The organism is Lysinibacillus xylanilyticus (assembly GCF_001183605.1).
In the GTDB taxonomy this organism is placed as follows: domain Bacteria; phylum Bacillota; class Bacilli; order Bacillales_A; family Planococcaceae; genus Lysinibacillus; species Lysinibacillus xylanilyticus.
In genome coordinates this window covers 731167-788837 of record NZ_LFXJ01000010.1, presented here as the reverse complement: position 1 = coordinate 788837, position 57671 = coordinate 731167, and the positions used below count along the sequence as shown (strand labels likewise).

Genomic DNA, 57671 nt, shown 5'->3' with positions numbered 1-57671 from the left:
CTGTGCAGGGAAGCTTTCTGAAAGAGAGCAGTATAAAGCCTGTGCTGCTTTTTCATTTTTTGAAAAGTGTATGTAGATGGACCAACCGTCTTCTGCCAGACTTCGACAAATAGTACGGCCAATCTCACCCGATGCACCTAACACAAGGGCAAACTTTTTCACTGTACGCCCTTCTCTGTAGGTAAAATTTTAAAGACAGTTTGTTGAGATTCACCTTGAACTGAAGCAAATGCTTTTTTCAAATCTTCAATCGTTAGTTCTTCTAGTACAGGCACAACATCGAACAAATTCATATCATTAAACGAATAACGTGTAAATTGGTTTGCGATAAATTCAATAGAGTTCAGTGCACGTAGGAAGAAACCTATTTTTTTACGTTTTACTCGTTCTAAATCGGCACTTTCAAATTGTGCATCTCCATCATACTTCGTTAATTCATCCTTAATAGCTTTTTCTAATGCAGCTGGTTCTGTAGTATCTGAGCCAATCATAGCAAATCCAAAGCCATTTTCTAACGTGAAATCAAATGCATATGTTTCATCAATTAAGCCATCATCATAGACGCTCTCATAAAATTTAGATGTACGTCCAAAAATAAGTTCCAGTGCAATTTGAACAGACAGCTCATGCTTTAACATGTCACGACCAGAAAGATTTGTTTCTTTTGCTTTTAAGCCGACATAGACCTTAGGCTTTTGTACATCCATATGCAACTCACGTTCTTTAACAGCAACCTCTGTCGGTTCTTGATCGAAGAAACGTTGAATTGGTGTTGGCTCAGAGAATTCTTTTTTGTCTTGATTGTCACGAATAAACGTCATCATTTCATTAGGGTCTACTGCACCAATGACAAACAATAACATATTGGACGGATGATAAAATGTGTTGTAACACGTATATAAATGATCCGCAGTAATGCCATCAATCGACTCTATTGTCCCAGCGATATCAATTTTTACTGGGTGATTATGATACATATTTTCGATTGTACCAAAATATAGGCGCCAATCTGGCTGATCGTCGTACATCGTAATTTCCTGACCAATAATGCCCTTTTCTTTATTAACTGTTGCTTCTGTAAAGTAAGGCTCTTGAACGAAATTTAATAATGTTTCTGTGCTGTTATAAATATTGTTCGTCGAAGAAAATAAATACGCTGTACGTGTAAATGATGTAAAGGCATTGGCTGAAGCGCCGAATTCACTAAACTTTTGGAAGACATCTCCATCTTCTTTTTCAAACATTTTATGCTCTAAGAAGTGGGCAATGCCATCTGGTACTGTAATACTTTCAGTTCCACCAGTTGGCACAAATGTACGATCAACAGAACCGTATTTTGTAGTGAACGTCACAAATGTTTTGGAAAAGCCTTTTTTCGGTAAAATATAGACATCTAAGCCATTTTCTAATTTTTCATAGTACAATGTTTCATCTAATTGTTTGAATTCAATTGTTTTCATTGTGCGGCTTGCTCCTTTCCACATAAGAAATAGACCGCTTCTAGCTGTACTTGCTTCGCCATTTCAACAATATTTTGCTTTGTCACAGCTTTCCATTTATTTGCCCAAGCATCAACAGAGAACTCCTCAGGTAAATCTTTATATTGGTCAAAAATTTCTATTTGTCCACGGGCAGAATCTAATGCTTCTTTTAGCTGATTTGTCAGCATTGCCTTTGTTTGTTCTATTTCCAAATCTGTAATATCGCCCGCTTGCATAACGGCAAGTTGTTCCTTAATAAGCGATAGCGCTTTTTCTTCATTCTTTGGTTCTATTCCTGACACAACAAAGACTAAACCATAATGTGATGCATATGAGCTTGACGCATAGTAGGCTAAACTTTCCTTTTCACGAACATTCATAAATAATTTGGCATGAGGATAGCCCCCGAACACGCCGTTAAAGATTTGCATCTTGGCGAAATCAGAGTCACCAAATCGTACTGGTGTACTAAAGCCGATATGCATCTTACCTTGCTTCATTTCTTGTTGTTCACGTACATAATCATTTTGTGGATGCTGTTGTGGAAGCACAGTAGGAATTTCTTCAGGTGTACGATCATTAAATGGTAGCGCTTCTTTTAGTTTCGCTACGATTTCGTCTTCATTAATATCACCCGCGACATAAATGTCTATTTTATCGTTAGCAAGCATGGATTGATATGCTTCAAACAATGAAGTAGGGGTAATTTTTTGAATGTCCTCGACAGTTCCGTTAGCAGAAATAGAGGCTGGTTCATTTGGACGTAAAATTTGTTGAATGCGTTGCTGCGCAAAACGAGATTTATCGTCAAAAATAGACTCAATACGCTGAATGACCGTTTTCTTTTCACGTTCCACAATAGATTCTTTAAATACACCATTTTCTAAATTCGGTTCAAATATTGCTGTGTGCAATAAATTAAGTACTTCGTTTAAAACACTTGTATTTGCCAAATAATGATCATTAACGGCTTCTACATTCATCAGTACTGTATGTTCATTACCACGTTTAGATGTGTCAAAATATAACACTGTGCCATACAAGTCATCCAAGAAACTACGGAATGCAGCTGTTGTCTTATATTTAGCATTACTGTGTTGCAATACATTTGTTAACACTGTACGTTCAGACGCATTTGTCGCCGTTAAAGCTCTTCTCCATTTAATTGAAAAATTTACGGTTTTAAATTGGGTCGTTTGTCGGATATGCAAATTTACACCTTTTGCAAAAGGTATTGTTTTAAACATATATAGAACCCTCCTTATCTTTCTTAATATAACAAAGTACTACACATACTATACATGTCTATTGTCTATAATTGCAAAAAGAATCCAAAGTATGTATATGATATGTGTGAAATTGCTTTTGGTTGATTGATGAACCTGTTCATACTAGCAAATAACGTTCAACCTCCAACCATTATTTTCCCAAACACTCAAGATATGTACAAGGAAAAAGACTGAGCATTTTCGCCCAGTCTTTAGTATAAATAATTGTCAGTTTTTTAGCGTTTACCCTTGATATAAGGTTGACCACTAGCTTTCGGTGCATTTGCTTTACCGATAAATCCTGCTAATGCAAAAATCGTTAAAACGTACGGTAAAATTTGTAAATACACAGCAGGAACATTTTCAATGTAAGGAATTTGGTTTCCTGCAATACTTAACGTTTGTGCTAATCCGAAGAATAATGCTGCACCTAAAGCACCAATTGGATGCCATTTACCGAAAATCATTGCAGCAATGGCCATAAAGCCTTGACCAGCAATTGTTGCATGTGAGAAATCATGTGTAATTGTTTGCGCGTATACTGCACCACCAAGACCGCCTAATGCCCCAGAGATGACAACAGCAATATAACGCATTTTATTAACGTTTACCCCCATTGTATCTGCAGCCATTGGATGTTCACCAACAGCTCGTAAGCGTAAACCAAACGGTGTTTTATAAATGATAAACCATGCCCCAATAGCTACTGCAAACGCTAATATCGATGTGCTGTAGACGTTTTGGAATAATAATGGACCGAAGAACGGTATTTTTTCTAAATAAGGAATAGCGAAACGATCTATTGAATGAGTAATCGTATCCGTTTGACCTTTATCATAAATCATTTTTACCATGAATACGGATACAGCCAAACCTAGTAAATTGATGGCAACCCCTGATACTGTTTGATCGGCACGGAAAGAAATTGAAGCAACTGCATGGAATAGAGAGAAGATTCCCCCAATAATCATAGCTGCTAGCATTGCTACCCAAATTGTTGCTGCACCGAATGTTGAAGCATATTCTAAATTGACATAAATACCAACAAATGCACCAACAATCATTAAACCTTCAAGTCCGATGTTTACTACACCTGAACGTTCAGAGAATACACCACCGATTGCCGTAAAGATTAATGGTGTTGCATAAAGAATTGCCGAAGGGATGATGAAATATAACATTTCTAAAAAGCTCATGTTATTGTCCCTCCTTTTTCTTGCTTAACTTTTGTAAACCTACTCGAATAATATAGCCTGATGCTACAAAGAAAATAATTAACGCAATAATAATAGACACGATTTCCTCTGGAATACCCGCAGCATTCGGCATATTTAACGCACCGTATTTAAGTGAGCCGAATAATGAAGCCCCAAATACAACCCCTAGTGGCGTGTTAGCACCAAGTAAGGCAACAGCAATACCATCGAAACCAATACCAGTAAAGCCTGGTTTAATAGAAGCGTTTCCGAAAGTACCTAGTGCCTCCATAGCACCACCAAGACCAGCGAACATACCTGAAATCGTCATAGCTAAAATAATGTTCTTGTTAACGTTCATACCAGCATAGTCTGCAGCATGCTTATTAAAGCCTACCGCTTTCAGCTCATATCCACGTGTTGTTTTTTCTAAAATGAACCACATAAATACTACCATTAACAGTGCAACTATGATCCCATAGTGAAGACTTGAATTGTCTGTAAGCTCTCTTAAAAACGGAGAACGTAAAGAAGCTGATTCATGAATACGTTCTGTTTTAAAGCTACCATCAGACAATTTTTTAATCACTGCATTTGCAATATAAAGCGCAGTGTAGTTTAACATAATTGTCGCAATAACTTCGTGAACTTTAAATTTCGCTTTTAAGAAACCTGCAATAAAGGCCCAAAATGCACCTGCAGCAGCTGCCGCAAGTAATGCTAATGGTAAGTGAATAATTTTAGGTAGGTCAAATGCATATCCTACCCAAGCTGCTGCTAGCCAACCTAAAATTAGCTGACCTTCAACACCAATGTTGAATAAACCTGTACGGAAGGCAAACGCTACTGCAAGACCTGCCAATAGGTACGGTGTTATTTGACGGATTGTGTTCCCAATTGAATATGAATCTCCAAAAATACCTGTCCAAAGGGCGCTATAACCTAGTACTGGGTCATAGCCGCTGACTGCCATTACGATAGCACCAACAATTAAACCGATAATGATAGAGATGATAGGAACGAGTATATTAATGACACGATTTGACATTAGTCGTTCCCCTCCTTCGCATCATTCTTTTTATTTTTACTACTTTGTCCTGCCATTAATAGACCAAGCTCTTGTTCTGTTGTTTCTTTTGGATTTAACTCATCCACAATTTGACCATCATAAATAACTGCGATACGGTCCGAAACATTCATGACTTCATCTAATTCAAATGAAATTAACAGTACTGCTTTTCCTTTATCACGTTGCTCGATAAGGCGAGAGTGAATAAATTCAATAGCACCTACGTCAAGACCACGTGTTGGTAAAGCTGCAATCAATAAATCTGGATTACGATCAATTTCACGGCCGATAATTGCTTTTTGCTGGTTACCACCTGAAAGGGCACGTGCTGGCGTCATTTCACCATTACCCGTACGCACATCATATTCTTCAATGATTTGGCGTGCTTTTTCAGACACTTTCTTGTAGTCCATGACAAAGCCCTTAGCGATTGGAGACTGATAATATGTTTGTAGTGCGATATTATGACCTATTGGGAAATCTAATACTAAACCATGCTTATGGCGATCTTGTGGAATATGTCCAACGCCTTCCTCAGTAATTTTTCGAGGCTTCATATTTGTAATATCTTTGCCATTTAATTTAACAGTACCACTCTTTATTTTACGTAGACCAGTTATGGCTTCGATTAACTCAGATTGTCCGTTACCATCGATACCTGCAATACCAACAATTTCACCTTTGCGTACATTTAAGTTCAGGCCTTTTACTTTATCGATATTACGGTAGTCTGTAACAACCAAATTGTCGATTGAAAGTACTTCATCAGTTGGTTTAGCTTCTGTTTTTTCTGTTTTAAATTCGACTTGACGTCCTACCATCATTTCAGCTAATTGGTCAGGATTTGTTTCAGTAGTTATAACTGTTCCAATTCCTTCACCTTTTCGAATAATTGTCACACGGTCAGAGACTTCCATAATTTCTTTTAGTTTATGGGTAATTAAAATAATAGATTTGCCCTCTGCAATTAAGCGACGCATTATTTGAATAAGCTCTGTAATCTCCTGTGGTGTTAAAGATGCCGTAGGTTCGTCAAATATTAAAATTTCTGCACCACGGTATAGTGTTTTTAAAATTTCAACACGCTGTTGCATCCCCACAGTAATATCTTCGATTTTGGCATATGGATCAACATCTAAACCATATTTTTCAGAAAGTGCTTGTACTTTCTTCGCCGCATCTTTAATGTTTACAATCCCCATTTTTGTAGGTTCAGAACCTAAAATAATGTTCTCCGTCACTGTGAAATTTTCCACTAACATAAAGTGTTGATGGACCATACCAATCCCTAAATCATTGGCCACATTTGGGTTTGTAATTTTAACAGCCTTCCCACGAACTCGAATTTCGCCACCCTCTGGTTGATACAAACCAAAAAGGACGTTCATTAAAGTCGATTTACCTGCACCATTTTCACCTAGTAATGCATGGATTTCGCCTTTTTTCAGTTGGAGGGTGATGTTATTATTCGCCACGAAATTACCGAATTCTTTCCGGATTCCTAGCATTTCAATCACGTATTCCAATATTGTCACTCCCTTAATAGGCACTTTTATCACTTTCGACTTGACGTAATGTCGCTACAGATAAACAATACGCCCAGTTTTTGATTATACTAATCTATAAATTAGCCATATTCACTGTTAGCTCAATAGTTTTACATCGCAACAATGACTTAGCTAGAACTTCCATCTTCTCTCATCGGGCATTCTATACCCAAAAAAATCCACTTATATCTGTCGAACCAATAGAGGTAGATAATCAATTATGCCCCGGCATAATTGATTCCGCCGGAGGCTTTAACTTCTTTCAGCGGGTGTAAAGAAGTTAAATATTTGCTGCATGAAGATAAATTAATACAGGAAAGGTCATCGTTAGAAACCTTTCTTCTATTAACTTGATACCATCATTACTATTCTTGCAATAAATTCATATAATATTACTACCTCTATGGTAATGATAAATATAGCCAAATAGAATATTACAAATAGTCAAAATATAACGATAGATTGAAAAATCATCATAAGGGCCTTCTAAAAGTCCCTTATGATGATCAAAAGATGAATTATTTTTTCACTTTTTCTGGAACTTTAATTTCACCTTTAGCAATTTTTTCTTTATATTCATCAATAACCTTTTGTACGTCTTCTGGGATTGAACCACGAGAATCTGCAAGTTTAACGCCGTCTTCAGCTAAACCATAAGTAAGCGTTTTACCACCTGGGAATTCACCGTTTTTCGCTTTATTTGAAATATCTATAACTGCTTTGTTAACACCTTTTAACATAGAAGTTAAAGTTACATTTGTTTTATCGTCCACTTTACCTTCTTCGTATTGGTCAGCGTCTACACCAATTACCCATACATTTGCTTTAGGGTCTTTTTTCTTACGTTCTTTTGCTTCAGAGAATACACCATTACCAGTTGCACCAGCAGCGTGGAAGATTACATCTACACCAGAAGAGTACATGCTGTTTGCAGTGATTTTACCAAGATCCGCTTTATCGAATGCACCAGTATATTTTGATTGGATTTCGATATCTGGATTTACAGCTTTTGCACCTTCAAAGAATCCAGCTTCGAAGCGGTTGATAACTGGAATATCTACGCCACCTACGAAACCAATTTTACCTGATTTAGACATTTTTGCAGCAGCTACGCCAGCTAAGAATGCGCCTTCTTGCTCTTTGAAAAGAACGTTAACAACGTTGTCTGCTTTTACTTCAGCGTCGATTAATGCAAAATGTTTTTCTGGGTTTTCAGAAGCAACAGCATCAACTGCGTCAGCCATCATGAAACCGATTCCATATACTAAATCGAAGTTACGACGTAATAAGTTGTTTAGGTTTGTTTCATAGTCTGCGTCTGTTTTTGATTGTAAGTAGTCGAAACCGCCATCACCTTTTTCTAGGCTATGTTCTTTACCGTAAGCTTGAACACCTTCCCAAGCAGATTGGTTGAAAGATTTATCATCAACGCCACCTACATCAGTAACCATCGCTACTGAGAATGCTTTTTCTTTGTTGCTTTCGCCAGATGATGTTTCATTTTCTTTTGCAGGTTTTTCTTCGTCTTTCGTACCACATGCACCTAAGATTGCACTTGCAGCTAATACTGATGATAATACTAAGCCAAATTTACGTTTTTTCATTTCGATAACCCCCCAAAGGTATTGTAATTAGCAGGAAAATATAAATATTTAGAAATGTTCTACACCCGTTTACGAACTACATGGAAGCTGAATTTATCAGCTCGGAAATAATTTTTTGAATACAGCACTACTTGATCATGATCATCGTAATGCAACTGCTTTAATACTAAAAGAGCTGTTTCACGTCCGCAATTTAAAATCGGTGAAGCTTGCTCATGATACCCGATTGGATCAATATATGTAACGGCATAGGCAACATGAACTTTACCAGATTGTTCAAGTGCAGAAAAAAGTGAAACTTCTTTTTTTTCTACAAAGTCAGTTGGCAGAAAGCTTGCTGGTAACCTGTCTATGCAGTATACTACCGGCTCGCCATCCGCTGTTCTGACACGTTCAATTGTGAGTATCTTATCTTCGTCATCACATTGGAAGCGTTTTAAATCTTCCTCAGAAGGTATGCTTTCCGTCGCTTTTAAAAAGCGGGAACCGGGTTCCATACCTGCTGCCTCGATCATAGAAGAAATGCTCGATAAATGCTCGATACCGGATGTAAACAACGGTTTAGGGTTTACAAATGTCCCCACCCCATGTCGACGTACAATAACATTTTCCTCTTCCAACAGTCGTAGCGCTTCTCTAAGAGTTGCTCGACTGACTCCTAGTGATTTCGATAATTCAAACTCTGAAGGCAATTTTTCATTTTCTTTAAAAATGCCTTTTTCAATGTCAGACTTTAAACGATCAATTACTTGAAGATAGAGATGACGATGATCTGCTTTAATAGTCACATATATCACCACCAAAATCAGAGATCAGACATCTGATGTACAACATTCCTACTAATCGTTCATTAATATAACATTTTTATAGATTGAAAGCAATTGCACCTTTGCCTAATTACGTTCAAATTTTGAAACGAATTTAGGCCTACTTGATGTACACAATATTATTCAACTTTTTGTCGTGGTATTAGCACTAATTTTCGTATTGATGAATGAGCACTTGTCGAGGTTTACTACCCTCCGGGGGCCCAACAATACCGCGTTGTTCCATTTGATCGACAATACGAGCAGCTCTCGAATAGCCGATACGGAAGCGGCGTTGCAACATCGAAACTGAGGCCGTCTGCATACTCACAACTAACTGCACAGCCTCATCAAATAATTCGTCTGTTTCCTCTAAAATTGTCTCTTCTTCAGACGGTATCATTTCCTCCTGATATTGCGCTTTTTGCTGTTCTATAACAAAGTTAACAATAGACTCAACTTCTTGATCTGATAAAAATGCACCTTGCACACGTTTTGGTTTAGATGCACCGGCAGGTAAAAACAGCATATCTCCTCGACCGAGTAAACGTTCTGCTCCACCCATATCTAATATCGTTCTAGAATCGATTGCTGACGACACCGCAAAGGCAATGCGCGAAGGAATATTCGCTTTAATAACACCTGTCAATACATCTACACTTGGTCGTTGGGTTGCAATTATTAAATGAATCCCTGCTGCACGTGCCATTTGTGCTAAACGTGTAATAGAATCCTCTACATCACTAGAGGCAACCATCATTAAGTCCGCTAACTCATCTACAATCACGACTATATACGGTAATTTTGGATGTTTTTCATCGGTTTGATCATTTACCTTTTGTACATGGTTGTTGTAGCCCTCGATATTACGTGTTCCTGTATGAGAAAATAAATCGTAGCGACGTTCCATTTCTGATACTACTTTCTTTAGTGCCTGTGATGCTTTTCGTGCGTCTGTGACAACTGGTGCCAGTAGATGAGGAATTCCGTTATAAACATTTAATTCCACCATTTTCGGGTCAATCATCATTAGTTTTACTTCATGTGGTTTTGTACGCATAAGTATTGATACGACAATGCCATTTATACACACACTTTTCCCACTACCCGTTGAACCTGCAACAAGTAAATGTGGCATTCTATTTAGCTCGGCGAGTACTGCTTGTCCAGTAATATCACGACCAAATGCGACTTGTAATAATGCTTCTGGCTTTGCACCATCTTTAGACTCTAACACTTCCCGAAGTGTAACAATTGCTACCTCACTATTTGGTACTTCAATGCCAATCGCAGACTTCCCGGGAATAGGTGCTTCCATACGAATATCTTTTGCAGCAAGTGCTAATGCAAGATCATCCTGTAAGTTTACAATTTTACTCACTTTCACACCTATATCTGGTAATATTTCGTATTTCGTTACAGCTGGACCTAAATGAACCTGCGTTACTTTTGCCTTTACGCCAAAGCTTTGCAAAGTTTGCTCAAGCTTTTTCGCATTTGCCTGAATGACAGAATATTCACCGCTTTGGTCGTGCTGCGGCGGTAATTGTAAAAGACTATAAGACGGCAATTGATAATCTGCATTTTCCACAGCATCTGCCCCTTCGATATGGACATCATCAACTATTTCTCCATGTTCAATATTTTCATTTTCAGCAGTTGCAAATTCTTCTCGTTCATGAGACACATTTTGAGTAAAGGCAGAGATGATTGGTTCATGAGAAATTTCCTCTTCCTCTTGTACCTCGGGCGCCTGATCGACAGCCGCAATTTCATCCTTGCTTTCTACTTTTGAACGGCGATTAATAGCTTTTTTGGGCATACTTTTTTTCTTTTCACGATGTTTCTTTTGCCATTTACCAAAAAGGGCGGGCATTTTTTCCGCTAAATATGGAACAAGCGCCTTTCCTGTAACTAAAATTAACCCGATAAAGAAAATAACCCATGCAACGACCTTCGCACCTGTTGCCTCAAATAATACATGTAGAGCACTGAATAATAGTGCACCAATCATACCTCCGCCAAGTGCGTTACTTCGATGGATAATTCCCTCTGAACTAATTAAAATTCGCCAAGATTCACGTAACACAGAGTCTGATAATAAACCTCCAGATTTTGATAATTGTTCAAAAAGAATACCGTGACTAAAAATTGTTAAACTCATAACAATGAGGAGCATACCTAATATTAGTCGATCATATATACTTACTTTTTTCCGCCCAATCATTAGTAACAGCGCAACAAATACAAGCATACATGGCACAGCAAAATGTAAATTCCCTAAAAAAAACATTGCTATTGTTTGTAGAATACGTCCGATCATGCCATATTCAAAAATCATAATAACCGCTAATGCAATTAAGATAAGACCTAAAATTTCATACATAAGCGGATGCATTTCTTTTTTTGCTGTAGTCGTTTTTGCTTTCGTGACTTTTCTTTTTTTACTAGTCGCCATCTATTTCACCTTCTTTTGTAGTCCTTCTTTATATGTAGCGAATAATAACATGTAGAACTTGATTATTTCAAAAAAAGAATCTTCACTATAACATGTGGTTGATTTCCGTTCCGGCTGTGCGCTTTCCTGGGGGCGTCCGATGAGCCGCTTGGGCCAACAGGATGTTGGTCACGAAGGCGTTATCACAGGACGTGATGATTTTAGCCTTCGTTCCTCTATCGCTAATCCCCAAGGAGTCGCCCAGCCTCCACTCCAATCAACTTATTATACATGGCATCTGTTTTACCAAATGACATCCACAACTTTTGGTGATGAGCCTACACACGGCGTATATCACAATAAGTGTCATCTCTAACTTTCTGGATTGAGCCAAAAAAAGGATTTTCCACCGTTTACATTCGGTTAGAAAATCCTTTTTCGTTCAACGATGATCTTTCACTTTTAATATTCCATAATGATTGGGATAATCATTGGGCGGCGCTTCGTTTTTTGGAATAAATACGTATTCAGTGTATCTCGAATTTCTTGTTTAATGTTTGTCCATTCAAATGTATCTTTACCAACGTATTTTTCAATAACATTTTTAGCAATCTCAGAAGCTTCTACCATTAATTCTTCTGATTCGCGTACATATACGAAACCACGCGATAAAATTTCTGGACCAGATGCAATTTTCTTTTGAGCACGGTTTAACGTTACTACAACAATGAAAATACCATCCTGCGATAATAACTTACGATCGCGAAGTACGATGTTACCTACATCGCCAACACCAATACCGTCTATTAATACATTACCAGCTTGTACACGGCCACTCATTCGCATTTTACCATTTTTATATTCTACAATATCCCCTTTATCGGCGATAAAAATTTGTGACTTTTGCATACCTAGTTGTTGAGCAAGCTTAGAGTGAGCAATAAGCATACGGTACTCACCTTGCACAGGGATAAAGTACTTCGGTTGCATTAAGTTTAGCATTAATTTTAAATCCTCTTGGCTACCGTGACCCGACACATGTACATTTTTGCTAGATGTTAGAATTTCAGCACCTGCTTTTGCGATAGAATTCATCGTATTAGCCATCTGTACTTCCATACTTGGAGACGGAGTAAAAGTAATTAATACTGTATCATCTTGCTTTATTTTAATGTCTCGATGATGTTTGCGAACAACTTTTTCTAATGCATCAAGTGGTTCCCCTTTATTACCTGTAGCAATAATAATAATCTCATCATCTTGATACTTTTGCATTTCTGAGATAGGGATAATTGTATCTTCCTCAACCGTTAAGTAACCTAGCTGTACACCTAAATCCACAGCTTTTTCTAAAGGTTTTCCTACGATAGCTACTTTACGGAACGACTTTTGAGCTTGTGTAAATACTTGTTGAATACGAATAAAATTCGATGCATAAACAGCAACTAAAATACGACCTGGTGCTGAATGGAATGTTTTTGATAATTGCTCTTCAATCACAATCTCAGATGTCGTATAACCTGGTCGCTCAGCCTCACTCGACTCAGATAACAGAATAAATACGCCTTCTTCACCTAACTGAGCCATTTTTGCTAAATCAGGCTTAAATTTACCTGTCGCTGATTGATCGAATTTAAACTCACCTGTATGAACAATTGCTCCTTCAGATGTATGGAACACTACCCCTAACGAATCGGGAATACTATGTGTTGTATGGAAGAATGTCACATACGTTGAGTTAAAATTCATACGGCTACGATTCGTAACCTCAAAGAATTTCACCTGATGTGGTGCAGGCAATTCCTTTAAATGTTCCTTCGCAAGTGCAATTGTTAATTTTGATCCGTACACTGGCGCTTTCACTTTTTGTAATACATAGGCAATCGAGCCAATTGCATCTTCATGACCATGTGTTAAGAAAATCCCTTTCACACGTTCTTTATTTTCTTCTAAATACGTAATATCCGGAATTACGATATCAATGCCCAGCATTTCGTCTTCTGGGAACATCAAACCGCTATCCACTACAAATAGCTCTTCGTCAATTTCTACTACGTACATTGCTTTTCCAATTTCGCTTACGCCACCTAGTGGGATGATGCGAATTAATTCATTCTTCTTTTTTGTCAATTTATTTCCTCCTAAAAAATATCCCGAACAGCAACCACTTAAGATTTATTATACGGTTTGCAAAGCTTTTGCACAAATTAAAAATACAACTTTCATGATGGAAACAGAAATTTATTGCTAATTTTATTACTAATAGATGGAAAGAGGGTTGAGTATGTAGCATTGTAAAAGGTCTAATTTTTACCTTTTATTTAGCGACGTAGCTTTTTGGGGATGAGGTATATCGCCGTTTTAAAGCCATTCACTGTAAGGTTGTCCTAGCCCATGAGTGGATACTGTCTTACCTGAGCATTTCCCATCCTACCTGTGCGGATTTCTTCCTTACCTGATCAGTTCCTCATCCTACCCGAGCGGATTTCCGCCTTACCTGATCAGTTCCTCATCCTACCCGAGCGGGGGGGCTCCCTCCAGAGCAACGGTCTAATTCTTCTATATTTTTCACAAAAGAAAAAAGACCGTAAACAAACTAAAATTTCTCACGTTTGTTTACGGTCTGAGGATTTAACTAAAGGTACTTATTTTCCTAAAGCTTTTCGCTTTTTCTTGATACGTATCCCAAATTCGGTCAAAGTTTGCTTTTTCTTCATCTGTCATTTCCATCATTGGCAGACGAACATTAAGTGTATCAAATCCTAATTTGGTCATCGCGTATTTTACAGGCGATGGGTTTGGCTGTGCGAACAGCGCACGTACAAGTGGTAATAATGCTCGGTGAATTTTGGCTGCTAGCTCGTGATTTCCTTCTTCAAACGCTTTTATCATTAATTGCATATCATTTCCAACAACATGAGCAGCAACTGAAATAATTCCTGCTCCGCCGATTGCTAGTAGTGGAAGCGTTAAACCATCATCCCCACTGTACACAAAGAAATCATCTTCTGAATCAACATTCTCGATAATATCGCCCATTTGATCTAAATTGCCACTCGCTTCTTTAATCCATGAAATATTGGGAATTTTACTTAAAGCAACGGAAGTTTCATAGGCAACATTGACGCCTGTACGTCCTGGCACGTTATAAAGCATGACAGGTAAACTTGTTTCTTTTGCAATTGTTTCAAAATGCGCAAAAATACCGCGTTGATTTGGCTTATTATAATATGGTGCTACAAGCATGATACCATCTGCACCATTTTCTTCAGCCTTGTGCGTCATTGCAATAGAGTAAGCAGTTTCGTTATCCCCTGTACCTGCAATTACAGGTACACGACCTGCTACTTTTTCTACTGTAAAGCGCACAACTTCAATTTTTTCTTCTGTGGACATAGTTGGGTTTTCAGAGGTTGTGCCACATGCGACAATACAATCTGTACCATTATCAATCAAATAATTAATAATACGTTCTAGTTCTGGATAATTAATCGTGCCATCTTCATTGAACGGCGTAATCATCGCCGTTCCAATTCGACCTAAATTCATCCTTACACCCCTCTTATAGTAAGTTATCCTCCAGCATTGCTTCTGCAATTTGAATAGAGTTTAATGCAGCGCCTTTTAAAAGATTGTCAGAAACGATCCATAGGTGGAATCCTTTTTTATTGTCTAAATCTTGACGGATACGTCCTACATAAGTAGCATCTTCCCCTTCTGCATAGATAGGCATTGGGTAAGTTTGTGTTGTGATATCATCTTGCAATACTACACCTGGTGCACTGCGTAATACTTCAAAAATCTCCTGTACTGTTGCTTCTTTTTCTACTTCAATATAAACAGATTCAGAGTGTCCTGAAACGACTGGCACGCGAACACAAGTTGCTGCTACGTTTAGCTCTGGTGCATGCATGATTTTCTTCGTTTCATTAATCATTTTCATTTCTTCGTATGTAAAGCCATTGTCTGTAAATTTATCAATTTGTGGAATGACATTACGAGCGATTGGATAATGACGTTTGTCGCTACCAGAAGGTAAAATATTTGCTTCTACATCCTTACCTGCATCCCAGTTTTCACTTTGTGCCTTTAATTCTTGAATAGCCGAAATACCTGCACCTGAAACTGCTTGATATGTCGATACAATAATTTTTGTTAAGCCATATGCATTACGAATTGGTTCAAGTGCAGCCATCATTTGAATCGTAGAGCAGTTTGGATTCGCAATAATCCCTTTATGCTTAGCAAGATCGCCACGATTTACTTCTGGAACAACTAGTGGTACTTCCGGATCCATACGGAAATGGCTCGTGTTATCGATAACTACCGCACCGCGTTTTGCCGCTTCCGGTGCCAGCACCGCTGATACCGAACCACCAGCTGAGAATAAAGCGACATTGACGCCTTCAAAAGCTTCAGGTGTCGCTTCTTCAATTGTATATGACTTACCATTAAATTCGATTGGTTTCCCTGCTGAACGTGCAGATGCTAAAAATTTTATATCTCCGATTGGAAAATTCCGTTTGATTAGTTGCTCCATCATTTTTGTGCCTACTGCCCCTGTTGCTCCAACAACCGCAACTGTTAACTGCTTTGTCATCTGTCATCTCTCCTTGAATACATGTTCCATAATGTGTGCTATTGTATCACAAAAATACTGAAAATTGTGTGTAATTCGCGAATTATTTGAAATATTGTATAAACAGTGGTTGTAATTGCTTTTTCTCAGTAATCGCTTCATGTACAGTTGCTACCATTTGATCAAAATCAGCAATCAAGGAATTTGGCTTGGAATGTGGTGAGTCCTGCCCGAATGGAATAAAGTAAATGTTTTTAGCATTTAGCAGTCTCATAATATTCATACCATTTAAGCCAAGCGCATCATTTGTTGAGATGCCTAGGACTACTGGGGAACCGTTTCGCAATGTTGCCTTAGCAGCCATCAATACCGGACTATCTGTTGCTGCATTAGCAAATTTACTTATACTATTACCTGTCATTGGTGCTATAACCATTGCATCCAATGGATTAGATGGTCCGAATGGTTCTGCCTCTTTAATAGAAGAAATAACATTTTCCCCAGTTAATTCCTCTATTTTTGCAATCCATTCTTCTCCGGTACCAAAACGCGTAGCCGCATGTAACACGGAGTGTGTAATTATTGGAATAACTGTTGCTCCTGCATCTATAAAGTTTTGAATTTTAGGTACTACATCCTCATACGTACAGTGAGAGGCTGTAATACCCAAACCAATTCGTTTACCCGTTAGCAATTTTCTTCCTCCTCTATTGCCTTGCACAATATTGTAGCTGCATCATGTGCAAAGTATTTCCCAGGTAATGATGGCAATAGTACGTACGTTTGTAATTGCTCAGTGTCTATATCTAAACATCCAGGCTCTGAAGCCAAATCATATAGGACAGCTGGGACATGATCTTGGAATGATTCTGTAATCCATTTAGCTGGAATCGTATTGATAAAAATCCCATCATTAATTGACCATAGGCGGTCATCTAAATTCGTAGCTTTATAACCATATGCCTTTGCTTCACTCACTTGTACAACTGAACGCGCAACTATATGGACATTAGCGCCCATCTTGACGAGTAAAGATGCGAGCATTTTGGCTGTGCGTCCAAAACCTGCGATAGTAAAGTTTTGTCCGTAAATACATTTTTGCTCGAGTCCGTAAAACGTCGCGATAAATCCCTCCGCCGTTAATCTTGCGTTTTGCCAAATAAAAGATTCTTGTTGTAAATAGCAATTTGTTTCATTTTTCTCAAGCAATTGCTTCCAATGCATAGTCAAACGCCCTGTATAAAACTTAACTTGGGATATCCCATAAAGCTGTTCCACTTCAATTTTTAGTGGAAGAATGGGAAGAATAATTCTATTTGGTTGGAATTCTAAAACAAGCTTATTTAACTCTTCATTCCAAACTGATGTTCTTTTATAAAATACCGTTCTCGATGGGCTTCTTAGCATTGTAGCTAATTCCTTTAACCTTAGGTCCTCACCGATAACAAGCCATTTTTCATTTTCCAAAAGCTCACCTCACTGTAAAAATTCTGACTGTACCGTCGTTGTTTTGTTAAATAAAATCCGATCTTCTCCAATTAGTATAATTTCATGCCAAGGTATCATTTCACTAACTTTTACTTTCTTTTTTTGGAATGGCAATTTATCTTTAATAATCTCAAAACCATGAATTTTTCCTGTTTGCACATCTAATAGACATTCTGTATGTGCCAATATACCAAAATGTACGCCACCCTCAATTTGAATTAACTCTTTATCCACCATCTCTGATAGTAGCATGCCTCATCTCCCTCCTTGAACCGTTACCCCAATATATGCCGAGTTTTTGCAATTCGTGACCCTTACCCAAAGTTTGAAAATGTTGCATTTATCAATACAACCGTATATAGCGTGCATATACAGTTGTGAGAGGTGAGAAATTTATGCATATCCATTTAAGCAACGCCAGTGATAAACCCATTTATGAGCAAATAACCGTACAGCTTAAGGAAGCGATACTAGCCAATAAGTTACAGGCAGGCGACGCACTACCATCTATTCGTGCACTTGCAAAGGATTTAAAAATCAGCGTTATGACAACGAAACGTGCTTATGCTGATTTAGAGAGGGATGGATTTATCGAAACGGTAGCTGGGAAAGGAAGCTTTGTTACAGAACGAAACCAAGATTTTCTACGTGAGGAATTATTGCGTCAAGTTGAAGAACATATGCAAAAAGCAGTGAAAACGGCCAAAACTTCGGGAATGACCAAAGAGGAATTACAGGAGTTACTTTCATTAATTTTGGAGGAGGACAACTAAATGAATGCTATTGAAGTTCATGATTTACAGAAAAGCTTTGAAGGGTTTTCTCTTAATGATGTAAGTTTTTCAGTACCTCAAGGGACTGTCATGGGTTTTGTAGGAGAAAACGGTGCTGGAAAGTCTACTACAAATCAATTATGCCTCGGCATAATTGCGTCCGGAGGTTTTAACTTATTTTACTCAAAAAAGAATATGGCGAAATTTTGCTATTCGGTAAGAATGTTGTCGAATATGAATTATCGATAAAAAACGACATCGGTGTGGTTTTTGACGATTTACATGTGCCTGAAACACTTAGTGCGACGCAACTCGACAAAATCATGAAAAAAGTTTTTAAAACGTGGGACTCAGGCTATTATTTTGAGCGATTAGCACAATTTAAAGTTCCGGAGAGGAAGAAGGTTAAAGAATTATCTCGAGGAATGAGGATGAAGCTTTCCATAGCAATAGCATTGTCGCATCATCCAAAACTTTTAATTTTAGATGAACCAACGAGTGGACTAGATCCGATAATTCGTGATGAAATTCTCGATTTATTTTTAACGTTTATGCAAGATGAAACGCATAGCATTCTATTTTCTTCTCATATAACAAGCGATTTAGAAAAGATTGCGGACTATATTACATTTATTCATAACGGCGAAATTCTATTTAGTGAAGGTAAAGACGTATTGCTCTATGAGTACGGAATATTTAAAGGCAATAAAGAGGAAGTAAGTGCAATACCAGAACATGCCATTATAAGAAAACGTAATGGAGCCTTTGGTATAGAAGCCTTAGTTCTAAAAAATGAAGTAAATGAGGTATTTTCCCTTGAAAAGCCTTCTATAGAGGATATTATGCTATTTTATGTGAAAGGGAGTGTTTGATTATGGCTGGTCTTATCTTAAAAGATTTAATGTCGATTCAGCGTCAAATAAAAGCACAGGCCTTCCTGTTGATTTTCTTCCTATTTATATCAATTTTTATGCAACAAAGTTTAATACTCTTTACACTTATTATATTTATCGTGACCTTTCAAGCTATAACTGCTCTTACTTATGATGAACAAAGAAACTGGGATAAATATGCAAATCCTTTGCCCATTTCAAAAGGGGACATAATACTTAGTAAATATATACTTAGTGTCCTTCTTATGCTTTTTGGACTTATCCTCGCACTACCGATTGTATTTATCATTCATCGTTTTACGAATAACTGGTCATCAGCAGAGTTTTTTCTAACATTTAATCTCCTTGTGACATTGGCCTTTTGTATGCTAGCACTATTATTACCGATCTACATTAAATTTGGTTCTATAAAGGGAAGAATGTTTCTTATTGCTCTTTGCTTCATACCTAGTATCTTATTTAATCTTTTAAAAGAGTATTTACCAGATATCACATTAACATTATCCAACTTAAAACAGTATATGTTTTTTGCTCCTTTTGCCGGACTTTTAATCTTATGGCTCTCCTCTCTCATTTCAACCGCATTATATCAACGCAAAGAATTCTAGGAGGGAAAGCGACAATACAGGCTTTACTTTTACAAAGCCCCTATCCATTACTATTTATCACAAGTAGCAGAAAATTTTTTGATAATTATTTTGATCCCTACAATCATGAGTATAATCATTAGTTACTTCAGCCTTACATTAAATTTATCAAGAGAGGTTTTTTAAAGAATAAAAAAATGGTTGCCTAAAAAGGGCAACCTATTTTTTATCAATTACTACATGGACTAAAGTATCATTCTCTATATCAATTGTAAATGCCTTACCGAAGCCTACCACATAGCGGCCCTCCAATGGCGTGAGTTCAAATAATGAGAAATCAAGTGTACGTAACAGCTCCATCATTTTAGCATTATGCAATTTATTGAAGGCTGCAAATACGTCCTCATATCCTTCATTCCCTAAATGCTTTGGTTTACATTGCCAACGTGCTCGTTCTGCTGCAAATGGATTTGGTGTTACTGCCTCATCGGCCACGCAAAGTAAATCTACAAGTTGAGCCTGCTCCATGAGTTGGAAATGCTCTGCGATACGACTAATATAGACGTAAAATTTACCATTCACACGCACAAATGGAGTAGTGCTACTAAAAGGTTTTCCTTCACCATCCACTAGACTTAACACACAGCTTTTTTTCCCTTGAATAAATGTTTCATAGCCTTGCTTTACTTGCTCAATATCAATTTCTTTTTGCATCCTATTTCCTCCCATGCCTTGACAGTACTTTTTAATTGAATCCGTGGAGCACTATCCCATGATACATATTGAATTTCTGCTTCCATTCTGTATATTTGCTGAATCATCTTTTCGGTCATTACCTCTTCAGGCGTGCCAACTTGGGCGCGTTGACCATCCTTTACAACTACGATTTTATCACTATAGCTAGATGCTTGATTTAAATCATGGAGCACCATCACAACCGTCATACTCATTTCATGATTAAGCTCTCTTACTAATTCTAGAACTTCATGTTGGTGTGCTATATCTAAGTATGTCGTTGGCTCATCCAACAATAAAATTTGTGGCCGCTGCGCTAAAGCCATTGCTATCCAAGCTCGCTGTGCTTCACCACCCGATAAAGCTGCAATAGGCTTTTCTCTGTAATGTGTGAGATGTGTTTTCTCAAGAGCCCAATCAATAATAGCCTCATCCTCTGCGTTTAAACGCTCAAACCACTTTTTATGTGGATATCGACCGTATGCCACTAGGTTTTTGACAGATATATCAGTTGGAGCTTGATTTTTTTGACTCAACATGCACATTTTTTTTGCTATGTCTTTGGACGAGAGTCGACGGATATTTTGGCCATCAAAGATAATAGTTCCTTCATTATAAGGCTGCATACGTGCAATAGCCTTTAAAATAGTAGATTTTCCAGAGCCATTGGGTCCGATAATAGATAGGATCTCACCTTTCGCAACTTCAAAAGAAAAATTATGGACAACTTCTTTTTGTTCATAGCGGACAGATAGCTGTTCAATCTTTAACATTAAAACACCTTCTTTCGCATTAAATATAAGAAGTAAGGCCCACCAATGACAGACATTAGAATGCCCGCTGGAATATCGAGTGGCGCAAACAATGTTCTTCCACCCGTATCAGCTATAAGTAACACAATAGCGCCCATCGCCATACTCATGGGTAGTAAATATTTATAATCTGAGCCTACAAGCATTCGAGCCATATGCGGTACGATTAAACCAATAAAGCCAATCATTCCGACTGCGGCTACCGAGACAGCCGCTAAAAATACTGCTAAAATAGATAACATAATACGAATACGAGTTACATTTTCCCCTAAATTTACTGCCACTTGATCTCCTAAACGTATAATATTTGCCTTGCGTATCGCAAAAATGGATACGATCCAGCCTATTATTGCGTATAAATAAATCATGTGCAGTGATGCATTTCCCTTGGCTGCTAAACTACCATTCATCCATTGCACTGTTGATGGTAGTCGATCACTATAAAGAATCGATAAAAATCCAATAACTCCACCACACAGTGCATTCACTGCAACTCCTGACAAAATAATAGTAATAGGTGTAATGCCTGTTCGTCGCCAGGCAAGTGCATAAATTATGGTTGCAGCAATTAAACCACCTATAAAGGCTGCGACTGGGATAAGATGAGTGAATTCTGGATTTGCTAATATAATGATTAAAACAAATGCTGCTGCTCCGCTTGTAACACCTGTCAACCCTGGATCAGCTAGTGGATTTCCCATTACTGCCTGCAATAATGCACCGGAGATCGCAATATTAGCACCTAAAATTAGTGCTAGTAAAACACGTGGAAGACGAATATCCCAAATAATTGTAGTATACATGCTATCATTATCACGACCATTAACAATTGTTGTTAAAATATCTGGGATTGTAATATGTACACTCCCTAGCCCTATCGCAACGATAGCTGCTAACATTGTTAGCACAAAAGTTACGATAATAATGATGCGACTTCTTCTTGTACTAATCATAGGTTTACCTCATTGTTATTTATAGAAATAATCTGCGATTGTAGTAAGTGCTGTCTCAACATTAGAAATGGATGTTACACCGAACGTACTATAATCAAGCATGTAAATCTTGTCATTTTTATAAGCTGAGAGTTGTTTCCACGCACTATTTTTCTCAATCTCTTGTTTGAATTTATCTTCGTTTGCTCCATGATCGCCTGATGCTAATACGAAAACAATATCTGGATCAGCAACAACAATGTCCTCTAGATTCATTGCTGAATAAGTTGATTCTGCTTTTAATACTGATTTAGCGATATTATCAGCGCCTAAACGCTCAACTAGACTACCTAGATAAGACTTTTCATTCATAACCATGAAGGAATCAGATGTGCCGATAACAAGCATGACAGATGGAAGTTTCTTTCCTTGTGCTTTTGTTTCAAGTTCCTTTTCCTTTGTAACAATATTTTGTAGTACTTTATTCATTTCTTCTTCTTTTCCAAAATATGTACCAAGTACCTTGAAGCTCAATTTCAAGTCATCATAAGAATCTGTCGGTAGATAGGCTGTTGGTAAATTCATTCCCTGAAGTGCTTGATCCAGTGAACTTTGTAGAGAAGAAGCCCCAATTACTAAGTCCGTTTGTAAACTTGAGATAATTTCCAAATCCGGTGCCATAGGTGAGCCAACTCGTGTAATAGCATCAAAATCTGCCGGAATCGGATTTGTCGATGTTGGAACGCCTACAGGTGTAATATCAAGAAGATGTAGCATCTCTGTTAAAGGAACCGATGTAGTAACGATTTTTTCAGGAACTGTTGCTGGAAAACTAGCTAATGCTTTTTGAAATGCCTCCTCATTTACACCATCCTCAAATTTCTCCACTTGTACTTTAGTTGATTCTGATATTTCCTGTTGCTGTGATGTCCCGTCTTTTTGTGTCTCCTTATTTTCCTCATTTTCTTGTTGTGAGCATCCAACTAATGTAAGTGATAATGCCAGAAGCCCAACACCTAACCAATTTTTCATAATAATACTTGCCTCCATTTAATTGATAATGATTTTCAATATCAATTATACTATCAAACTTTATTGAGAATATCAACCTCTAATTGATAATGAGCATTTTCAACTAAAAAAAAGAACCTCGAAAGCTATCGAGATCCTCCTATTAAGACTTTTCAATTAAAAAGGAACACAAACTTTAGCGATAGTTTTGTGTTCCTTGTATTTTAAGCTTCTGGGCCGATAATTGAAATGGCTGGCTCAGCTTTTAAAATTTTTGCTATTAAGCGATCGATTGATTCCATTGATACGGCATCGATTGACGCTAATACTTCATCAACTGAACGATGTTTACGATGCACTAACTCACTAGTACCGTTGCGATTCATACGAGCACCTGTCCCCTCTAGACCGAGTACAAAACTACCCTTTAGCTGTTCCTTCGCATTCATAAGTTCTTCTTCTGTCACGCCACCTGCTACGATATCAAGTAATGTCGCATCAATTGTATGTTGAAGCTGTGATAATTGCTGACGACTTGTACTTCCATAAATCGTAAATGCTCCAACATCGGCATAACAAGATTGGTAAGAAAATATTGAATATGCTAAACCACGTTCTTCGCGTACTTCTTGGAACAAACGAGAACTCATATTACCACCAATAATATTATTAAGTGCAATAAAGCTATACATATCCGGATCCTTTACACCAATTGCTGGATAAGAAATGGCTAAATGCGCTTGCTCCGTATCACGAGTTTTTGAAATCTCTCCTGGATAAAAAGGAGGATTCGAAAGCACAGGCTCAACCGCAAGTGGAGATGGCTGATATTGGCCAAATAAGTCTTCAATTGTTTGCATGAGCTTTGCAGAAATATTTCCCGCTATTGAAATAACAACTGATTCTGGACCATAATGTTTAGCCATATAGTTACGTATCACATCTGCTGTAAATGTTTGTAAAGTAGCCGCAGTTCCTAGAATTGGACGACCGAGTGCATCGTTTGGATACATGACTCCCCATAGCTTTTCATGAACATCGTCATCAGCTGCGTCTTCACTCATTAATATTTCCTCTAGTACAACTTGTCTTTCCTTCTCTAACTCTTCCTGTGCGAACGTAGAATTAAAGAACATATCCGCTAATATTGTAACTGCAAGCTCTGCATGATGGTCTAAAACCTTTGCATAATAACAAGTATTTTCCTTGGATGTAAAGGCATTTAACTCTCCACCAATTCGGTCAAATTCTTCAGCAATTTGGCGAGCTGTTCGAGTTTTTGTCCCTTTAAAAAGCATATGTTCTATAAAATGTGTAAGGCCATTTTCCTCAGGTAGCTCATAACGAGATCCTGCATTAACAAAAATGCCTAGCGCAACGGATCTTACATGATCGATTTGCTCAGACACAATACGCACACCATTCTGACATGTATGTACTTGTACCATAAAATCTCCCCCAATTATATCTCTGGTTCTACATCTAAGGGTAAGGCACCATGTGAAGCTTCCCACAAATATTATAGAACCAAATTCCTTATACTTTATTTAAAAAAGGCTGCGCATTATACGCAGCCTTTTCTACAATTTATTATTTATCTTGCTCAGCGCGTTCTTTTTCCTCTTGGATAACAACTTTACGAGATAAATTCACACGACCTTGCTTGTCAATCTCAATAACTTTTACAAGTAATTGATCGCCAAGTTTTAAGACATCTTCAACTTGTTTTGTACGTTCCTCTTGAATTTCAGAGATGTGAAGTAAGCCGTCTTTCCCTGGGAATATTTCACAGAACGCACCGAATTTTTCAATACGTTTAACTGTTGATAAGTAATACTCGCCAACTTTTGCTTCACGTACGATGTCTTCGATAATTTGTTTTGCACGAGCGTTCATTTCTTCATCTGCAGAAGAGATGTAAATTGTACCATCTTGCTCAGTATCAATTTTTACGCCAGTTTCTTCAATAATTTTGTTAATTTGTTTACCACCAGGTCCGATGACATCGCGAATTTTATCAGGATTAATTTTCACGATTACAATTTTCGGTGCAAATGCAGATAATTTTTCACGTGGTTCTGCAAGAGTAGCAAGCATTGATTCTAAAATGTGCATACGACCAATTTTAGCTTGTGTTAATGCTTCTTCTAAAATATTGCGTGATAAACCATCAATTTTAATGTCCATTTGAAGTGCTGTTACACCTTTAGCTGTACCTGCCACTTTAAAGTCCATATCTCCAAGGTGGTCTTCCATACCTTGAATATCAGTTAAAATAGAGTAATGTTCGCCTTTTTTAACAAGACCCATTGCAATACCTGCTACAGGTGCTTTTAATGGAACACCAGCATCCATCATTGCTAACGTTGAAGCACAGATAGAAGCTTGCGATGTAGAACCGTTCGACTCAAGTACTTCTGATACACAACGGATTGTGTATGGGAATACTGATTCATCTGGGATAACCGCATCAAGAGCACGCTCTCCTAGTGCACCATGACCAATTTCACGACGACCTGGTCCACGAATTGGACCAGTTTCCCCTACAGAGAATTGCGGGAAGTTATAGTGATGCATAAAGCGTTTTGATTCTTCCACACCTAAACCGTCGATAATTTGTACATCACCAAGTGCACCTAATGTACAAATAGAAAGGGCTTGTGTTTGGCCACGCGTAAATAATCCTGAACCGTGAGTACGTTGTAATATGCCTGTTTCAGAAGAAAGTGGACGGATTTCGTCTAACTTACGACCATCTGGACGAACTTTATCTTCTGTAATCTGACGACGTACTTCGTCTTTAACCATTTTATCTAGAATTGTATAAACTTGCTTCATTGTTACGTCATCCGCTTCTTGCTCTTCATAAGAAGCAATAACACGGGCTTTTACCTCTTGAATAGCCTCATCACGTGCATGTTTTTCTGCAGTTTGAATTGCATCATGCATGTCAGTCTCACAAGCTGTTTTTATATCTGCTTGAATCGCTTCATCAATTTCAAATAATGTTATCGGTAATTTTTCTTTCCCTACTTCTGCAATAATTTGCTCTTGGAAAGCAATAATTTTTTTGATTTCTTCATGACCGAACATAATGGCTTCTAGCATTACTTCTTCCGGTACTTCTAGTGCAGCTGCTTCAACCATGTTGATAGCATCTTTGTTACCTGCTACAGATAAATGGACTGTAGATTGATTAGATTGTGCCACTGTTGGGTTCACAATAAATTTACCGTCAATATATCCAACTTGTACACCTGCAATCGGTCCGTCGAATGGAATATCCGAGATAGCTAACGCTAATGATGAACCAACCATTGCAGCCATTTCAGACGTGCAATCCGGATCGTTAGACATAACCATTGAAATAGCTTGTACTTCATTACGGAAACCGTCTGGGAACATCGGACGAATTGGACGGTCAATTAAACGGCTTGCTAATATTGCTTTTTCAGATGGACGTCCTTCACGTTTAATAAAGCCACCAGGAATTTTACCTGCTGCGTATAAACGTTCTTCGTAGTTTACTGTTAATGGGAAGAAATCAAGTGGTTTCGGTGATTTTGACATTGTTGCTGTTGAAAGGACAGATGTATCACCATAGCGTACTAATACGGCCCCGTTTGCTTGTTTTGCTAACTGTCCAACTTCGATTACAAGTGGACGGCCAGCCCATTCATAGGAATAGACTTTCTTTTCGTTCATTCAATGAACCCCTCTCTATTATAAAAACACTTACTTCGTCTGTATGTACTAATAGTAAGTGTACCAAAAATGCTTGTTCTATGCTAAATATTTCATGAAAAAATAATAATACATTTAAATTCAGTTATTGCCAATTTATTTAGGATTTATTTCTGTATTTGATTGGAACAGTGTTCTTTTGCTTAAAATTAATGTCATATATGCTTTTTTTCTCAATAATAAAGTTTATTAAACATAAAGAAAAAGCGGGATTAATCCCGCTTTTCGATGACAATTAGCGACGTAAGCCTAAACGAGTGATTAGTTCACGGTAACGTTGTACGTCAGTTTCACGAAGATATTTTAATAAGTGACGACGACGACCTACCATTTTAAGAAGACCACGCTCAGAGTGGAAATCTTTTTTGTGTGTACGTAAGTGAGCGTTTAGAGCGTTAATTTCCTCTGTTAATACTGCAACTTGTACTTCTGGAGAACCAGTGTCACTTTCGTGAGTACGGAACTCAGCAATAAGTTCATTTTTACGTTGTTTTGAAATAGCCATTTGTATGGACCTCCTAAATAATTTTTAATCCCCATTAGCACAGTAAACGTTGGAGTCATCGATATACCGAGCTAAGGTTAAGCATATTATGCACTTATGAATGTTACCATAAATCAATAGGTCAAGCAAGCGTTAACGTCATCCTATTCATATGTTAAAGTAGTTTTAATGTGCATTAACTCGATAAAATATAGCACACACCGTAACGTGTGTGGTTGATTTCCGTTCCGTCTGGGCGCTTTGTTGTTGCTGTCGCTTCGCTTTCGCACAGATAAAACCTTTGTTGCTGTCGCTTCGCTTTCGCACAGATAAAACCTTTGTTGCTGTCGCTTCGCTTTCGCACAGATAAAACCTTTGTTGCTGTCGCTTCGCTTTCGCACAGAGCAAAGCTTCCTGGGGGCGTCCGATGAGCCGCTTGGGGCAACAGGATGTTGGTCACGAAGGCGTTATCACAGGACGTGATGCTTTTAGCCTTCCTTCCTCTATCGCTGATCCCCAAGGAGTCGCCCAGCCTCCACTCCAATCAACTTATATTCATGGTATACGCTTTAACTTTTGGTAATAACCTTAAAATATTCAATCGCTTCTTGTTTATCTTTTTCGATTTGTGCTTTTAAAGCTTCAATACCATCGAATTTTCGTTCACTTCTTATACGCTTATACCAAGCGACATGCACTTCTTCACCGTAAATATTTTTTTCGAAGTTTAATATATGGACTTCGATGGATAATTGTTTGTCGTTTGGATCTTTAAATGTTGGTTTATATCCTACATTACATACACCATCATACCAGTTATTTTGTACAAGTACTCGAACCGCATATACACCGCTAGCTGGAATATAAGTTCCCTCTAACGCTTGGACATTTGCAGTTGGGAAACCTATTGTGCGTCCTCGCTTATCACCATGTACAACGATACCCGTAACTTCAAATGGTCGTCCTAGGAGCAATCTTGCTTCTTCCATATCTCCCTCTTGCAAAAGCTTACGGATACGTGTAGAGCTAATTTTTTCGATATCATCCGTTTTCTTTTCAACAACCGTTACGCCATAATCTCCATTACTCAATGCATGCATATCTTCCATTGTACCTTTACCAAATGCACCAAAAGAATAATCAAAGCCAGCTGTAACATGTTGAATGTTCAACCCACGAATAAATGTATCAATAAATGCATCAGGTGAAAGCTTTGCAAAATCAGATGTGAAATGTACAACAAATGCTGTATCAACACCCTGTTCTTCAAAAAGCTGCAATTTTTGCTGTAATAACGTTATATAAAATACTTTTTCGTTACGTCCGCCAAGCACTAAAGAAGGATGGGGATCGAATGTCATAACAGCCGTTGGAATTTGACGCTTGTCTCCTTCCTCCTTCGCTGCCTTAATAACTGCCTGATGCCCTCTATGTACACCATCAAAAAAACCAAGAGCCAATGAATATGGCTGCATGCTTTCTCGTTGCTGTAATTGGTGTGGGTATTTTAAATGAATGACCTCCATACTAAAAATCCTCCTACTCTATCGTCGGAAACATCTTATGTGGCTTCATAAACCCTTCCTTTGTAGGATGGGCTTGATAAACCGCAAATGCTTTTCCACTGATTCCAAAAACAATTTTATCATGTATCTTTAATAATGCATCTGCGGGAAGCACTTGTCCATTGAAAATTTCTTTTTCGTTCGCAGAAGTAATCTCAATATATGGATAATCTGTTAATGCATACTCAACGGGTAAAATGCATGTATCAATTTGTTCAGTTTCCATCAGTTCAGCAACTTGTGCCAACGTAAAGCAATTCTCTTGTGTAAATGTACCTGAGGCTGTGCGTACGAGCTCTTTCATATGTGCTGGATAACCAAGTGCCGCTCCAATTTGCACAGCTAGTGTTCGAATATACGTACCTTTGCTACACGCTATACGTACTGGGAATGTAATTTCTTCCCCTTCATATATTTCTACATCATCTAGTAGTTCTAATGCATAAATAGTAACCTGACGTGTAGGTCTTTCGACAATTTCGCCTTTTCGAGCATATTCATAGAGACGTTTACCATTTACTTTAACAGCTGAAAACATCGGTGGCGTTTGTTGAATAACACCTGTTAGCGATGCTAAAACCTCTAGCAATTGAGCGCGTGTGAACTTTTTATTCGTACTATCTTGCTCAACCGTTTCTCCTTCTGCATCTTCAGTTGTCGTTGTACGGCCAATTGAAATAACAGCTTCATAGGTTTTTCCTGCATCAGTTAAGTATTCTGCGATGCGTGTTGCTTGACCAATACAAATCGGAAGAACTCCCTCAACACCTGGATCAAGTGTGCCTGTATGGCCAACTTTTTTAGTACGTAAAATTTTACGTAATTTAAAGACGCAATCATGGCTTGTCATGCCACGTTCCTTCCAAAGCGGTAAAATACCGTTCATAAATTTCCTCCTAATATCAAGGTTCATCACTATAACTCGGAGTTGTTCTCCACATAAGCAGTTTTATTTGGTGATGAACCCAAAATCAATTCGTTTATAGTATATTTGATAACATTATCCAAATTCGGATATTTTCGGCTCATCACCATTACGTGTGGTTGATTTCCGTTCCGACTGGGCGCTTTCCTGGGGGCGTCCGATGAGCCGCTTCACTCGCGATGCTCGCTCCAGGGTCTCATCTGTGATGCTGATCCCCAAGGAGTCGCCCAGCCTCCACTCCAATCAACATATTTACACTGCATAAGTATTAACAAATGTCATCCACAACTTTTGGTGATGAGCCTATTTTTCGCAGTTTTGCTCAAGCAAAATCTTCTTTGAATGTAAAAAGTCTGCCTGCATGAACATGCATATGGCAGACTTTTTTAAGTTAAGCTTATTCTTCGTTTAAACCACGTAGCAATGAATCAATACGGTTCCCATATTCAATCGATGAATCGAATTCAAAGATTAGTTCTGGTGTACGACGTAAACGGATTCGTGTACCGATTTCTGAGCGAATGAAACCAGAAGCCTTTAATAAAGCTTTTAGTGTTTCCTCTTTTTCACGTTCATTGCCTAGAGTTGTAATATAAATTGTCGCTTGCTGTAAATCACCTGTTACCTCAACACCAGTAACAGTAACGAAACCAACACGCGGATCTTTTATTTTACGTCCAATAATATCACCAAGCTCTTTTTTCATTTGCTCAGCGACACGGTTTGAGCGTAGAGACATAGTTTGTCACCTCAATTTCGATGTACAGAAAGTTGTGTCCTTACTTGCACCTATATTTACATGCAAGGTATGGCTAAATCATACAACACAACTTCTAATGTTACTTATAAATAGTCTCGCCACACATCTAGCTGTTCCCAAGATGGATTTGACTGTAAGTAGTGAAGCGCGTGATTAATTTCACGCTCGGCTGCTTCTTTTGAAGAAGAAACAGCAACAAGCGCTAATTTCGTACGCTGCCATACATTTTGATGATCAATTTCCGCAATGGAAACATTAAATTTTTGCTTAGTGCGTGTAAGCATACGCTGTAGTACAGCACGTTTTTCCTTCAACGAATGGGCAGTTTGAATCATGAATTCAACTTCTGCATAAACAATCATTATGCACGCTTAACTTCTTCCATAATATAGGCTTCAATAATGTCGCCTTCTTTAATATCGTTGAAGTTTGTAATTGTAATACCACATTCGTAACCTTTTGCAACTTCTTTGACTTCATCTTTGAAACGTTTTAGTGTATCTAATTCACCTTCAAAAATGACTACGTTATCGCGGATTACACGTACGCCAGAATCACGAGTTACTTTACCTTCTGTTATATATGAACCAGCAATTGTACCAACTTTTGATACTTTAATTGTTTGGCGAACTTCTGCTTGACCAATAATTTTTTCTACAAATTCTGGATCAAGCATACCTTTCATTGCTTGTTCAATTTCCTCGATTACTTTATAGATAATACGGTGTAGACGAATATCTACGCCCTCTTCTTCTGCTGCACGTTTTGCATTAACATCTGGACGTACGTTGAAGCCAATAACAATTGCATTTGAAGCCGCAGCAAGAGAAATATCTGATTCTGTAATCGCTCCAGCGCCAGTGTGAATAATTTTCACATTTACGCCTTCAACATCAATTTTCATTAATGATGCAGCCATAGCTTCTACTGTACCTTGAACGTCAGCTTTAACAATTAAGTTAAGCTCCTTCATTTCGCCTTGACTCATCTGTTCGAATAAGTTATCAAGCGTTACACGTTGTTTTTCTGAGCGTTGTGCTTGAATAGCTGACATTGCACGAGTTTCGCCGACTTGGCGTGCTGTTTTTTCGTCTTCAAAGACAACGAAACGGTCACCAGCTTGTGGTACTTCATTTAAACCTGTGATTTCTACTGGCGTTGAAGGTCCAGCTTCTTTCACACGACGGCCTTTGTCATTCACCATAGCACGTACACGTCCATAAGCATGGCCGACAACAATTGGGTCCCCAACTTTTAATGTTCCATCTTGTACTAAAAGCGTTGCAACAGAGCCTCGACCTTTATCTAGCTGTGCTTCAATTACTGTACCAAGTGCTAGGCGATTATGGCTCGCTTTTAATTCTCCAACTTCAGAGACAAGTAAAATCATTTCAAGTAATGTGTCAATGCCTTCACCTTTTAATGCAGAGATTGGTACGAAAATAGTTTCGCCACCCCAAGCTTCAGGAACTAGGCCATGCTCAGTTAACTCTTGCATCACACGATCTGGATTAGCTGAAGGTTTATCCATTTTATTGACTGCAACAATAATTGGTACTTCTGCTGCTTTTGCGTGGTTAATTGCTTCTACTGTTTGTGGCATAACGCCATCATCCGCAGCTACCACTAAAATCGTTAAGTCCGTTACTTTCGCACCGCGCGCACGCATAGTTGTAAACGCAGCGTGTCCTGGTGTATCAAGGAACGTAATTTTTTTGTCGCCTTCAGTTACTTGATAAGCACCGATATGCTGAGTAATACCTCCAGCCTCTCCAGCTGTAACTTTAGTATTGCGAATAGAGTCTAACAATGTAGTTTTACCATGGTCAACGTGACCCATAATTGTTACTACAGGAGGACGTTCTGATAAGTCCTCCTCGTTAATTTCTTCTGTTTGTTCGAAGTGTGTTTCTAAATCCGTAATATCTACACGAATTTCCTCTTCAACTTCTACACCATAGTCTGCGCAAATTAATTCAATTGCATCCTTATCTAATTCTTGGTTAATTGTTGCCATTACACCAAGCATAAATAATTTTTTAATAATTTCTGATGGCTCGCGGTATAATTTTTTTGCTAATTCCGCTACAGAAAGTGATTCAACAAAAGTAATTTTTTCTGGTAATTCCTTTTGTTTCACTGGTAGACTTGGTTGATGTGTTTTTGGATGGCGACGTTTCCCGCCATGAATTCCTGGTTTTGGACGTTGGTTGTAACCGCCGCCTCTACGATTATTATTATTATTATTATTATTATTATTATTATTATTTGTCATATTTCGATTTTGATTACCTTTTGTATTCTTAGATTTTTCGTTAGACGAATTTGAGTTTTGATGCGTTTGTTGCTGATTATTTGTTTTAGGCTTAGGAGTTGCAGATTGTTTCCTTTGCCCTTCTTGCTGTTTAACCGATTGCTGTGATTTTTGCGATACATTTTGAGTAGGTTGCTTCACTTCTTTTATAGTTTTAAATGTTTGGTTTAACTTTGCCACTATGTCTTTTTCTAACATTGACATATGGTTTGTTACAGTAACATTTAATTTATTTAGTACTTCAATAACCTCTTTACTCGTTTTATTCACTTGTTTCGCATATTCATGAACTCTGATTTTGGTCATCTGCTCACCCCCGATTATTTTTCGTTGAGTAGACTAGACAATTTGCTTGCAAAACCTTTATCGGTAATAGCTAAAGCCACTCGGGCCTCCTTACCTGTAGCATGTCCTAGATCATAACGATCACCAATTACATGATACTCAACGTTGTAATACGTGCATTTATCTTGAATTTTTTTGCTAGAGTTTTTAGAAGCATCGTTTGCAAGCAGTACTAGCTTAGCATTACCATTACGGACTTCCTTTACTACTAACTCTTCTCCTGAAATCACTTTACGGGCTCTTGCCGCTATTCCAAGCAAATTGTACACGGCTCGATTGCTCATATAATAGACTCCCTACGAATCAACAAAATAAGTTCATCGTAGATTTCTTCAGGGATTTTCACATCAAGTTGGTGCCCTAAAACATTTTTCTTACGGGCGATTTCAATCGCTTTCTCCGTTTTAGAGACATAGGCACCACGTCCGGGTTTTTTTCCGGAGACATCAACACTTACTTCGCCCTCTTTCGAACGAACAACACGAATCATTTCTTTCTTTGATAGCATTTCTCCGGTAGCTACACATTTTCGAAGAGGTACTTTTTTATTAATAGCCATAAGAATCACCTTTCCTCTCTGAAGCTTGTCGTAAGAGGTGGACTAGCCATGCACCACATTGGTTATATATATTTGTATATTAACCATGATATTTCCCAATGTAGGCTCTGCCATTATTCAGTCGACGCAGCCCAACGCCCACTGAATAATGGCAGCTAACTAGTCACACGGGCTTTCTTACTTATTCTTCGTCGTCTTGATATAAGTCAACTGTCACATCATCAAAATCACTTTCTTCATCCTCAGCAGGTATGAAAGTGCTTGTTGCAGATGGATAAATACCTAACTCACGAGCATCTGTTTCACTCTTAATATCAATTTTCCAGCCAGTTAGCTTAGCAGCTAAACGAGCATTTTGACCACGTTTACCAATTGCTAGTGATAATTGATAGTCTGGAACAACCACAGTAGTAGATTTTTCTTCTTCATTGACTTGAACATCTAAAACTTTAGATGGGCTAAGTGCATTTGCTACAAATACAACTGGATCTTCTGACCATTCAACGATATCGATTTTTTCACCGTTTAATTCATTTACAATTGTTTGCACACGAGCACCTTTTGCTCCTACACATGAACCTACTGGATCTATCTCTTCGTTATGTGCATGAACAGAGATTTTAGAACGATCTCCGGCTTCACGTGCAATTGATTTAATTTCTACAATACCTTCATAGATTTCAGGTACTTCCATTTCAAATAAGCGGCGTAATAAACCAGGATGTGTACGTGAAACAATAACTTGCGGTCCGCGTGTTGTACGTTCAACCTTTGTAATATAGACCTTGATGCGATCATGTGGACGATATGTTTCACCTTGAATTTGTTCGTTTTGTGGTAATGCAGCCTCTACTTTTCCTAGACCTACGTAAATATTACGAGCATCTAGACGCTCTACTATACCCGTTACGATATCATCTTCACGGTCCACATATTGCTCGTAAATTATACCGCGTTCTGCTTCGCGTACACGTTGTGTAACAACTTGTTTTGCTGTCTGTGCAGCAATACGCCCAAAGTTTCGAGGTGTTACTTCTTGCTCAACCACATCCTCCAATTGATATGCAGGGTTGATAGCTTTGGCATCTTCTTCAGAGATTTGTAAACGGTCATCTTCTACTTCTTCAACAACATCTTTGCGTGAAAAGACACGAATAGAGCCCTTATCTAAGTTTAAGTCAACACGAACATTTTGTGCTTGATTGAAGTTGCGTTTGTAAGCTGTAACTAATGCCGCTTCTATTGCTTCAATTAACACATCTCTTGAAATTCCTTTTTGTTCTTCTAGCGCATTTAGCGCATCTAACAAATCACTACTCATTTTTGTTTTCACTCCTAAATATGCATTATGCTTAAAAATCGATGGCTAGTCGTGCCAATGCGATTTTTTCTTGTTCAATTGTTACTGTAATTTTACGCGTTTTAATGCGTACTTCCATCACTAATGTATGTTCATCGTATGACGTTAAGTAGCCTTGGAATTCCTTCATGTCCTTAATGGGCTCATAGGTTTTAACATAAATAAATTTGCCAATCGCTTTTTCAAAATCAGTATCTTTTTTTAATGGACGTTCTGCTCCAGGAGAAGAAACTTCTAAATAATAGTTTTGTGTAATTGGATCATTTTCATCCAATAGCAAACTTAGTCGTTCACTAACTTGAGCACATTGTTCAATGTCAATTCCACCTTCAGGTGTATCCACATAAACACGTAAAAACCAATTACGTCCTTCTTTTACGAACTCGACATTTACTAGCTCAAGATTCAACTCTTCAACAATAGGTTTAGCGAGCTCTTCAACTAAAGATGGTACTTTGCTCATTGTTTCCTCCTGTATCTATCAAATTCTGGCGTAATAAAACAGAAATTCCACCAGAAGCTTTGGTGAAATTTAACGGTCTTACCTGCTGTTAGTCAAAAATTTGTTTTGCACGGTATAACAACAGAAAAGAGCGGGAAGGTCCCACTCTTTTGCTGGAAAAATATCAACAAATTATTACCATAAGGATAGCATAGTTTACGGTACAATGCAAATTTCCTTTTTCTAGACATCTGTTATAATTGTGTCTGGAAATTGAAATTCGTGCTTTATTTTATGCTCATCATCATAAAGTGGGGTTGATTTCCGTTCCTACTGAGCGCTTTCCTGGGGGCATCCGATGAGCCGCTTGGGCCAAAAGGATGTTGGACGAAGGCGTTATCACAGTACGTGATGTTCTTAGCCTTCGTTCCTCTAATGCTAATCCCCAAGGAGTCGCTAGCCTACACTTCAATCAACTTATATATATGGTATACAGTTTAACAAATGTCACACTCAACTTTATAAGCCTTAATTTGAGCATAAGGCTTATAAGTTATTCGTTATTGATGATGATGCCTTCATTTCTTATTTTAGAAAAGTGATAACTGATTCGCATCAGGCATTCCTTCTAAACAACCTAATTGATCCATGTACTCTATTAATGTCTTGGATACTCGACCTCGTTGCTGTAAATCTTCCTTCGATAAAAATTCTCCGTCCTCACGTGCTGCCACAATTTGCTTCGCAACGTTTGTACCAAGTCCAGGAATCGCATCGAATGGTGGAATTAACGAGTTGCCATCAATGATAAATTCACTAGCCTGCGAACGATATAAATCGACCTTCTGGAAGCTCGAACCACGCTCACACATTTCAAGTGCTAGTTCCATCACAGTTAATAGGTTTTTTTCTTTTGTTGAAGCATCTAAGCCCTTCATATTGATTTCATCAATTTTTGCACGAATCATTTGCGAGCCCTGTACCATGGCAATTAAATCAAAATCATCTGCACGTACTGTGAAATACGCTGCATAATAAAGAATCGGGAAATGCACCTTAAACCATGCAATACGAACAGCCATTAACACGTAAGCTGCAGCATGGGCTTTCGGGAACATATATTTTATCTTTTTACATGATTCGATATACCAACCTGGTACTTTATTCGCCAGCATTTCTGCCTCAAACTCTTCAGATAAACCTTTCCCTTTACGTACAGACTCCATAATTTTAAATGCCAGTGACGGTTCTAGCCCTTGGTAAATTAAATACACCATAATATCGTCACGACAGCCAATTACTTCTTTCAGCACGCATGTACCATTCTGAATTAATTCTTGTGCATTACCAAGCCATACGTCCGTTCCGTGTGAAAGTCCTGAAATTTGCACAAGCTCTGAGAATGTTGATGGCTTTGTGTCTTCAAGCATTTGGCGTACAAAACGAGTACCGAACTCAGGAATGCCGAGTGTTCCGGTCTTACAGCCAATTTGTTTTTCTGTTACGCCTAAAGATTCTGGAGTACTAAAGATTTTCATAACGACTGGATCATCTGTTGGAATCGTTTTTGGATCTATCCCTGATAAATCCTGCAACATACGAATCACAGTCGGATCATCGTGTCCCAGAATATCAAGCTTTAAAATATTATCGTGAATGGAATGGAAATCAAAGTGCGTCGTACGCCATTCTGCATCTTGAGCATCTGCAGGGAATTGCACTGGCGAGAAGTCAAAAATATCCATATAATCCGGTACTACAATAATCCCCCCAGGGTGTTGTCCTGATGTACGTTTTACGCCTGTACAGCCTTGCACTAACCGATCTACCTCGGCACCGCGGAAATGCAAGTTGTTATCGCTAGCATAGCCCTTTACATAGCCATACGCTGTTTTTTCCGCAACTGTACCGATTGTTCCGGCACGATATACATAATCTTCACCGAATAATACCTTCGTATAGTTATGGGCTTGTGGTTGATATTCCCCGGAAAAGTTCAAATCGATATCAGGTACCTTGTCTCCTTTAAAGCCAAGGAACGTTTCGAATGGGATATCTTGCCCATCCTTTTTATATGGTGTCCCACATTCTGTACAATCTTTATTTGGTAAGTCATAGCCTGAGCTTACTGAACCATCATCAAAAAACTCGGAATGCTTACAGTTTGGACAAATATAATGAGGTGGAAGTGGATTTACTTCAGTAATCTCCATAAAGGTCGCAACTAATGAAGATCCAACAGATCCACGGGAACCTACTAAATAGCCATCAGCCAATGATTTTTTCACAAGCTTTGCAGAAATTAAATAAATTACTCCGAAACCATGGCCTAAAATTGACTTTAATTCTTTTTCAATTCGGGCCTTCACGATTTCTGGTAGCTCTTCTCCGTAAATAATATGTGCCATTTCATAGGTTAAATTTGTGACCTCATCATCTGAGCCTTCAATTTTCGGTGTATATAAATCATCTTTAATTGGCTTAACATCGCCAATCATATTTGCGACTTTTAGAGAGTTGGTGACAACTACTTCCTTCGCAAGATCCGGTCCTAAAAAATCAAATTCTTTAAGCATTTCATCAGTCGTTCTAAAATGAACTTCAGGTAGCTTCGATCTATTTAAAATGTTTGCGCCACCTTGAGAGCCAATTAGAATTTGTCTGAACATCCCATCTGTCGGATCTAAGTAATGGACATTGCCGGTTGCTACAACTGGTTTATCCATCTTCTTCCCTAACTTTACTAACTTGCGAATAATATCTTCAAGTGTCCATTCATCATGTATGACATTGCGCTCAATTAACGGTGCATACACTGCCTTTGGTTGAACTTCAATATAATCATAAAATCTCGCAACTTGCTCCGCTTCCTCTGGGGATTTATTCATCATCGTCTCAAATAATTCACCATTATTACAACCTGATCCGACTAATAAACCTTCTCTATATTGCTCTAGAACCGCTCGTGTTACGCGAGGTACACGATAGAAAGTTTTTGTATGGGAGTGGGTGACTAATTTAAATAAATTTTTTAGTCCAGCATTATCTACCGCTAATATTGTGCAGTGCATTGGTCGTCCCTTTTTATAAGCATCTCCACCACCAACATGCTTATTAAAGTCGTCGTGGTATTTAATATCTAATTCATCTGCATCTTTTAACAGCTGTAAAAGTAAATAACCCGTTGCCTCTGTATCATAAATAGCCCGGTGATGCTGGGTTAATTCAATATTGAATTTTTTACAAAGTGTATTTAAACGATGGTTTTTCATCGTTGGATAAAGCATTCTCGCAAACTCCAGCGTATCAATAACTGGATGAATCGTTCCCTCTAGCCCGAATTTTTTATAGCCTGTGTATAAAAAGCCCATATCAAACGATGCATTATGGGCTACTACTATGCCATCTCCGATAAATTCATGGAACTCCTTAATGACTTGCTCCACTTCTGGCGCATTACGTACCATATCATCTGTAATACCTGTCAGTTCAATGGTCGTTGCTGAAAGTGAATGATGTGGATTTGCAAAGCTTTCGTATTTGTCTATAACATTTCCATCTTGAATTTTAACTGCAGCAAGCTCAATAATCGTATCGTAAGCAGTAGATAGTCCTGTCGTCTCTACGTCAAACACGACATAGGTAGTATCAGCTAATAATCGGTGCTCAGGTGCATATGCAATTGGTACACCATCATCAACTAAATTAGCTTCCAAGCCATAAATAACTTTTATTCCATGCTTTTTCCCCGCTGCATAGGCCTCTGGGAAGGATTGTACAACAGCATGGTCGGTAATAGCCACGGCTGGATGACCCCACTTTGCAGCCTGCTCAACGAGTCTACCAACTGGTGTCACAGCATCCATTTGACTCATTGGTGTATGAAGATGTAGCTCTACCCGTTTTTCACCTTCTGGTGCGTGGTCCTGACGTGTTGCTTTTTTGATTTCATTGATATCATTTGCCATAACGATTAAATCACGAATGAATGTGTCAGTTTGTACGGAGCCACGGACTTTTACCCACATACCCTTTTTCAAATGTTGCATAAGTTCCGCATCATCATTATCACGTGAGAACATTTTTACAACGATGGAATCCGTATAGTCTGTAATTTTAATTTGCAATAAAGAACGACCGCTTTTCAGCTCTTTAATTTCTGCATCAAATACAAAGCCTTCAATAATAACGCGACGTTCTTCCTCAACAATGCGTTTAATTTCCATTGTTTCATCGTCTTTAATTAACATACCAAGCTGGAATGGACGGTCACCAAGGTTCGCAAGAGCTGGATTTTCTTTCTTCTCTTTCTCACGTTTTTGGTAATCTTGTATCGCTTGCTGGGATAAAGCTGCCTCCTCTAAACGCTTCTGTTCTATGAAAGCTTCCTGTGCCGCAATCATTTCTTCCGATTGATCTTGAAGAATAAAGTCTATCACAATATGTGGAAAGCCGAATTGACTATAGCTTTCGGAAAGCTTTTCTGCATACTTTGTTTTCAACACCATAAATTCCATTTCTTGCATGCAGGATAAAGTGATTTTTTGCCCATTCCACGTAGGCATTTGTGATGCTAGGCAATGTTTTAAAGGTGGCGCCATCTCATCTATTTGCTCTACTACTGTTAACCAATATTGTTGGACAAGTTCCTCCGTAACATTCTTCTCTACCGTATCAAAAGTTGTGTGGATTTGAGCGATAGCTGAAAATTTTTCAGTCAAACGAGTACGAAAAAGTTGGTATAGTGGAAAAGGAAGTACATCTCGTAACTTAATGGAAAAATTCCATAACCTGTTCTTTTTGTGCACAGTTAGTCGTGATAATTCACCTTCCTCAAAGAAGGACATATACACATCTTCTGTTAACTCTAGTTGTTGCAAGAGCATTTGAAACCTCGTTCTTGCTTCTTGTTGCTGTTCCAATCTATTGACACCTACTTTCAGAAAGAGGCAGTCTTAAAGCCCCTTGTTTTATTTCCTGACCAACGTTTACGAATCAAAGAAAAAAATTCGCTCCCTTTCCGCAGGTGACCGTCAAGCCTCACAAATCCTAAACATCTATGAATTCATGCTTGGCTCGCTGTCCCTGGGAAGTGGCGCGAATTTATTATCTATTTAATGCCATTTCCATCCTTTTTGGGACAAGCATTTAAAGGAAAATCAATTATGCCTTGGCATAATTGCGTCTGGAATCGGCTTTGTGCTTAGGCCTGCAAATGTTTTTTGTGCGAAAGCGTAGTGCTAACGCAGCGGCAGCAACAGATGTTTTTTGCGAAAGCGTAGCGTCAGCAGCACCGACGCAGGTCAGTTAGCCGTTATCGCATGGATGCGATGATTTTAGGCTAGCATCCCCTAAGCACTCCTCTCCGATTCCGTGACATCCGCCGGCGGCATTAGGCCAACAGATGTTTTTGGCGCGAAAGCGTAGCGTCAGCAGCACCGACGCAGGTCAGTTAGCCGTTATCGCATGGATGCGATGATTTTAGGCTAACATCCCCTAAGCACTCCTCTCCGATTCCGTGACATCCGCCGGAGGCATTAGGCCAACAGATGTTTTTTGCGCGAAAGCGTAGCGTCAGCAGCACGAAGTTGGTCACTCAGTCGTTGCCACAGGACGTGGCTTTTTTAGACTGAGTTCCTCTATTTCAGCTGTGCTTGGACACTCACTAAAAAGTAGCTTAAAACCCGTATTCATCTCACCACCATTGAGATGGGAGACTACAGCTGAAAGGAGTTAATTTTTGCGGAAAAATTCATTTAAGCGATCAATGACCTCTTCTTTTTTCCATTCAAACGTTTCACCTGTTTGGCGGAATTTAACCTCAACAATACCTTCTGTTGCTTTTTTACCTACTGTTACACGGACAGGTAAGCCAACTAAGTCAGCATCTGCGAATTTAACTCCAGCGCGCTCAGCACGATCATCTAATAGCACATCATAACGGTATGATTTCAATAAGCCATATAGCTCATCAGCTAAGCCAACCTGTGTTTCATCCTTTGTATTAACAGGGACAACATGGATATCATAAGGAGCTAATTGTGTTGGCCAAACAAAACCATTTTCATCTTGGAAATGCTCTGCAACAGCAGCTAAAATACGTGATACACCAATACCATAGCATCCCATAATAAATGGTTGTGATTTACCTTGTTCATCTAAGAATGTACCATTCATTTTTGCAGAGTAAGTTGTTCCTAATTTGAAAATATGACCAACCTCGATACCTTCTGCAAATTTGATAATTCCTTGTCCATCTGGAGATGGATCACCCACTTGAATAAAACGAATATCTACGTATTCATTCACTGCAAAATCACGCTCTGGATTAACATTTACTAAATGGAAACCATCTTCATTTGCACCAGCTACACCGTTACGAATAGATTTAATAGCATTGTCAGCTACTACTTTTACGTCTACTGGTAATTTAACAGGACCGATTGAACCAACACCGCAGCCTAATAAATCACGGATTGCCGCTTCACTAGCAAGCTCAACAGACCCAGCATCAAGCGCATTCTTCAGTTTAATATCGTTAATTTCGTGATCTCCACGAGCAAGAACAACAACCAATTCACCGTCAACATCAAACACTAATGATTTAATGACATTTGAAGGTTCAATATTTAAGAAAGCTGATACTTCTTCGATTGTTTTTTGGTCTGGTGTTGTCACCTTTTCAAGCTCTTTTAATGCTTCATCTGATGGTTGATAGTCTACAAGAACTTCTGCCATTTCGATGTTTGCAGCATAATTAGATGTGTCAGAGTATGCAATTGTATCTTCCCCAATTTCAGAAAGCACCATAAATTCATGTGTACCTTTCCCACCGATTGAGCCGGCATCGGCAATAACTGCACGATAGTTTAAACCTAGACGAGAGAAAATATTTGAATAGGCACGATACATATCATCATATGTTTCATCTAAACTTTCACGTGATGCATGGAAAGAGTATGCATCTTTCATAATAAACTCTCTGCCTCGTAGTAAACCAAAGCGAGGACGTTTTTCATCACGGAATTTAGTTTGAATTTGATAAAGTGTTAGCGGTAATTTTTTATATGATTTAATTTCATCGCGTACTAAAGTTGTGATCACTTCTTCATGAGTTGGCCCTAATGCGAAATCACGATCATGACGGTCCTTTAAACGCATTAATTCTGGACCGTATTTTTCCCAGCGGCCTGATTCCTGCCAAAGTTCTGCTGATTGTAATGAAGGCATTAAAAGCTCGATTGAATTAATTGCTTCCATCTCTTCACGAATAATGTTTTCTATTTTTGTTAACACACGTTTTGCAAGCGGTAAATACGAGTATACCCCACTTGTATTTTGACGAATAAACCCTGCACGTAGTAATTGCTTATGTGATTTTACCTCTGCATCAGCAGGTACTTCACGTAGCGTTGGGATAAATGTTTTACTTTGCTTCATTCAGTGTTCCACCTTTTTAATAGATAAGTTTTTATACTCTAATTAGCATAAACAAATTTAGCTTTGAACGCAATGTTTCAAAAAAATTGCGCTCAAAGCTATGTTTTTTCAATCAATTTTCACCTTGGCGTAATTGCCAGGGCTTCTTCTAAATATGTTTTTCTTGAAAAACTTAACTTAACTTCATTTAGTTAAAAGAAGAATCTTTGTATATCGTTCCAAGTAACTACGACCATTAAGATCATCAATAGTACGATACCGACAAAATGCACAAGACCCTCTTTTTGACGATCAATTGGTTTACCTCTTACTGCTTCGAAGCCAAAGAATAATAGACGTCCACCGTCAAGTGCTGGAAGCGGTAGTAAGTTCATTATACCAAGGTTAATACTTAACATCGCAGCCCAATTCATTAAATTCATAAATCCATATTGAGCTACCTGCTCTGTCGCTTTATAAATTCCTACTGGACCTGATAGAGCATCTATCGTGAATTTACCGGTAATTAACATACCAAGCAATTCAAATATTCGAGCAGTCATATTATAAGTTTCTTGAGCGCCATAAACAACAGCTTTCAATGGATTAAACTCACGTGGGCTCTCATACTTAACCCCTATTTGACCATATTTTTCGCCATTTTGTTCTATTTCTTTTACTTTCATATTTAGGTTAACTTGCTGACCATTTCTATCAACTGTTACAGTAATATTTTCACCTGGGTGATCTTGTACAATCGCAGCTAAATCTTGCCACTTTTCAACTACTTGTCCGTCAATGCCAACTACTTTATCACCTGCAAGCATTCCTGCCTGTGCAGCTGGATCATTTTCTACTACTTCTGTGATGATTGGCTCATACGTAGGTACACCATTAAATAATCCAATTAGCAGATAAATAATAAAAGCTAAAATAAAGTTAAATAACGGGCCTGCAAAGATTGTCATAGCTCGTTGACCGACTGTTTTAGCGTTAAATTGACGATCATATGGTGCAATTAACGTTTCTTTACCGTTTTCTACAAGAATACAATCTCTTGCAACATTATAACGAACTAATTTTTCTTCTTCATCATAGCCTTCTACAAACAATTCATTTTCTAAATCGGCACGCTCAACTTCTAAAAATAACAAATCTGGTAATTGCTTATTACTTTGATTAAAGATAATTTTCTTTACAACATTATCTTCATCTACAATAAGCCCTACTCGATAGCCCGGCTGTAATTCGGTACCATCCATGTCCTCACCAGCCATACGCACGTAACCACCAATCGGCAATAAACGTAACGTATAGATTGTTTCACCATGTGTTTTTCCATAAATTTTTGGTCCCATACCAATCGCAAATTCTCGAACCATAATTCCTGCTCGTTTCGCGAATAAGAAGTGACCAAATTCATGGAAGAATACTAGTAGGCCAAATATCAAAATAAATGCAATAGCTGTTTGCATAAAATCCCACCTTTAAAAGCGAATAGTTAACGATATCTTTTCTCTTTTATTTTATCATGTTTAACACTGTTTTTCTTGTTTCACTGTCTACATGCAAAATTGTTTGTAAATCTGGCACTAATATGTTGTTATGTGCTTGCATAACACGCTCAATCGTTTCGTCAATTTCTAGGAATGTTATTTTCCCTTGTAAAAATGCTGCAACCGCCGCTTCATTCGCTGCATTCATCGCTGTTAAAATTGTACCGCCTGTGCGCCCAGCTTCATATGCTAGTCGCAATGCTGGATAACGTTTAAAATCCATTTCTTTAAAATGTAACTGACCAATTTGTGCTAAATTGAGTCGTTGTCCGTTATGCAGCGGCATACGATCTGGGTAACTTAATGCATATTGGATAGGTACACGCATGTCCGGCGTACCAAGCTGTGCAATGACACTAGTATCATGATACTCAACTAGGGAGTGAATAATACTTTCTCTATGCAAAAGTACATCAATTTTATCATATGGCATATCAAATAAGACATGCGCTTCAATGACTTCTAGTCCTTTATTCATCATTGTAGCAGAATCTATCGTAATTTTCGCACCCATTGACCAGTTCGGGTGGTTTAGTGCATCTGCAACCGTTACATGCTTCAATTCTTCGCGTGTTTTGTCACGGAAGCTACCACCAGAAGCCGTAATAATTAAACGTTCAATATTTTTTGGATTCTCACCATTCATCGATTGGAAAATCGCTGAATGCTCACTATCAACCGGCAAAATTGCTGCATTGTATTTCTTGGCTTCTGCCATCACTAAATGTCCAGCGGTTACAAGTGTTTCTTTATTGGCAATGGCAATTGTTTTGCCCATGCGAATTGCAGCTAATGTCGATTCTAGTCCAACACTTCCAAGAACCGCGTTTACTAGTACCGTCGAATCAGGATGTGTAGCTACCTCTACAAGCCCTTTTGCACCAAACGTAAAGTGAACTTGTGGATATTCTTTAGCGAGCATAATTGCATCTTCTTCTAACTGAACAGATACAAGCTCAGGCTTTAAAGTTTCAATCATTTCACGGGTTTTTTCGATATTTTTCCCTGAAGAAAACGCCACTAAATGAAAGGCATCGCGTTGTTCTTTTAAAATATCATAGGTTTGCCAACCGATTGAACCAGTTGCACCAAGTAAACTAATTTTTTTCACGACAAATTGTCCCCTTTTTCTATCTCAGCAAAAATGATATAGCACGATTATTACCACTCTGTTTAGAGGAAAATGCTATTATTATGGCTCATTAACATAACATAGAGTTGATTTCGTTTTTCGAGTCCGATGAGCCTCTATTGTTCCTAGTTACCAAAAAGATGTAAAAAATGTAGTAAAGGCACGACGAATAATAGACTATCAAAGCGATCTAAAATACCGCCATGCCCAGGTAAAATATTGCCTGAATCCTTTACGTCAAAATGTCGCTTGATAGCTGATTCCACTAAATCGCCCATTTGACCAATAATTGACGCAAAGATTGTGATGATAATAAGTGAGACGTAACCATCTGCAAATGGATAAATTGCCTGCATCCCTAGAGCAAAGATTACTGCAATGACAATTCCCCCTATAAAACCTTCCACGGTTTTCTTCGGTGAAATTTCAGGCCATAACTTATTTTTACCTAGTTTTCTTCCTACAAAATATGCACCTGAGTCAGTTGTCCAAACTACAAGTAAACAATATACGACAAACTCTAAACCATAGCTTCGAGTTTCGATTAAGTAATGGAAGCCCAATCCGACATAAAACGCACCTAATAAAATAAATGCAACTTCATCGAATGTAATTTTATTTTTTACAAGTACTACGTATATGAGCAATAGCATCATTAGACCATACACAACCATTAAATTGGAGGAATAGCCTATTGCATCTACCACCTTATTTGACCAGTTCGTTGGTATTACAAGTACTATTAATGTTAGTAACCCTAAAAATCCAGGTACTGAAAAAAGTGAAATACCTTTCATTTTTAGTATTTCATAAAAGCCAACAACAGCCATTGCAAGCACAAGTATTGTAAATGGCACTTTTCCATAAATAACAAATGGAATAAATAGTGCTGCTGCAATTATTGCCGTAATAATTCGTTGTTTCAAGTTGTTTCTTCTCCCTTCAACCCACCGTAACGGCGATTACGTTTCTGGTAGTTTTCCACCGCTTTCAGTAAGTTTTCCTCGCTAAAATCTGGCCATAATGTATCTGTAAACCAAAATTCTGTATAAGCGAGCTGCCATAACATAAAATTGCTTAATCGCACTTCACCGCTTGTACGAATTAATAAATCTGGCTCTGGCAGATGAGCCGTCATTAAATGAGATGTCAAGCATTCTTCTGTTATGTCTTGCATCGTTAATTGACCATCCTGCACCTTCTGAAGCATTGTTTTCATGGCGTTAACCATTTCCGAACGACTTCCATAATTCAGAGCAAAATTTAAAATTAATCCCGTATTATGCTTCGTCTCCTCCATCGCCTCAAACAACGCCTTTTGCGTATGTGCAGGTAACAAAGATGGATCTCCTATCATTTCAACACGTACATTGCGTTCCATCATTTCAGGTAAAAAGGAACCTAAAAATTCTACAGGTAAACGCATTAGGAAATCGACCTCTGGTTTTGGTCGCTTCCAATTTTCTGTAGAGAACGCGTATACCGTTAAAACTTTAATACCTAGATCTGACGCAAATCTAGTTACCTTTCGTACCGTCTTCATACCTTCATGGTGCCCAGCAACACGTGGCATGGCACGTTTCTTTGCCCAACGTCCATTTCCGTCCATAATAATCGCGACATGGGCAGGAATCGGCTCGTTTTTAGCAATGGCAACACGTTCCTCCAATGATAGTGTATCTATATTTATTTGTTTACCTAATAGCTTTTTAAACATGCTAACTCCCCCACTACAACTAATCAGACGTATACTAACCTATCATAACAAACAAAAGCGCTTTTTGTCTTTTTTTTCCCTCTAAATTGACTATGTATGAACTACCTTATTTTAGAACTACATACATTGTAAGATATCACCATATGTTGAGTTAACTTTCGAACAGTTGAGTATAGTCGAAACGACAATCGACTTTGCATGACATATTCCGACTTTTGGTAATGAACTCTTTATTAAGATGGGCTTTTAAGACTTTTATCACGCCCACTCAACTTAAGGTTAAAATGGGGTATTGCTCCCCTTATTTCGTTCAATTTTTCAATAATGTATTTTAGTTCATATAAAGAATAGTTCTTCTTAATCTTAAAAGAAAGCAAAAATAGATGAAAGATACTTCCCTTAAAACAATTAAAGTTCCACTATCTCAGTAAATGTTTGGACACCCGCTGAATGAAGATACTTTAACAGTAAAGAGAAAAGACGTCCTTTATATAGGACGCCTTCATCTCATCAAAAAGTTCCATCGTAGATATGCAAAGTGAGTAGCTTACACATCTAGAATTTCTTTTTCTTTTTCTTTCGTCACTTGATCTACTTTAACGATGAATTCATCAGTTAATTTTTGAATATCTTCACCGTAGCCACGTAGATTGTCTTCTGTGATTTCGCCAGCTTTTTCAAGTTTTTTCAGATCATCATTAGCATCGCGACGAACATTACGTACTGCAATTTTTGCATCCTCTGCTTCTTTTTTCACTTGCTTCACAAGATCTTTACGACGCTCTTCTGTTAAAGCAGGGATCATTAAACGAATAACAGATCCATCATTTGTTGGTGTAATACCAATATCTGATTTCATAATTGCTTTTTCGATTTCACCTAAAATTGTTTTATCGTAAGGTGTAATTACTAATAAACGTGCTTCTGGTACCGAAACACCTCCAAGCTGATTAATCGGTGTTGGTGCACCATAATAATCAACCGTAATGCGATCTAATAGTGAAGCATTTGCACGACCTGCACGGATTGAAGCTAGTTCACGTGAAAAAGCGGCAATTGTTTTGTTCATTTTTTCTTTAGCTTGTTCTAAAACTTGTTTAGCCATTATACATTCCTCCTAACAACTGTTCCAATTTTCTCGCCTTGTACGGCGCGTTTAATATTACCTGGTTCCGTAATTGAGAAGACAATTAACGGAATATCGTTATCCATACATAAAGTAGAAGCTGTTGAATCCATTACTTGTAAGCCTTGTTGGATAACGTCTAAGTATGTGAGTGTATCATATTTAACGGCAGTTGCATCTACTTTTGGATCTGCAGAATAAACACCATCTACATTATTTTTCGCCATTAAAATCGCATCAGCGTCGATTTCAGCTGCACGTAACGCAGCTGTAGTATCAGTAGAGAAGAATGGGTTACCAGTACCTGCTGCAAAAATAACTACACGTTTTTTCTCTAGATGACGAACTGCTTTACGGCGAATATATGGCTCCGCTACTTGTGTCATTACAATAGAAGATTGCACACGTGTTTCAATTCCTAATTTCTCTAGTGCATCTTGTAACGCTAAAGAGTTCATAACCGTTGCTAGCATACCCATATAATCAGCTGCTGCACGATCCATCCCCATTTCGCTACCGATTTTTCCACGCCATATATTACCGCCACCTACAACAACAGCAACTTCTACATCAAGATCTACTACTTGTTTTACCTCTTCTGCAACAGCCTTGATAATTTTTGGTGATAAACCGAAGCCCGCTTCCCCAGCTAACGCTTCACCACTTAATTTTATAACTACTCGTTTATATTGTGGCACACTCATTGTAAACCTCCGTCAGACTTTATTTAAAACATCATTAATCCCTTTTCCATTATAGTACAAATAACAATAATTGCTAGTTACGAATAAGGCAGAATAGGAAATTATATAGATCATTACCATACGCGTGGTTGATTTTAGTTCCGACTGGGCTTTCCTAGGGGCGTCCGATGAGCCGCTTTGGCTAACAGATGTTCTTTGTGCGAAAACGCAGTGCTAACGTAGCGACAGCGACACGATGTTGGTCACGAAGGCGGATCACAGGACGTGATTTTTTTAAGCCTTCGTTCCTCTATTGCGAATCCCCAAGGAGTCGCCCAGCCTCCACTCTAATCAACTTTTATACTTAGTATAAGTGTTAACAAATGTCATTCACAATTTTCAGTGGATGAACTAATTATATCTTTTTTCTCTCATTTCGGAAAAATAGGGAACACGCTATGTTGTGTTCCCCATTTTTTGTCTAGAAAATCTAGATATTATTTGATTAGGATCAAACGCAAGTAAATTAGTTACCTTTAACTTGGCTCATTACTTCTTCAGCAAAGTTATCTTCACGTTTTTCGATACCTTCACCTACAGCGTAACGTACGAAGCCGTTTACTGAACCGCCAGTTGAAGCAACGAAGTCACGTACTTTTTGATCTGAGTTTTTAACGAATGTTTGGTCAAGTAAGCAAACATCTTCGAAGTATTTACCAAGACGACCTTCAACCATTTTTGCTACGATGTTTTCTGGTTTACCTTCGTTAAGAGCTTGTTCAGTTAATACTTTACGCTCACGTTCAACTTCTTCAGCAGAAACTTCATCGCGAGAAACATAAGTAGGGTTAATAGCTGCGATATGCATAGCAACATCTTTAGCAGCTGAAGCATCTGTAGAACCTTCTAAAGTAACTAATACACCGATGCGGCCGCCCATGTGTAAGTAAGGACCGAATGCATCTGCATCAGTTTTTGTTTTCACTTCGAAACGACGAAGAGTGATTTTTTCACCGATAGTTGCAATTGCTGTTGAAATTTGGTCAACAACTTTTACACCTTCAGCATTTGCAATCTCTAATGCAGCTTCAACTGTTGCAGGTTTAGCAGCAAGTAATTGTTCAGCTAATGAAGCAACTAATACCTGGAATTTATCGTTTTTAGAAACGAAGTCAGTTTCAGCATTTACTTCTAGGATGATTGCTTCGTTACCATTTTCTAAAATGAAAGTTGTACCTTCTGCAGCGATACGGTCAGCTTTTTTAGCAGCTGAAGAAAGACCTTTTTCACGTAGGAAATCGATTGCAGCATCAATATCGCCATCAGTTTGTACTAACGCTTTTTTACAATCCATCATTCCAGCGCCAGTTTTTTCACGTAATTCTTTTACTAATTGTGCAGTAATGTTTGCCATTTAGTGTTTCCTCCTCAAATTGGTTGTACAAATTTTAGTGATAAGTTCTAAAAAAGGTGATAAGGGTTTTGAGCCACTTATCACCTTTTTGTAAATGTGAATTACTCAGCAGCAGCTTCTACAGCTGGAGCTTCCTCTTCACCTTGTTTTGACTCGATTAAAGCGTCAGCCATTTTAGCAGTTAAAAGTTTAACAGCGCGAATAGCATCATCATTAGCAGGAATTACGTAGTCGATTTCATCTGGATCACAGTTTGTATCAACAATACCTACTAGAGGGATGTTTAATTTAATAGCTTCTGCAACAGCAATACGTTCTTTACGTGGATCAACCACGAACATAACGTCTGGAAGAGCGTGCATATCACGGATACCGCCTAAGAATTTGATTAGACGTTCGTGTTCTTTTTTAAGTTGGATTACTTCTTTTTTAGGTAGAACTTCAAAAGTTCCATCTTCTTCCATTTTTTCGATTGCTTTCATACGTGCAACACGTTTTTGAATTGTACCGAAGTTTGTAAGAGTACCACCTAACCAACGTTGGTTGATGTAGTAGTTGCCTGAACGTTCAGCTTCATCTTTGATCGCTTCTTGTGCTTGTTTTTTCGTACCAACGAAAAGAACTTTACCACCGTCTTGACCAACTTGACGCATGAAGTCATAAGCTTCCTCTAATTTTTTAACAGTTTTTTGTAAGTCGATGATGTAGATCCCGTTACGCTCAACGAAGATATATTTCTTCATTTTTGGGTTCCAACGACGAGTTTGGTGACCGAAATGTACACCAGCTTCAAGTAATTGTTTCATAGAAATTACTGACATGTGTATTTCCTCCTAGTATGTTTGGTTTTTATCCTCCGCATTTATCACTTGCAACAAGCTACCCTAAGCTTAGAGCACCACTTACTACATCAAAATGCGTGTGTATTAATAACACCATTTGCAACTATATCATAGCTTTATACCATTCGCAACTGTTTTAGTGATGAAATTTCAATAAAAGCTCGATCTCTGTCTTTCCTTTTTGAAGCTGCTTGGCAATTTCTTCTGCAGTTTTACCTTGTTTCGCTAATTCAACAGCTTGTTGTTCGATCGTTAATGGCTTTGCTTCTTCCTTTTTGGTTGCATCAGTTGGTTGCTGGGCTGAATGTGCCACCTTAGCCTCAGTTTTATTTGCATCATTTTTAGCACCAGTTTGCTTCTGACGTGAATAAGCATTGGCTACGATATTTTTGGGCACATAAACACGCGGTTCATTATCTAAACTAACAGAACCGTCTACTGTGCTTTCTTCCTTTGTCAGAGAAGGAGATTGCTCCTGCTCCTTCTGTCTCACAATTGGCTCTTCCTGTTTCACAGCATTTTGAATTTCAAACTTTGAAACTCTTTGCAACTCTTGAATTAGACGATCATTTTCATCTTTCATATCAGCTAAATAGAGACTGATTGTGTCATCCATTTCACGCATTAAGCGCTCCTGTTTTTTTTCTAGGTCCTTAAATTTTGCTAGCTTCGTATTTAATATGATAAGAAAATAAAATGAAAGTAGCTGTAAAATAAATAAAACTGCAATTAGTATGATTGTCATAGTAAACTCCTATCCGCTATAATCCACGAAATTTCCTTTAAACGGATGCTGCGCTTGCTTTTCTCGATTCTCATTATCCTTATTTTTCTTTTTTCGAGTACCTTTTATATACTCGCCACCTGCTTCTTCATCTTCACTAATCTCATCCATACCCTCTGAAGTATTCACAACTTTTTGCTTGCGTTCTATTTCTTTTTTTAACGCTTCATTTGCATGTGCTTGCTGAGCCAAAGTTTGTTGTTGTGCCTGATCCGCCATTTTTCCTGCTTCAAATGTTTTTGGAATAGCAATTTGTAGTTCGACACCCTTTAAACTCATGAAACTTCCTCCTTCAACGATATGTATCTAAAGATGATTATGCATTAACCATTTCATTGGATAATAATTTCCGTAGCTTTAATAGCGCCTTAGAGTGGATTTGTGAAATGCGTGATGTTGATAATCCAAGCATTTCTCCAATTTCTGTTAATGTTAATTCCTCAGTATAAAATAAACTAAGCACCAGCTGCTCCTTATCATTGAGCTTTTGGATGTTTTCCGCTAAATCCCCTAGCAGTTCTGACCTAACGACAGCTTGCTCAGGTGTCTTTGTCGTATCATCACGAATTACAAATGACTTTCCATCAGTCTCATCTTGATCTTGCTGCTCATTAATGGAAAGAACATTTGAAAAGAAATGCTCCTGTACAGTTTGGTATACTTCCTCAACAGGTAAAGTCATATGTTCTGCAAGTTCCTCAGGTGTTACATGACGCATATATTTTTGTTCTAACTGTTCAATCTGTGCATCTAACTTCTTTGCCTTCTCACGTGCGGAACGCGGCAACCAATCTTCCTTACGTAAACCATCAATAATTGCTCCTCTTACTCTAAAAGAAGCATATGTATCAAATTTCAAGTCTCTATTAATATCAAATTTATTTAACGCGTCAAAAAGGCCTACCATACCTAAGCTCGTTAAATCGTCTCGCGATACACTCTTTGGTAAGCTCGCTCCAATACGTTGTACATGATAGGATACTAGAGAAATATATTTTTTTATAAGTAAATCACCAGCATCTGGATCACGTTCATTTATCCAGCGGTTCCACAGCTTTTGTTCATCGTTCAGAATTGGTTGTGTCATGTAATCCACCTCTCTAAAAAACGCATCTACGCGCCTGTTTGCCACTGTCTTATACCAATACAAAAACACTTGTAGCTGACGTTCCACTTTCGCTACGTAAACACTTGTTGAAAGAAGATTCATTATGCCTCGACATAAGCAACAAAGCGTTACTAGTTATGAGTACTTAACATAATAACCCATCTAATTCTTTCCTATATTATAACAAGAATCGACTATAATTTCATTTGTTTCTCGTACTCTATCACAGATTCTTTACATTTATGTGTCAGCATTTTTAAGTTTGGATTTAGTCCAAGGTCACTAAGTCACCATAAAATTAAAAATATGCAAGAATTAAGATATTTATAAAAAAGAGCCGCTACACGCGACTCCCATTTTTAAGCATTATTTAATTGCGGATCATCCTCACGATGCATCATTGTGCGTACAACTTGAGCAATTTCTTCTGAGTTTTCATCTTGAAACTCGACGGTAGAGTTGGCCGTCGGTGTTTCTTGATTGTCTTCCTCGCGATTGTCGGATTCGTTTTCTTCATGATTACCTTCACCGACTTCTGCATCGCCCTCAGGTGTGAATAAAACGTAGGCAATTAAAAATCTAACAATATACATGACGAAAAACGCAATTATTCCCGCCACAAATGACCCTATGATAATTCGTAGTGGTGTATAAGGTTTTAGAAATGTACTAAAAAAATATATAGAAAAGGCAAATAACGCTCCCCATAGGTTATAAAAAATAGAACCAAACATTATATTTCGCTCACTCCTTGGTTAACCGTTCGAATATGTAATGTCGAAGTCGCAGGATTAAATTCAATTGTTCTACCACTATTACCGCCTGTGTCTTCGGCAACTAAACGAATTCCATGACGCTTTAGTTCATGCTTTACAGCCTCTACATTACGTGGGCCGATGCGCATGGAATCTTTATCTGAAGTGAATTGAAACATCTGCGCACCACCTGCAATTTTTGCCTTTAGCTTGAATTTTTGAACGCCTTCTAACTTTAATAAGTCAATCATTGCCGCAATGCCTGTGTCAGCAAATTTAGCCACATTTATTGACTCTTGTCTACCTAAACTCGAATCTGGCAACATCACATGAATTAAACCAGCAAATTTTTTTGATTCATCATATAAAATGACACCTACACAAGATCCCAGACCTGATGTTCTTATCGTATTTGGTAACTTTACTACATCCATTTGTGCAATCCCAACTTTTATAACTTGCCCATTGCTACTGTTTTGTATCATCTATGAAACTCCCAATGCTTTAAAAATAGCATCAAATGAGTCTGGATCTGGTAATAAGAAGAAATGCCCTCTTACCGTTTCCTGATCTTCTACACCGTCTTCAAAAATGGATGTGTTTATTACGATAACATTATCGCTAACGTGTGATAATTCAATCAAACCAATACTAATAATGGCTCCAAACATGTCAACACTTAGTCCCGGCACAGTTGGATAAATTTTTAAATTCGTAAAGTCAGATAACGCAGATAAATAAGAGCCAGATAAAATATTCCCCATTTCCTGCATAGCTGATAAGCCTAACTCTGAAACAGGTCGTTTTTTAAAGTCGAATGATTCATCAAATATAAGACGACGAATAAAGCGATTTGCTTGTTCAATAGGCAGGATAAAGAACATACTACCTTCCGCATCACCTTCAATGCGTAGAAAGATTCCAACTACGACATTTTCAGATCCTCCAGCAAGCTCCATCATGTCATTAAATGACACCATTTCAACCTTCGGTACTCGCATATCAATTTTTTTACCAAGTAGATTGGAAAGTGCTGTCGCAGCATGCGCAGCACCTATATTACCAATTTCCTTTAATACATCTAAATGTAGTGATGTAATCTTTTGATTATATGTCATTATCGATCCCTACTTTAGTGGATTTAATACTTTCTCTAAATGCAATAAAATTAATAATCGTTTATCTATTTTAGCTACTCCTGAAATAAAATCTTCTTCCAGTGAACCTACTACTTCGGGCTGTGGTTCAATTGAGTCAGCAGGGATGTCCAACACATCATTTGCAGAGTCTACGACGAAACCTACTTCCATATCTTCTAATGAAATAATGATAATGCGCGTTGTTTCTTCATGCTCAGAGACAGGTAATTCAAATCGTTCACGCAAATCTACAATTGGTGTTACGACGCCGCGTAGGTTAATAACACCTTTTACATATTTCGCCGTTTTCGGTACGCGCGTAATATGCATTAGTTTTTCAATCCCTTGTACATGTGACACTGGAATCGCATATTCTTTATCTGCTAGTTGAAAAACAATTACTTTAATACTTTCTTGTTCCACTGCATTTGTCATTGTTTACACCTCTCTTATTCATTCACCTTATTTAATAAGTGCGTTACAATCCACAATTAAGGCTACTTTTCCGTTACCTAAAATTGTTGCACCTGAAATTGCAAAGATATTCGTTAAGTAGTTTCCTAATGACTTCAGCACAATTTCTTGTTGGCCAATGAATGAATCCACAACTAAACCAGCAAGCTTCTCACCTTTTCGAACGATGACCACTGAATGGAATTCGTCATCCTGTGGTTCTTTGCAAGGTACCTCAAAGATTTCTTCTAAAAATACTAGTGGTACTACTTTGCCACGGAAGTCGATTACTTTTTGATTATGCGCATTCATAATTTCAGATGAACGGATAATTGAAGTTTCAATAATTGATGAAAGCGGAATTGCATAAATCTCTTTCTCAATTTCTACTAGCATGACAGAAATAATCGATAATGTCAGTGGTAATTGAATCGAGAATACTGATCCTACATCTTGTGTAGATTCAATTGAAATATTTCCACCCAATGATTCTATTGTTGTTTTAACAACGTCTAATCCAACGCCTCGACCTGATACATCAGAAATAACATCTGCCGTTGAGAACCCAGAAGCCAAAATAAGCTCATTGATTTGCTTATCTGACATTGAATATGATTGTTCTTGTGTAACAATACCTTTTGAAATAGCTTTCGCTAGAACTTTTTCGCGATTAATACCTGCTCCATCATCTTCAATTTCAATAAAGACATAGTTACCGCTATGATAAGCACGTAGTACAACCGTTCCTTCTTCTGGCTTTCCTTTTGCACGGCGGGCTGTAGGATTTTCAATACCATGGTCGACAGAGTTACGGATTAAATGGACAAGTGGATCTCCAATCTCATCGATTACCGTACGATCTAGTTCAGTTTCAGCACCGATAATTTCAAGGTTAATTTTCTTGTTTAGATCACGTGATAGCTGACGAATCATTTTTGGGAAGCGATTGAATACTGTTTCAACAGGAACCATACGCATCGTTAAAATAATTGTTTGTAAATCACCCATTACGCGGCTCATGCGCTCCACAGTTTCATTTAACTCTCCATGGTTAACTTCAGTTGAAATAGACTGTAATCGTCCTCGATCTATAACAAGCTCTTCAAATAAGTTCATCAAAATATCAAGACGCTCGATATTAACACGAATTGTTTTATTACCAACAGGCGCATGGCTTTTATCAGTCTTAGCAGGAGCCACAGCTTTTGCAGTTTTAGGTGCTGCAGTATTTGTTTCAGGTGCAGTAGCAGGTTGAGCCTCAACTTCTACCGTTGCCGTTGCTGTTGCCGCTACTTCTTGAATTGCTTGTTCTTTTTCACTATATTGCTTATGTTCAATAGTTGCGACAATCACTTCTTCGACTTCTGAAACTTTCATAATTTTTTTCTGCATATCTTCAGCAGATTCTTTTGTTACGAAAGCTACGTAAAATTGTTGATCGAACTGTTCGTCTTCAAGCTTATCTACAGATGGATTTGATTTAATAACATCCCCATCTTTTTCTAATATTTCAAACACCATGAATACACGCGCAGCTTTTAACAGACAGTCCTCACGTAATTTCACTGAAATTTCGAATGCATTGAAACCTTGTTCAGCAGATTGTGAAATAACCGTTTGTTCAAAGCCGTCATACTCTAACACACTTGCTACAGCAGTAGCTGGTTTCCCAATAGTTGCGACAATTACTTCTTCAACTTCTGAAACTTTCATAATTTTTTTCTGCATATCTTCAGCAGATTCTTTTGTTACGAAAGCTACGTAAAATTGTTGATCGAACTGTTCGTCTTCAAGCTTTTCTACAGATGGATTTGATTTAATAACATC

The 57671-nt window shown here is 38.1% G+C and carries 55 protein-coding genes (1 of these 55 running past the window's edge); 5 read left to right on the top strand and 50 right to left on the bottom strand.

The window, feature by feature from the left end; genetic code table 11:
• The 9 genes from ymfI to ACZ11_RS21145 form a co-directional block, all read right to left on the bottom strand.
• A protein-coding gene (ymfI, locus tag ACZ11_RS21185) for an elongation factor P 5-aminopentanone reductase (RefSeq protein ID WP_049668508.1) crosses the window boundary here: on the bottom strand, positions 1-162 show its beginning. 567 nt of this gene lie to the left of the window's left edge; the window shows 162 of its 729 coding nt (coding positions 1-162); its start codon is at positions 160-162; its stop codon lies off the left edge, out of view.
• Positions 159-1460 carry an EF-P 5-aminopentanol modification-associated protein YfmH gene (gene yfmH / locus ACZ11_RS21180; protein WP_049668507.1) on the bottom strand — a complete coding sequence of 434 codons (1302 nt, stop codon included), beginning with the start codon at positions 1458-1460 and terminating at the stop codon, positions 159-161. Before yfmH ends, ymfI begins: the two co-directional genes overlap by 4 nt.
• Positions 1457-2728, bottom strand: coding sequence for an EF-P 5-aminopentanol modification-associated protein YfmF (gene yfmF, locus ACZ11_RS21175; RefSeq protein ID WP_049668506.1), 1272 nt, complete (start codon positions 2726-2728; stop codon positions 1457-1459). The genes yfmH and yfmF overlap by 4 nt, the downstream gene beginning before the upstream one ends.
• Positions 2729-2985: 257 nt before the next feature.
• On the bottom strand, positions 2986-3945 hold the full coding sequence (locus ACZ11_RS21170; protein ID WP_049668505.1) for an ABC transporter permease: 960 nt from the start codon (positions 3943-3945) through the stop codon (positions 2986-2988).
• A 1-nt stretch (position 3946) separates the two neighbouring features.
• Positions 3947-4993, bottom strand: a complete 1047-nt coding sequence (locus ACZ11_RS21165) for an ABC transporter permease (RefSeq protein WP_049668504.1) — start codon at positions 4991-4993, stop codon at positions 3947-3949.
• Positions 4993-6540 carry an ABC transporter ATP-binding protein gene (locus ACZ11_RS21160; protein ID WP_049668503.1) on the bottom strand — a complete coding sequence of 516 codons (1548 nt, stop codon included), beginning with the start codon at positions 6538-6540 and terminating at the stop codon, positions 4993-4995. The genes ACZ11_RS21165 and ACZ11_RS21160 overlap by 1 nt, the downstream gene beginning before the upstream one ends.
• A gap of 539 nt (positions 6541-7079) precedes the next feature.
• A complete protein-coding gene (locus tag ACZ11_RS21155; protein WP_049668502.1) occupies positions 7080-8165 on the bottom strand; it encodes a BMP family lipoprotein in 1086 nt (361 codons plus the stop codon).
• Positions 8166-8224: 59 nt separating this feature from the next.
• Complete coding sequence (locus ACZ11_RS21150) at positions 8225-8953, bottom strand: GntR family transcriptional regulator (RefSeq protein WP_049668501.1); 729 nt, start codon at positions 8951-8953, stop codon at positions 8225-8227.
• 187 nt (positions 8954-9140) lie between these two features.
• Positions 9141-11429, bottom strand: a complete 2289-nt coding sequence (locus ACZ11_RS21145) for an FtsK/SpoIIIE family DNA translocase (RefSeq protein WP_049668500.1) — start codon at positions 11427-11429, stop codon at positions 9141-9143.
• Positions 11430-11568: 139 nt separating this feature from the next.
• Between ACZ11_RS21145 and ACZ11_RS26725 the strand changes: the two genes are divergently transcribed.
• Entirely contained in the window at positions 11569-11784 is a 216-nt protein-coding gene (locus ACZ11_RS26725; RefSeq protein WP_049668499.1) for a hypothetical protein, read from the top strand.
• An 86-nt stretch (positions 11785-11870) separates the two neighbouring features.
• Here ACZ11_RS26725 and ACZ11_RS21135 read toward each other — a convergent pair whose 3' ends face one another.
• The 6 genes from ACZ11_RS21135 to ACZ11_RS21110 all read right to left on the bottom strand — a co-directional run bounded on the left by ACZ11_RS21135 (position 11871) and on the right by ACZ11_RS21110 (position 17727).
• Positions 11871-13538, bottom strand: a complete 1668-nt coding sequence (locus ACZ11_RS21135) for a ribonuclease J (protein ID WP_049668498.1) — start codon at positions 13536-13538, stop codon at positions 11871-11873.
• Positions 13539-14039: 501 nt separating this feature from the next.
• The gene (dapA, locus tag ACZ11_RS21130) at positions 14040-14957 is read right to left on the bottom strand and encodes a 4-hydroxy-tetrahydrodipicolinate synthase (RefSeq protein WP_049668497.1); all 918 of its coding nucleotides are present in this window, start codon (positions 14955-14957) and stop codon (positions 14040-14042) included.
• A 13-nt stretch (positions 14958-14970) separates the two neighbouring features.
• Complete coding sequence (locus tag ACZ11_RS21125) at positions 14971-16008, bottom strand: aspartate-semialdehyde dehydrogenase (protein ID WP_049668496.1); 1038 nt, start codon at positions 16006-16008, stop codon at positions 14971-14973.
• An 82-nt stretch (positions 16009-16090) separates the two neighbouring features.
• The gene (locus ACZ11_RS21120; protein WP_049668495.1) at positions 16091-16681 is read right to left on the bottom strand and encodes a dipicolinate synthase subunit B; all 591 of its coding nucleotides are present in this window, start codon (positions 16679-16681) and stop codon (positions 16091-16093) included.
• Positions 16675-17454 carry a dipicolinate synthase gene (locus tag ACZ11_RS21115; protein WP_049668494.1) on the bottom strand — a complete coding sequence of 260 codons (780 nt, stop codon included), beginning with the start codon at positions 17452-17454 and terminating at the stop codon, positions 16675-16677. Before ACZ11_RS21115 ends, ACZ11_RS21120 begins: the two co-directional genes overlap by 7 nt.
• 9 nt (positions 17455-17463) lie before the next feature.
• Complete coding sequence (locus ACZ11_RS21110; RefSeq protein ID WP_049668493.1) at positions 17464-17727, bottom strand: YlmC/YmxH family sporulation protein; 264 nt, start codon at positions 17725-17727, stop codon at positions 17464-17466.
• Positions 17728-17870: 143 nt separating this feature from the next.
• Here ACZ11_RS21110 and ACZ11_RS21105 point away from each other — a divergent pair, with 143 nt between their 5' ends.
• Genes ACZ11_RS21105 through ACZ11_RS21095 form a run of 4 tightly spaced genes read left to right on the top strand, consistent with a single transcriptional unit; the run spans position 17871 to position 19749 of the window.
• On the top strand, positions 17871-18248 hold the full coding sequence (locus tag ACZ11_RS21105) for a GntR family transcriptional regulator (protein WP_049668492.1): 378 nt from the start codon (positions 17871-17873) through the stop codon (positions 18246-18248).
• On the top strand, positions 18249-18497 hold the full coding sequence (locus tag ACZ11_RS27625; protein WP_338048344.1) for an ATP-binding cassette domain-containing protein: 249 nt from the start codon (positions 18249-18251) through the stop codon (positions 18495-18497).
• The gene (locus ACZ11_RS21100; RefSeq protein WP_338048342.1) at positions 18455-19120 is read left to right on the top strand and encodes an ABC transporter ATP-binding protein; all 666 of its coding nucleotides are present in this window, start codon (positions 18455-18457) and stop codon (positions 19118-19120) included. Before ACZ11_RS27625 ends, ACZ11_RS21100 begins: the two co-directional genes overlap by 43 nt.
• A gap of 2 nt (positions 19121-19122) precedes the next feature.
• On the top strand, positions 19123-19749 hold the full coding sequence (locus ACZ11_RS21095; protein ID WP_049668491.1) for an ABC-2 transporter permease: 627 nt from the start codon (positions 19123-19125) through the stop codon (positions 19747-19749).
• A gap of 198 nt (positions 19750-19947) precedes the next feature.
• On the opposite strand, the gene ACZ11_RS21090 is transcribed toward ACZ11_RS21095, so the two are convergent.
• The 35 genes from ACZ11_RS21090 to ACZ11_RS20925 form a co-directional block, all read right to left on the bottom strand.
• Complete coding sequence (locus tag ACZ11_RS21090) at positions 19948-20442, bottom strand: HugZ family pyridoxamine 5'-phosphate oxidase (protein ID WP_049668490.1); 495 nt, start codon at positions 20440-20442, stop codon at positions 19948-19950.
• The gene (locus ACZ11_RS21085; RefSeq protein ID WP_049668489.1) at positions 20412-21236 is read right to left on the bottom strand and encodes an ABC transporter ATP-binding protein; all 825 of its coding nucleotides are present in this window, start codon (positions 21234-21236) and stop codon (positions 20412-20414) included. Before ACZ11_RS21085 ends, ACZ11_RS21090 begins: the two co-directional genes overlap by 31 nt.
• Positions 21236-22228 carry a FecCD family ABC transporter permease gene (locus tag ACZ11_RS21080; protein WP_049668488.1) on the bottom strand — a complete coding sequence of 331 codons (993 nt, stop codon included), beginning with the start codon at positions 22226-22228 and terminating at the stop codon, positions 21236-21238. Before ACZ11_RS21080 ends, ACZ11_RS21085 begins: the two co-directional genes overlap by 1 nt.
• 15 nt (positions 22229-22243) lie before the next feature.
• Positions 22244-23239 (bottom strand): ABC transporter substrate-binding protein, encoded by a 996-nt coding sequence (locus tag ACZ11_RS21075; RefSeq protein ID WP_049668487.1) that lies wholly within the window; start codon positions 23237-23239, stop codon positions 22244-22246.
• Between the two features lie 203 nt (positions 23240-23442).
• Positions 23443-24666, bottom strand: a complete 1224-nt coding sequence (locus ACZ11_RS21070; RefSeq protein WP_049668486.1) for a M16 family metallopeptidase — start codon at positions 24664-24666, stop codon at positions 23443-23445.
• Positions 24667-24808: 142 nt separating this feature from the next.
• A complete protein-coding gene (pnp, locus tag ACZ11_RS21065; RefSeq protein WP_049668485.1) occupies positions 24809-26923 on the bottom strand; it encodes a polyribonucleotide nucleotidyltransferase in 2115 nt (704 codons plus the stop codon).
• A gap of 274 nt (positions 26924-27197) precedes the next feature.
• Positions 27198-27467: a 30S ribosomal protein S15 gene (gene rpsO / locus ACZ11_RS21060; protein WP_049668484.1), complete on the bottom strand. Its 270-nt coding sequence runs from the start codon at positions 27465-27467 to the stop codon at positions 27198-27200.
• Between the two features lie 175 nt (positions 27468-27642).
• A complete protein-coding gene (locus tag ACZ11_RS27115; RefSeq protein WP_236690917.1) occupies positions 27643-27966 on the bottom strand; it encodes a hypothetical protein in 324 nt (107 codons plus the stop codon).
• Positions 27967-28015: 49 nt separating this feature from the next.
• Positions 28016-28972, bottom strand: a complete 957-nt coding sequence (ribF, locus tag ACZ11_RS21055) for a riboflavin biosynthesis protein RibF (RefSeq protein ID WP_049668483.1) — start codon at positions 28970-28972, stop codon at positions 28016-28018.
• 13 nt (positions 28973-28985) lie between these two features.
• On the bottom strand, positions 28986-29897 hold the full coding sequence (gene truB / locus ACZ11_RS21050) for a tRNA pseudouridine(55) synthase TruB (RefSeq protein WP_049668482.1): 912 nt from the start codon (positions 29895-29897) through the stop codon (positions 28986-28988).
• Between the two features lie 436 nt (positions 29898-30333).
• A complete protein-coding gene (gene rbfA / locus ACZ11_RS21045; RefSeq protein ID WP_049668481.1) occupies positions 30334-30675 on the bottom strand; it encodes a 30S ribosome-binding factor RbfA in 342 nt (113 codons plus the stop codon).
• Between the two features lie 104 nt (positions 30676-30779).
• Positions 30780-31058: a DUF503 domain-containing protein gene (locus ACZ11_RS21040; protein WP_049668480.1), complete on the bottom strand. Its 279-nt coding sequence runs from the start codon at positions 31056-31058 to the stop codon at positions 30780-30782.
• On the bottom strand, positions 31058-33316 hold the full coding sequence (gene infB / locus ACZ11_RS21035) for a translation initiation factor IF-2 (protein WP_049668479.1): 2259 nt from the start codon (positions 33314-33316) through the stop codon (positions 31058-31060). Before infB ends, ACZ11_RS21040 begins: the two co-directional genes overlap by 1 nt.
• A gap of 14 nt (positions 33317-33330) precedes the next feature.
• Entirely contained in the window at positions 33331-33639 is a 309-nt protein-coding gene (locus tag ACZ11_RS21030) for a YlxQ family RNA-binding protein (RefSeq protein WP_049668478.1), read from the bottom strand.
• The gene (rnpM, locus tag ACZ11_RS21025; protein ID WP_049668477.1) at positions 33636-33914 is read right to left on the bottom strand and encodes an RNase P modulator RnpM; all 279 of its coding nucleotides are present in this window, start codon (positions 33912-33914) and stop codon (positions 33636-33638) included. The genes ACZ11_RS21030 and rnpM overlap by 4 nt, the downstream gene beginning before the upstream one ends.
• 181 nt (positions 33915-34095) lie before the next feature.
• Positions 34096-35235 carry a transcription termination factor NusA gene (nusA, locus tag ACZ11_RS21020; protein WP_049668476.1) on the bottom strand — a complete coding sequence of 380 codons (1140 nt, stop codon included), beginning with the start codon at positions 35233-35235 and terminating at the stop codon, positions 34096-34098.
• A gap of 31 nt (positions 35236-35266) precedes the next feature.
• On the bottom strand, positions 35267-35737 hold the full coding sequence (gene rimP / locus ACZ11_RS21015; RefSeq protein ID WP_049668475.1) for a ribosome maturation factor RimP: 471 nt from the start codon (positions 35735-35737) through the stop codon (positions 35267-35269).
• A gap of 569 nt (positions 35738-36306) precedes the next feature.
• The gene (locus tag ACZ11_RS21010; protein WP_134008194.1) at positions 36307-40638 is read right to left on the bottom strand and encodes a PolC-type DNA polymerase III; all 4332 of its coding nucleotides are present in this window, start codon (positions 40636-40638) and stop codon (positions 36307-36309) included.
• Positions 40639-41449: 811 nt separating this feature from the next.
• Positions 41450-43156, bottom strand: coding sequence for a proline--tRNA ligase (locus tag ACZ11_RS21005; RefSeq protein WP_049668474.1), 1707 nt, complete (start codon positions 43154-43156; stop codon positions 41450-41452).
• Between the two features lie 191 nt (positions 43157-43347).
• Positions 43348-44610 carry an RIP metalloprotease RseP gene (gene rseP / locus ACZ11_RS21000; RefSeq protein WP_049668473.1) on the bottom strand — a complete coding sequence of 421 codons (1263 nt, stop codon included), beginning with the start codon at positions 44608-44610 and terminating at the stop codon, positions 43348-43350.
• 46 nt (positions 44611-44656) lie between these two features.
• Entirely contained in the window at positions 44657-45802 is a 1146-nt protein-coding gene (dxr, locus tag ACZ11_RS20995; protein WP_049668472.1) for a 1-deoxy-D-xylulose-5-phosphate reductoisomerase, read from the bottom strand.
• A 146-nt stretch (positions 45803-45948) separates the two neighbouring features.
• Positions 45949-46749 carry a phosphatidate cytidylyltransferase gene (locus ACZ11_RS20990; protein ID WP_049668471.1) on the bottom strand — a complete coding sequence of 267 codons (801 nt, stop codon included), beginning with the start codon at positions 46747-46749 and terminating at the stop codon, positions 45949-45951.
• Positions 46746-47540: an isoprenyl transferase gene (locus ACZ11_RS20985; protein ID WP_049668470.1), complete on the bottom strand. Its 795-nt coding sequence runs from the start codon at positions 47538-47540 to the stop codon at positions 46746-46748. The genes ACZ11_RS20990 and ACZ11_RS20985 overlap by 4 nt, the downstream gene beginning before the upstream one ends.
• Before the next feature lie 547 nt (positions 47541-48087).
• Positions 48088-48645, bottom strand: a complete 558-nt coding sequence (frr, locus tag ACZ11_RS20980; protein ID WP_049668469.1) for a ribosome recycling factor — start codon at positions 48643-48645, stop codon at positions 48088-48090.
• Entirely contained in the window at positions 48645-49370 is a 726-nt protein-coding gene (gene pyrH, locus ACZ11_RS20975) for a UMP kinase (RefSeq protein ID WP_049668468.1), read from the bottom strand. The genes frr and pyrH overlap by 1 nt, the downstream gene beginning before the upstream one ends.
• 505 nt (positions 49371-49875) lie before the next feature.
• Positions 49876-50763 carry a translation elongation factor Ts gene (gene tsf / locus ACZ11_RS20970; RefSeq protein WP_049668467.1) on the bottom strand — a complete coding sequence of 296 codons (888 nt, stop codon included), beginning with the start codon at positions 50761-50763 and terminating at the stop codon, positions 49876-49878.
• 101 nt (positions 50764-50864) lie between these two features.
• A complete protein-coding gene (gene rpsB, locus ACZ11_RS20965; RefSeq protein ID WP_049668466.1) occupies positions 50865-51584 on the bottom strand; it encodes a 30S ribosomal protein S2 in 720 nt (239 codons plus the stop codon).
• Between the two features lie 157 nt (positions 51585-51741).
• A complete protein-coding gene (locus ACZ11_RS20960) occupies positions 51742-52350 on the bottom strand; it encodes a DUF6115 domain-containing protein (RefSeq protein WP_049668465.1) in 609 nt (202 codons plus the stop codon).
• A gap of 9 nt (positions 52351-52359) precedes the next feature.
• The gene (locus ACZ11_RS20955) at positions 52360-52668 is read right to left on the bottom strand and encodes a hypothetical protein (protein WP_049668464.1); all 309 of its coding nucleotides are present in this window, start codon (positions 52666-52668) and stop codon (positions 52360-52362) included.
• 37 nt (positions 52669-52705) lie between these two features.
• Positions 52706-53476, bottom strand: a complete 771-nt coding sequence (locus ACZ11_RS20950) for a FliA/WhiG family RNA polymerase sigma factor (RefSeq protein ID WP_049668463.1) — start codon at positions 53474-53476, stop codon at positions 52706-52708.
• A 380-nt stretch (positions 53477-53856) separates the two neighbouring features.
• A complete protein-coding gene (locus tag ACZ11_RS20945; protein WP_049668462.1) occupies positions 53857-54231 on the bottom strand; it encodes a hypothetical protein in 375 nt (124 codons plus the stop codon).
• Positions 54231-54737 carry a chemotaxis protein CheD gene (locus ACZ11_RS20940; RefSeq protein WP_049668461.1) on the bottom strand — a complete coding sequence of 169 codons (507 nt, stop codon included), beginning with the start codon at positions 54735-54737 and terminating at the stop codon, positions 54231-54233. Before ACZ11_RS20940 ends, ACZ11_RS20945 begins: the two co-directional genes overlap by 1 nt.
• Positions 54738-55370, bottom strand: coding sequence for a chemotaxis protein CheC (locus tag ACZ11_RS20935; RefSeq protein ID WP_049668460.1), 633 nt, complete (start codon positions 55368-55370; stop codon positions 54738-54740).
• A gap of 9 nt (positions 55371-55379) precedes the next feature.
• Positions 55380-55826, bottom strand: a complete 447-nt coding sequence (locus ACZ11_RS20930; protein WP_049668459.1) for a chemotaxis protein CheW — start codon at positions 55824-55826, stop codon at positions 55380-55382.
• 27 nt (positions 55827-55853) lie between these two features.
• Positions 55854-57671: chemotaxis protein CheW (locus ACZ11_RS20925; RefSeq protein ID WP_082172856.1), on the bottom strand; the 1818-nt coding region annotated here is incomplete at its 5' end.

Bases quoted from the DNA above. Each gene is read 5' to 3' on its own strand.
- truB (WP_049668482.1), bottom strand. From the start codon at position 29,897: ATGAACGGTATTTTACCGCTTTGGAAGGAACGTGGCATGACAAGCCAT.
- rbfA (WP_049668481.1), bottom strand. From the start codon at position 30,675: ATGTCTCTACGCTCAAACCGTGTCGCTGAGCAAATGAAAAAAGAGCTT.
- ACZ11_RS21040 (WP_049668480.1), bottom strand. From the start codon at position 31,058: ATGATTGTTTATGCAGAAGTTGAATTCATGATTCAAACTGCCCATTCG.
- ACZ11_RS21165 (WP_049668504.1), bottom strand. From the start codon at position 4,993: ATGTCAAATCGTGTCATTAATATACTCGTTCCTATCATCTCTATCATT.
- tsf (WP_049668467.1), bottom strand. From the start codon at position 50,763: ATGGCAAACATTACTGCACAATTAGTAAAAGAATTACGTGAAAAAACT.
- ACZ11_RS21145 (WP_049668500.1), bottom strand. From the start codon at position 11,429: ATGGCGACTAGTAAAAAAAGAAAAGTCACGAAAGCAAAAACGACTACA.
- ACZ11_RS21125 (WP_049668496.1), bottom strand. From the start codon at position 16,008: ATGACAAAGCAGTTAACAGTTGCGGTTGTTGGAGCAACAGGGGCAGTA.
- ACZ11_RS20940 (WP_049668461.1), bottom strand. From the start codon at position 54,737: ATGATACAAAACAGTAGCAATGGGCAAGTTATAAAAGTTGGGATTGCA.
- frr (WP_049668469.1), bottom strand. From the start codon at position 48,645: ATGGCTAAACAAGTTTTAGAACAAGCTAAAGAAAAAATGAACAAAACA.
- pyrH (WP_049668468.1), bottom strand. From the start codon at position 49,370: ATGAGTGTGCCACAATATAAACGAGTAGTTATAAAATTAAGTGGTGAA.
- ACZ11_RS20985 (WP_049668470.1), bottom strand. From the start codon at position 47,540: ATGTTTAAAAAGCTATTAGGTAAACAAATAAATATAGATACACTATCA.
- ACZ11_RS21080 (WP_049668488.1), bottom strand. From the start codon at position 22,228: ATGATTAGTACAAGAAGAAGTCGCATCATTATTATCGTAACTTTTGTG.
- ACZ11_RS21155 (WP_049668502.1), bottom strand. From the start codon at position 8,165: ATGAAAAAACGTAAATTTGGCTTAGTATTATCATCAGTATTAGCTGCA.
- ACZ11_RS21075 (WP_049668487.1), bottom strand. From the start codon at position 23,239: ATGAAAAATTGGTTAGGTGTTGGGCTTCTGGCATTATCACTTACATTA.
- pnp (WP_049668485.1), bottom strand. From the start codon at position 26,923: ATGAACGAAAAGAAAGTCTATTCCTATGAATGGGCTGGCCGTCCACTT.
- ACZ11_RS20950 (WP_049668463.1), bottom strand. From the start codon at position 53,476: ATGACACAACCAATTCTGAACGATGAACAAAAGCTGTGGAACCGCTGG.
- ACZ11_RS20955 (WP_049668464.1), bottom strand. From the start codon at position 52,668: ATGAGTTTAAAGGGTGTCGAACTACAAATTGCTATTCCAAAAACATTT.
- infB (WP_049668479.1), bottom strand. From the start codon at position 33,316: ATGACCAAAATCAGAGTTCATGAATATGCGAAACAAGTGAATAAAACG.
- ACZ11_RS20945 (WP_049668462.1), bottom strand. From the start codon at position 54,231: ATGTTTGGTTCTATTTTTTATAACCTATGGGGAGCGTTATTTGCCTTT.
- ACZ11_RS21005 (WP_049668474.1), bottom strand. From the start codon at position 43,156: ATGAAGCAAAGTAAAACATTTATCCCAACGCTACGTGAAGTACCTGCT.
- ACZ11_RS21090 (WP_049668490.1), bottom strand. From the start codon at position 20,442: ATGCAAAAAGAAATTGATATTGAGCAAGTAAAGCAAGGCTATGAAACA.
- ACZ11_RS20930 (WP_049668459.1), bottom strand. From the start codon at position 55,826: ATGACAAATGCAGTGGAACAAGAAAGTATTAAAGTAATTGTTTTTCAA.
- ACZ11_RS21170 (WP_049668505.1), bottom strand. From the start codon at position 3,945: ATGAGCTTTTTAGAAATGTTATATTTCATCATCCCTTCGGCAATTCTT.
- ACZ11_RS27625 (WP_338048344.1), top strand. From the start codon at position 18,249: ATGAATGCTATTGAAGTTCATGATTTACAGAAAAGCTTTGAAGGGTTT.
- rnpM (WP_049668477.1), bottom strand. From the start codon at position 33,914: ATGGCTATTAATAAAAAAGTACCTCTTCGAAAATGTGTAGCTACCGGA.
- rimP (WP_049668475.1), bottom strand. From the start codon at position 35,737: ATGAGCAAAGTACCATCTTTAGTTGAAGAGCTCGCTAAACCTATTGTT.
- ACZ11_RS26725 (WP_049668499.1), top strand. From the start codon at position 11,569: ATGAGCCGCTTGGGCCAACAGGATGTTGGTCACGAAGGCGTTATCACA.
- dapA (WP_049668497.1), bottom strand. From the start codon at position 14,957: ATGAATTTAGGTCGAATTGGAACGGCGATGATTACGCCGTTCAATGAA.
- ACZ11_RS20960 (WP_049668465.1), bottom strand. From the start codon at position 52,350: ATGACAATCATACTAATTGCAGTTTTATTTATTTTACAGCTACTTTCA.
- rseP (WP_049668473.1), bottom strand. From the start codon at position 44,610: ATGCAAACAGCTATTGCATTTATTTTGATATTTGGCCTACTAGTATTC.
- rpsB (WP_049668466.1), bottom strand. From the start codon at position 51,584: ATGTCAGTAATTTCTATGAAACAATTACTTGAAGCTGGTGTACATTTC.
- ACZ11_RS21105 (WP_049668492.1), top strand. From the start codon at position 17,871: ATGCATATCCATTTAAGCAACGCCAGTGATAAACCCATTTATGAGCAA.
- ACZ11_RS21070 (WP_049668486.1), bottom strand. From the start codon at position 24,666: ATGGTACAAGTACATACATGTCAGAATGGTGTGCGTATTGTGTCTGAG.
- ACZ11_RS20935 (WP_049668460.1), bottom strand. From the start codon at position 55,370: ATGACATATAATCAAAAGATTACATCACTACATTTAGATGTATTAAAG.
- yfmH (WP_049668507.1), bottom strand. From the start codon at position 1,460: ATGAAAACAATTGAATTCAAACAATTAGATGAAACATTGTACTATGAA.
- ACZ11_RS21085 (WP_049668489.1), bottom strand. From the start codon at position 21,236: ATGTTAAAGATTGAACAGCTATCTGTCCGCTATGAACAAAAAGAAGTT.
- yfmF (WP_049668506.1), bottom strand. From the start codon at position 2,728: ATGTTTAAAACAATACCTTTTGCAAAAGGTGTAAATTTGCATATCCGA.
- ACZ11_RS21110 (WP_049668493.1), bottom strand. From the start codon at position 17,727: ATGCTACTATCAGAGATGGTGGATAAAGAGTTAATTCAAATTGAGGGT.
- ACZ11_RS21030 (WP_049668478.1), bottom strand. From the start codon at position 33,639: ATGAGCAATCGAGCCGTGTACAATTTGCTTGGAATAGCGGCAAGAGCC.
- rpsO (WP_049668484.1), bottom strand. From the start codon at position 27,467: ATGGCTATTTCAAAACAACGTAAAAATGAACTTATTGCTGAGTTCCGT.
- nusA (WP_049668476.1), bottom strand. From the start codon at position 35,235: ATGAGTAGTGATTTGTTAGATGCGCTAAATGCGCTAGAAGAACAAAAA.
- ribF (WP_049668483.1), bottom strand. From the start codon at position 28,972: ATGGAGGTCATTCATTTAAAATACCCACACCAATTACAGCAACGAGAA.
- ACZ11_RS21095 (WP_049668491.1), top strand. From the start codon at position 19,123: ATGGCTGGTCTTATCTTAAAAGATTTAATGTCGATTCAGCGTCAAATA.